46 protein-coding genes (2 of these 46 running past the window's edge) are annotated in these 57,671 nt (G+C 46.9%); 25 read left to right on the top strand and 21 right to left on the bottom strand.

Annotation, left to right across the window (positions count from 1 at the left end):
• The 6 genes from KFF03_RS12820 to KFF03_RS12795 all read right to left on the bottom strand — a co-directional run.
• A protein-coding gene (locus KFF03_RS12820; protein ID WP_255857318.1) for an OmpA family protein crosses the window boundary here: on the bottom strand, positions 1–2,206 show its 5' end (the start). 3,701 nt of this gene lie to the left of the window's left edge; only the first 2,206 of its 5,907 coding nucleotides appear in the window; its start codon is at positions 2,204–2,206; its stop codon lies beyond the left edge, outside the window.
• 10 nt (positions 2,207–2,216) lie between these two features.
• Positions 2,217–3,419 carry a hypothetical protein gene (locus tag KFF03_RS12815; RefSeq protein ID WP_255857317.1) on the bottom strand — a complete coding sequence of 401 codons (1,203 nt, stop codon included), beginning with the start codon at positions 3,417–3,419 and terminating at the stop codon, positions 2,217–2,219.
• A gap of 19 nt (positions 3,420–3,438) precedes the next feature.
• Positions 3,439–3,900: a hypothetical protein gene (locus tag KFF03_RS12810; protein ID WP_255857316.1), complete on the bottom strand. Its 462-nt coding sequence runs from the start codon at positions 3,898–3,900 to the stop codon at positions 3,439–3,441.
• 9 nt (positions 3,901–3,909) lie between these two features.
• On the bottom strand, positions 3,910–4,884 hold the full coding sequence (locus KFF03_RS12805; protein ID WP_255857315.1) for an isopeptide-forming domain-containing fimbrial protein: 975 nt from the start codon (positions 4,882–4,884) through the stop codon (positions 3,910–3,912).
• Positions 4,885–4,886: 2 nt separating this feature from the next.
• Positions 4,887–7,913, bottom strand: a complete 3,027-nt coding sequence (locus tag KFF03_RS12800) for a hypothetical protein (protein ID WP_255857314.1) — start codon at positions 7,911–7,913, stop codon at positions 4,887–4,889.
• A gap of 625 nt (positions 7,914–8,538) precedes the next feature.
• Positions 8,539–9,675 (bottom strand): DcaP family trimeric outer membrane transporter, encoded by a 1,137-nt coding sequence (locus tag KFF03_RS12795; RefSeq protein WP_255857313.1) that lies wholly within the window; start codon positions 9,673–9,675, stop codon positions 8,539–8,541.
• A 259-nt stretch (positions 9,676–9,934) separates the two neighbouring features.
• On the opposite strand from KFF03_RS12795, the gene acs reads away from it, so the two are divergent.
• On the top strand, positions 9,935–11,884 hold the full coding sequence (acs, locus tag KFF03_RS12790) for an acetate--CoA ligase (protein WP_255857312.1): 1,950 nt from the start codon (positions 9,935–9,937) through the stop codon (positions 11,882–11,884).
• 164 nt (positions 11,885–12,048) lie between these two features.
• The gene (locus KFF03_RS12785; protein ID WP_255857311.1) at positions 12,049–12,720 is read left to right on the top strand and encodes a response regulator transcription factor; all 672 of its coding nucleotides are present in this window, start codon (positions 12,049–12,051) and stop codon (positions 12,718–12,720) included.
• A 101-nt stretch (positions 12,721–12,821) separates the two neighbouring features.
• Here KFF03_RS12785 and KFF03_RS12780 read toward each other — a convergent pair whose 3' ends face one another.
• Positions 12,822–16,271, bottom strand: a complete 3,450-nt coding sequence (locus KFF03_RS12780; RefSeq protein WP_255857310.1) for a NahK/ErcS family hybrid sensor histidine kinase/response regulator — start codon at positions 16,269–16,271, stop codon at positions 12,822–12,824.
• A gap of 198 nt (positions 16,272–16,469) precedes the next feature.
• Here KFF03_RS12780 and KFF03_RS12775 point away from each other — a divergent pair, with 198 nt between their 5' ends.
• Complete coding sequence (locus tag KFF03_RS12775; RefSeq protein ID WP_255857309.1) at positions 16,470–18,269, top strand: DUF294 nucleotidyltransferase-like domain-containing protein; 1,800 nt, start codon at positions 16,470–16,472, stop codon at positions 18,267–18,269.
• The gene (locus KFF03_RS12770; protein ID WP_255857308.1) at positions 18,269–18,880 is read left to right on the top strand and encodes a 3'-5' exonuclease; all 612 of its coding nucleotides are present in this window, start codon (positions 18,269–18,271) and stop codon (positions 18,878–18,880) included. The genes KFF03_RS12775 and KFF03_RS12770 overlap by 1 nt, the downstream gene beginning before the upstream one ends.
• Positions 18,881–18,965: 85 nt before the next feature.
• Here the strand turns inward: KFF03_RS12770 and mqo are convergent, their stop codons facing one another.
• Complete coding sequence (mqo, locus tag KFF03_RS12765) at positions 18,966–20,450, bottom strand: malate dehydrogenase (quinone) (protein WP_255857307.1); 1,485 nt, start codon at positions 20,448–20,450, stop codon at positions 18,966–18,968.
• On the opposite strand from mqo, the gene KFF03_RS12760 reads away from it, so the two are divergent.
• Positions 20,436–20,675, top strand: a complete 240-nt coding sequence (locus tag KFF03_RS12760; protein WP_255857306.1) for a hypothetical protein — start codon at positions 20,436–20,438, stop codon at positions 20,673–20,675. The two genes, mqo and KFF03_RS12760, sit on opposite strands and share 15 nt — an antisense overlap.
• A 165-nt stretch (positions 20,676–20,840) precedes the next feature.
• Here KFF03_RS12760 and KFF03_RS12755 read toward each other — a convergent pair whose 3' ends face one another.
• From KFF03_RS12755 to KFF03_RS12745, 3 genes are all read right to left on the bottom strand, one after another.
• On the bottom strand, positions 20,841–21,344 hold the full coding sequence (locus KFF03_RS12755) for a GNAT family N-acetyltransferase (RefSeq protein WP_255857305.1): 504 nt from the start codon (positions 21,342–21,344) through the stop codon (positions 20,841–20,843).
• A complete protein-coding gene (locus tag KFF03_RS12750) occupies positions 21,341–23,185 on the bottom strand; it encodes an ABC transporter ATP-binding protein (RefSeq protein WP_255857304.1) in 1,845 nt (614 codons plus the stop codon). The genes KFF03_RS12755 and KFF03_RS12750 overlap by 4 nt, the downstream gene beginning before the upstream one ends.
• A gap of 136 nt (positions 23,186–23,321) precedes the next feature.
• Complete coding sequence (locus KFF03_RS12745) at positions 23,322–23,975, bottom strand: leucine-rich repeat domain-containing protein (RefSeq protein ID WP_255857303.1); 654 nt, start codon at positions 23,973–23,975, stop codon at positions 23,322–23,324.
• A 121-nt stretch (positions 23,976–24,096) separates the two neighbouring features.
• On the opposite strand from KFF03_RS12745, the gene KFF03_RS12740 reads away from it, so the two are divergent.
• From KFF03_RS12740 to KFF03_RS12700, 9 genes are all read left to right on the top strand, one after another.
• Positions 24,097–25,071 (top strand): LysR family transcriptional regulator, encoded by a 975-nt coding sequence (locus KFF03_RS12740; protein WP_255857302.1) that lies wholly within the window; start codon positions 24,097–24,099, stop codon positions 25,069–25,071.
• A gap of 135 nt (positions 25,072–25,206) precedes the next feature.
• A complete protein-coding gene (locus KFF03_RS12735; protein WP_255857301.1) occupies positions 25,207–28,173 on the top strand; it encodes a TonB-dependent receptor in 2,967 nt (988 codons plus the stop codon).
• 71 nt (positions 28,174–28,244) lie between these two features.
• Complete coding sequence (locus KFF03_RS12730) at positions 28,245–29,717, top strand: hypothetical protein (RefSeq protein ID WP_255857300.1); 1,473 nt, start codon at positions 28,245–28,247, stop codon at positions 29,715–29,717.
• Between the two features lie 280 nt (positions 29,718–29,997).
• Complete coding sequence (locus KFF03_RS12725) at positions 29,998–30,774, top strand: DUF3450 domain-containing protein (RefSeq protein WP_255857299.1); 777 nt, start codon at positions 29,998–30,000, stop codon at positions 30,772–30,774.
• A gap of 10 nt (positions 30,775–30,784) precedes the next feature.
• On the top strand, positions 30,785–32,164 hold the full coding sequence (locus tag KFF03_RS12720) for a MotA/TolQ/ExbB proton channel family protein (protein ID WP_255857298.1): 1,380 nt from the start codon (positions 30,785–30,787) through the stop codon (positions 32,162–32,164).
• 19 nt (positions 32,165–32,183) lie between these two features.
• Entirely contained in the window at positions 32,184–32,705 is a 522-nt protein-coding gene (locus KFF03_RS12715) for a MotA/TolQ/ExbB proton channel family protein (RefSeq protein ID WP_255857297.1), read from the top strand.
• A gap of 201 nt (positions 32,706–32,906) precedes the next feature.
• Positions 32,907–33,317, top strand: coding sequence for a biopolymer transporter ExbD (locus KFF03_RS12710; protein WP_255857296.1), 411 nt, complete (start codon positions 32,907–32,909; stop codon positions 33,315–33,317).
• A 1-nt stretch (position 33,318) separates the two neighbouring features.
• Positions 33,319–33,957 (top strand): energy transducer TonB, encoded by a 639-nt coding sequence (locus tag KFF03_RS12705; RefSeq protein ID WP_255857295.1) that lies wholly within the window; start codon positions 33,319–33,321, stop codon positions 33,955–33,957.
• 12 nt (positions 33,958–33,969) lie between these two features.
• The gene (locus KFF03_RS12700; RefSeq protein WP_255857294.1) at positions 33,970–35,283 is read left to right on the top strand and encodes a lipopolysaccharide assembly protein LapB; all 1,314 of its coding nucleotides are present in this window, start codon (positions 33,970–33,972) and stop codon (positions 35,281–35,283) included.
• 190 nt (positions 35,284–35,473) lie between these two features.
• On the opposite strand, the gene KFF03_RS12695 is transcribed toward KFF03_RS12700, so the two are convergent.
• The 6 genes from KFF03_RS12695 to KFF03_RS12670 all read right to left on the bottom strand — a co-directional run bounded on the left by KFF03_RS12695 (position 35,474) and on the right by KFF03_RS12670 (position 39,720).
• Entirely contained in the window at positions 35,474–36,181 is a 708-nt protein-coding gene (locus KFF03_RS12695) for an ABC transporter permease (RefSeq protein WP_255857293.1), read from the bottom strand.
• The gene (locus KFF03_RS12690) at positions 36,178–36,885 is read right to left on the bottom strand and encodes an ABC transporter permease (RefSeq protein WP_255857292.1); all 708 of its coding nucleotides are present in this window, start codon (positions 36,883–36,885) and stop codon (positions 36,178–36,180) included. The genes KFF03_RS12695 and KFF03_RS12690 overlap by 4 nt, the downstream gene beginning before the upstream one ends.
• Positions 36,886–36,985: 100 nt before the next feature.
• Entirely contained in the window at positions 36,986–37,738 is a 753-nt protein-coding gene (locus KFF03_RS12685; protein WP_255857291.1) for an ABC transporter substrate-binding protein, read from the bottom strand.
• A gap of 55 nt (positions 37,739–37,793) precedes the next feature.
• The gene (locus KFF03_RS12680) at positions 37,794–38,588 is read right to left on the bottom strand and encodes an ABC transporter ATP-binding protein (RefSeq protein ID WP_255860912.1); all 795 of its coding nucleotides are present in this window, start codon (positions 38,586–38,588) and stop codon (positions 37,794–37,796) included.
• Between the two features lie 154 nt (positions 38,589–38,742).
• On the bottom strand, positions 38,743–39,234 hold the full coding sequence (locus tag KFF03_RS12675) for a DUF4442 domain-containing protein (RefSeq protein ID WP_255857290.1): 492 nt from the start codon (positions 39,232–39,234) through the stop codon (positions 38,743–38,745).
• A 60-nt stretch (positions 39,235–39,294) separates the two neighbouring features.
• Complete coding sequence (locus KFF03_RS12670; RefSeq protein ID WP_255857289.1) at positions 39,295–39,720, bottom strand: GNAT family N-acetyltransferase; 426 nt, start codon at positions 39,718–39,720, stop codon at positions 39,295–39,297.
• A gap of 186 nt (positions 39,721–39,906) precedes the next feature.
• Between KFF03_RS12670 and KFF03_RS12665 the strand changes: the two genes are divergently transcribed.
• The 4 genes from KFF03_RS12665 (at position 39,907) to KFF03_RS12650 (ending at position 46,234) form a co-directional block, all read left to right on the top strand.
• Entirely contained in the window at positions 39,907–40,947 is a 1,041-nt protein-coding gene (locus KFF03_RS12665; RefSeq protein ID WP_255857288.1) for a metallophosphoesterase, read from the top strand.
• A 104-nt stretch (positions 40,948–41,051) separates the two neighbouring features.
• The gene (locus tag KFF03_RS12660; protein WP_255857287.1) at positions 41,052–42,683 is read left to right on the top strand and encodes an alkaline phosphatase; all 1,632 of its coding nucleotides are present in this window, start codon (positions 41,052–41,054) and stop codon (positions 42,681–42,683) included.
• Between the two features lie 200 nt (positions 42,684–42,883).
• A complete protein-coding gene (locus KFF03_RS12655; RefSeq protein ID WP_255857286.1) occupies positions 42,884–44,422 on the top strand; it encodes a hypothetical protein in 1,539 nt (512 codons plus the stop codon).
• 90 nt (positions 44,423–44,512) lie between these two features.
• Entirely contained in the window at positions 44,513–46,234 is a 1,722-nt protein-coding gene (locus tag KFF03_RS12650; protein ID WP_255857285.1) for a hypothetical protein, read from the top strand.
• Here the strand turns inward: KFF03_RS12650 and KFF03_RS12645 are convergent.
• A complete protein-coding gene (locus tag KFF03_RS12645; protein WP_255857284.1) occupies positions 46,231–46,941 on the bottom strand; it encodes a hypothetical protein in 711 nt (236 codons plus the stop codon). The two genes, KFF03_RS12650 and KFF03_RS12645, sit on opposite strands and share 4 nt — an antisense overlap.
• Before the next feature lie 414 nt (positions 46,942–47,355).
• On the opposite strand from KFF03_RS12645, the gene trxB reads away from it, so the two are divergent.
• The 4 genes from trxB to KFF03_RS12625 all read left to right on the top strand — a co-directional run bounded on the left by trxB (position 47,356) and on the right by KFF03_RS12625 (position 52,674).
• Entirely contained in the window at positions 47,356–48,312 is a 957-nt protein-coding gene (gene trxB, locus KFF03_RS12640) for a thioredoxin-disulfide reductase (RefSeq protein WP_255857283.1), read from the top strand.
• 148 nt (positions 48,313–48,460) lie between these two features.
• Positions 48,461–50,467 carry a TonB-dependent receptor domain-containing protein gene (locus tag KFF03_RS12635; protein ID WP_255857282.1) on the top strand — a complete coding sequence of 669 codons (2,007 nt, stop codon included), beginning with the start codon at positions 48,461–48,463 and terminating at the stop codon, positions 50,465–50,467.
• A gap of 12 nt (positions 50,468–50,479) precedes the next feature.
• Positions 50,480–51,253, top strand: coding sequence for a response regulator transcription factor (locus KFF03_RS12630; RefSeq protein WP_255857281.1), 774 nt, complete (start codon positions 50,480–50,482; stop codon positions 51,251–51,253).
• Positions 51,250–52,674, top strand: a complete 1,425-nt coding sequence (locus tag KFF03_RS12625) for a sensor histidine kinase (protein ID WP_255857280.1) — start codon at positions 51,250–51,252, stop codon at positions 52,672–52,674. Before KFF03_RS12630 ends, KFF03_RS12625 begins: the two co-directional genes overlap by 4 nt.
• Here KFF03_RS12625 and KFF03_RS12620 read toward each other — a convergent pair whose 3' ends face one another.
• The 3 genes from KFF03_RS12620 to KFF03_RS12610 are packed head-to-tail and all read right to left on the bottom strand — an operon-like array spanning position 52,675 to position 54,324.
• On the bottom strand, positions 52,675–53,511 hold the full coding sequence (locus tag KFF03_RS12620; RefSeq protein WP_255857279.1) for a M48 family metallopeptidase: 837 nt from the start codon (positions 53,509–53,511) through the stop codon (positions 52,675–52,677).
• A 4-nt stretch (positions 53,512–53,515) separates the two neighbouring features.
• On the bottom strand, positions 53,516–54,004 hold the full coding sequence (locus KFF03_RS12615; protein WP_255857278.1) for a YbjQ family protein: 489 nt from the start codon (positions 54,002–54,004) through the stop codon (positions 53,516–53,518).
• Positions 54,004–54,324, bottom strand: a complete 321-nt coding sequence (locus KFF03_RS12610) for a YbjQ family protein (protein ID WP_255857277.1) — start codon at positions 54,322–54,324, stop codon at positions 54,004–54,006. Before KFF03_RS12610 ends, KFF03_RS12615 begins: the two co-directional genes overlap by 1 nt.
• 136 nt (positions 54,325–54,460) lie before the next feature.
• On the opposite strand from KFF03_RS12610, the gene KFF03_RS12605 reads away from it, so the two are divergent.
• From KFF03_RS12605 to KFF03_RS12595, 3 genes are all read left to right on the top strand, one after another.
• The gene (locus KFF03_RS12605) at positions 54,461–55,456 is read left to right on the top strand and encodes a cytochrome-c peroxidase (RefSeq protein ID WP_255857276.1); all 996 of its coding nucleotides are present in this window, start codon (positions 54,461–54,463) and stop codon (positions 55,454–55,456) included.
• A 25-nt stretch (positions 55,457–55,481) separates the two neighbouring features.
• Positions 55,482–57,083 (top strand): methyl-accepting chemotaxis protein, encoded by a 1,602-nt coding sequence (locus tag KFF03_RS12600; protein WP_255857275.1) that lies wholly within the window; start codon positions 55,482–55,484, stop codon positions 57,081–57,083.
• A gap of 89 nt (positions 57,084–57,172) precedes the next feature.
• Positions 57,173–57,671: the beginning of a hypothetical protein gene (locus KFF03_RS12595; protein WP_255857274.1), read on the top strand. The gene runs 752 nt beyond the window's last position; the window shows 499 of its 1,251 coding nt (coding positions 1–499); the start codon lies at positions 57,173–57,175; the stop codon falls past the right edge of the window.

Here is a 57,671-nt window from a genome sequence, read left to right as displayed (position 1 = left end):
CTGTGAAGCTTAATTGATGCTGCCAGTCGGCCGGTTTGTCACCGAGGTTATAGATTAATGTGCCATAACGGATGTTTGGATCTTCCCAGGGAATATTATCCAGAGTGGTACTGCCGGGTTCATAAATCACGCCTTCTGGTAACGCAATCATTTCACTCAGGTTGAAAACTTCCAGGCCCGTCCCATCAATATCCAGTGTGTATTGGATTTTTTCATTGATCGGCGAGTTGTAAGGCAGTTGCCCGTTAGGTAAGGCTGCCATTGGCAATAATTGTTGTGACAGGCGCTGACGAACTTCACCTTTTTTCGGTTCTTTAACTTTTAATGCAAAATCGACACGCCAGAAAGAGCCCGGCTGCACATCGACAAATTGGGAGTATGAACGCCCGGCATGGAAGCCTTGTTCATCACAGGCAACCACTTCCATATACGGTGGAATGGTTGCGGTATCTAACTGAACTACGTGAGTACCCGGGCGAACATCTTCAATGTGCCATTCACCGGAATCATCTGTCACCACATAGGTGCCATCTTCCATATACAGTCGTACATTCGGTACGGCTTCGGCATCTAAATTACCCTGACAGTCGTCCAGATAAACACGACCAAATAGTCGTGCTGTATCTTTAAAGAAATCATCACGAACCAATACGGTCGACTTCGCCACATTACTGGTGATTTTATCGTCGGTTAACCAGGCGGTGTTGACCAGTTCGTTTTTCGCCTGAGTCGTCACCTGAACAACATACGTCAGTGTTGCTGTATCTTCCTCAGCGATATTCCCCAAAGCAAAATTTAATAACGTACCATCACTCTCAATCGTTGGGTCAGCCAGTTTTTGATCGTTTAACCGGGCAGACCCTGCCTGATAACGCAAACCGGCTGGCAGTTGGTCGGTAAGTAATGCATCTGATATTTCGACTTCGCTGTTAATCACCGTAATGGTGTATTGCATAAAGTCGCCCAGGCCTACTTCATTTTTACTGGCACGTTTAGTAACCAATGCACCACCTTTACGAATATCCACCGGGATATCCGCAATAAATACATTTTGTTCGACGGTGAAAGGTTCACCCCGGGAAATTTTGGTGACCCGGAAAGGGTTATCATCTTGTGATCTGATGGCGGCCAGCTTGTCGTCACTCAGGTTAGAAGGAACCCGCAGTTCTTCAGCCGCTTCAAATTGCAACTGGTAATTGCCTGGCTTAACGTAAGGGAAGCGGAACGCTCCGGCGGGTACCTGAGTATTCTCGGCAAAAGCACTAAAAGATGCCGCCGATAGTGTTCTCGGACATGAAGGCTCTCCTTCAATGGCATCAACCGGTCCCTGGCCACTGACAAAGGCATTTTGATAACAGCTACTGCCATCATCATCCAACACTTTTAGCTGAGCCGGTTGTCCGGTGGTGGTATCAATCAGTGTGACTTTAACGCCATCAATCGCTTCGCCGGTCTGTGAATTAAAAATACGGCTGAATGGGTCGAAGCGAGCCTGCGTTGAAGCAGTATCAGTATTGTCATTAATATCGACATAACTCACTTCCAGGCGATCATTACGATCAAGCGTTAATGCACAATCATAGCTAACCGGGTTGGTTAAACGGGTTTGTAACACACCAACAAATACGCCGGTGCTATCGCCGGTTTCAACCAAACGAATGGTTTCCTGATCATTGCCTTTGGTATTACTGACGGTAACGGTGACTTCATCACGACGTACCGGGTTCAGGTTTTTATCGGCTTCTGTCACCTGGATAAACAGAGGCTCGCCAACTTTAAAACCAAACTGGGTGTTGGCCAGTGCATAATTACCCGGCAAATTATGCTGGGTGCCAATTAATTCGGTAAAACTGGTTTGATCAACAAAGGTATCGGCAGCTGGACTGGTTGCACAGGCACTGCCATTAACTGAGGTGGGGGTGCCACCGGAATTTCCCGGATTAAAGTGTTTGACTTCAATTTCTGCTGCTGATGGTGCAACGGGGCCGGGGTTAACATTTTCTGTTACCAGAGAAACAGAAGCTGTTTTTTCACCCGCTAATCCGGAAACGCTATAGGTTGCCCGAACGGTATTGGTGATTTCGGTATTGACCGGAGTGATGGCCGATACCGAAACAGAACCTGCCACCGCGCACGCGCAGGCAAAAGCCCGCAGCGATGTCGCTACGGTCTTATGAATACGGGTGAACGGGGCAGTTAATAACATGGGATATCGGTTACTTAATTTCTACGCGGTAAACAATAAAGTTGGTTTCTTTATCGGCTGCGTTTGCACCGCCATTTAAAGTACCCAGATTAACCACTACTTCAGTCGCTGTAGTTGAGCTGCTATCAGCACCTGTTACCGCTGTTGTACCTGGCTTAGTTGGATCTGATGAATCCGGTACTAATACCTTAACGCTGGCTGTATCCAGAGTGGTTTCTGCAGGAACAGTGTCACGCACGATAACGTCGGTTGCATTTGAAGAACCGGTATTGCTGACTTTGATTACGTATTCAACAACAGCGCCCGGGATTGCCTTAGCATCGGAGGACACGCCATTAAATGGATCAGAAATAACGGTCGCAGTTTTAGTGAAGTTACCATTACCATCACCGGCGTTACCGCCATTGTTGAGGTCAGGGAAGCTGGCAACCATACCATCAACAATGATTTCTTCAGCATTGTTACCGGTATCAGCAAAAACAAATGCAAGATCACCAACAGAATCATTACTACTCGCTGGTACGGCTACCTTGCTTGTCGTGTAAGTAATAACATTGTTAGCCGCGATGCTGGCAACCTGACGTGTCACATCCGTTGCTTCTACAGTCAGTTGTGTACCAAAGACATCACCATCAACACCCGCTACACGATCTTGTTTCGCAACAATATAAATGCGCTTGGTTGCATCTTTAGCGACTTCAACAGAGGCCGGGTTTTTACTATCTGCACTTGACAGGCCATCCGGTGATGCACTGGATTCAACAAAAATATCAAAACCTGTGGCAACATCTTTGGTATCGGTCGGGCCACTTGACGTTGTGCCGTCAAGGTCGGTACCGGTTGAAGTATTAATTGCTGCCAAGCTGAAAAATGTTGGTGCGTTACCTGTGTTTGCAAGGTCAATAACACCAACTAAATAGTAGTTATCGTCATCAACTGACGGGGTGTTGTCCAGGTCGAACAGTGTTGTTGATGGGTTGAGTGAGGCATTTACGCGGCTTAAATCAAAGTCAACTTTTACATCAACCAACACATTCTCAAAGGCATCCACCGAGGTTTGGGCCTGGCCGTTAACCTTATAGTCCAATGTCGCATTATTGGTGATAATACGACCACCATCGGTAGCGTTGTTATCTGCCGGAGCTGCATAGGCTCCTGCTGCAAGACCAAATGCACCGAAGACTACCGGTGCGACCATACTTCTTAGTTTCATCGTTATTGTCTCCTAGGAGTTAGTTCACACGCACTTGGAATTCCACTGAACCGCTTGCCAGTGGCGCGACTGCGTTTGGCAGCGTCCAGCGGATGTGGGTGATATCTTCAGCGCGAGCTTTTGTTGTCAGACCGTCTCTTTCAACAGTCAATTCAGCTGAGCGGGCAAAGTTTTTACCAGCATCAACGGAATAGGTGATTTCACTAGCAGCACCAGCGGCGCTGTTAGCGATATATTCGGTATTACCAGGAACCGGGTTGTTGATAACAATACCTGTGGCTTCAACAGAACCGGTGTTGGTGTAAGAAATCCGATAGCCAACTTTATCGCCCGGAACCACTTCTTCAGCGATAATCCATTGTTCGGATACAGTGCCGTCATCATTGGTTTGTGCAACAATTTTGTAGGCTTCTGTTTCCAGTGTGACTTGCCCTAAGGCGAAGGCAGGTAAACAGAGTAATGCTAATAATAATGCGCGCATGTTATTTCCTTATTTTATTTCTGCAGTTAATTTGATGGTAAATGTTGAGTCTTCGGTAATATTGCCAAGATCAACTGTTACCTGATTATTTTCGATATGACCGGCATCAACATCATCTTGCAAATCTGTCTGACCAACCCCGTTGATTGATAAACTTCCGCTGGTATAAGTCATGTCTGCAGGAATGCTATCAACAATAACCAGATTATTGACTGGCCCTTTGGAGGCATCCACCACCACGGTGATGTTATACGTCACTTTTGATCCCGGAATATTGGTTGTGCCACCAAAAGGATCGAGACTTTTATCGATGGCTTTAGTAATGGTTACAAGTTCTGCTGTATCGCCTACCTGAAAGCGCGCGGTACGGGTTTGGCTTGGGCTCTCGCCAACGATGGCATCGGTTGTATCGGTTCCTTGTCCGGCCAGTAATGTGCCCGGGTCAGCTGTAGCGGCAACCACGCCATCTTTTTCAGTGGCAGATGAGACCGTTAAGGTGATGGTCGAAATGTCATCTTTCTGGGCAGAAATCGGAATGTCGGCTTTAATAATCAACCCCAAGACTTCGTCACGAACCAGAGAAATACTGTCGCCGTTATTCAGCGTGTTTTCGTCGACATCGATTACACCATTATTGTTGGCATCGATGACGATTGAAATATTTTCCAGTGGACTATCACTGTTTACATAATCCACTTTAAATATTTCGGTGCCGTTGCCGGTGTTCTGCACACTGTAAGGCAGTGTTTGATTGGTATCGCCATTCTCAACCAGACGAGTTGTTTCACTCAGGTTAAGGCTCAGCGCAACGTCAATCACTTCTTGAACCTGAATGGTTGACGTGGCCGATACCGTATTATCATTTTCACTGTAGGTTAGTGTGGCGGTATTGATGATATCGATACCCGCCGAGGTTTTTGCCTGAGTCGATAATGACAAAAACACCAGCATGAATAATGTGTAAATCGTGATAAGGCTCTTCATTACTACTGAACCCTCACTTTATATTGGAAGGAAAATTCCGGTTCGCTGGATAATGACGAATCAGCTGATCGGAGAAGGCCTTTAGGCATGAAGCGAATATGTGTCACATTACTATCGTAACCATGGGCATCCGGAGACGGTTGATAAGTAAAGCTCGCCCCCTGATTATTTGAGAACGCAACATCATCATTAGCCGCTTGTAGGGACTGATAATTAAACGTTAAACCACTTTCATCCGGTGATGAGCCATCAATAAATTTAACCGGACCTGTTGCATCAAAATTGCCAACGAACAATGGGGAGTCTGCCGGAATCTCTTCATCAATAATAATGGTATCCGCATCAGGACTGCCTGTTCCTGTATTGCTAACCAATAATTGATAAACCACTTCTGCTCCCGGAATGGCTTTAGGATAGCTGGTGCCATTAATTGGATCGTTTAATACGAAGGATGATTTTGCCAGAGTAATGTTGGGGAATAATTGACGAATCTCAAGCGTTTGTTGCAGTTGGTGTTCAACCGTATTTTCTATCCCTTCTTTTGCCGTAACCTGAAATTTCCAGTTACCCTGGTTGGTGACGGATGCCGGAATACTGTAAGCGTATTCAAAGGTTTTTTGTGCGACGCCGGAGTCATTAGCAATGCTCATGGCAGAAGAAGCGACGATTTCTTCATCCGCGCTGTCTTTAATAACAAGATTAGCCGAGGTGATATCAAAGCTACCAAAAGGATCGGTTACTTCAGCATTCACGAATACGGTTTGATCTAAATTGCTTCGGGTAATTGGTTGACGAGTGTTATCACTATAGGCTTTATCAAAAAACAGAATATTCTCGATATTGATGACATTCACTACCGGCAAAATCACCTGCGAAGTATTCAGGTCATTTTTAAAGAACAGAAAAACCAGATCGTTCTGATTATTGTTTTGTGGGATATCAATCAAATCCTGAGAAATTACCAAGCGTAAAGACTCACCCGCAGCCACGGTTAAATCGGCTTGTGTTGGCGTGTTAATGGTGTAAGGGAGGTGATATTCGTAGACCACCACGTCGTTGTTTCTTGGGAATACACGACCACGTGTTGCTGAAGCAATAACAGTACCGTCGCTTTTTTCAAGGCGCAGGGATAACTCATGGTTACGACGAATTTGCCCAAGAGAACCCTGACGATTTTGTTTGTGCTGAGCTTCCAGTTTAACAACAACACCACCGGCAGTTGGTGATAACAGCAAATCCTGTTGCAACACCGGGGTGATATTCCACTGATATTCAACATCCTGAGTCATTGATAATTCACCTAAAGACGTTGAATCAACCGGCAATTGGCGTGACATCAGGTTATCAAGATATAAATAAAGCGGTTTATTTCCGGCTTCAGTAACCGCAAAGGGGGCTGCAACGGTTAAAGTCGATGAACTGATGGATTGTTGGCTGTTATCCGGCAGTTTAATCGTCGCAGTATTTTCTACCAGAGTGCCTGCAGCAACGTTATCCCGCAGAACAATGTCGACCACAACAACCGCTTGAGAGTTAGCAGCCAGATTAATATTAGATACGGTGAAATCCGGGAAAAGGTTGTCGTTAGAGCGGATGCTGCCGGCTGGGCGGCTGACAACCGCGATTTCACGGTACAAATCAGGGAAAGTATCTTCCATTGATAAGTTATTAATAGCTTTACCGGCCGCTTCACGGATAGTAAAGGTGTAACGCAATACATCACCTGGCTCAACATTACCGCCATTCAGATCGACAACCGTTTTTTGCGACTGGCTCAGGTCGAAATCATTAATAGTAATGGTGGCCGTTGCCGAGTTGTTAGACGGTATATTATCAAACTGAGCATTGGAGACGGATAAACTGACGGCATTGTTTCCTGCAGGTGTCGTTGCACTGGTGTTTAATGTAATTTGCAGCGCAGTGCTTTGCTGGCCATCCATAATCACCGGGGAATAGATACAGACAACATCGTTACCAGATGTATTGCATTGCCAGTCAGCTCCTGTAAATGAGCCGAGGCTGGTGCCCGGTAATAATGGGAAACGTACTTCGGTATTATTCTGGCTGTTATTAGGGCCGTCGTTTCTGACACTCAGGTTTATTGTTGCCTGACTGTTTTTAAATGCGCTACTGCCGGAAATGTTGGCGAAAGAAAGATCGGCTACTGCTGTATTCGGGATACTGATGATTTCAGCTGACAACAAAACAAGGTCGCCGCCAGATGAGTAGGTTGTGCTGACAGAAGTTGCACCGGCAGAAATATAGGGGCCGATTTCATACACATCAATATCTACACCACTGGTATTTCTGGCAAACCCTGACTGAGTATTTTTCGATACAGAGTTGAATTGGTTATTAACCGGATTGTCGCTGCCATGAGATAAGGTGTTGCTGTTAAAAATCAATTCTTCAGTAAACACACCGAGGTTACTAGAGTTGGCTTGGTCACCTTCCCAGGTGATGTGTGCGTGCTTGCCGCCATTCGCTGGGTTACCAATCACAAAGTTATTCGGGGTTAATGTGATGCTCTGGCCGCGGAAACTTTGAAAGCCATCAAATACGTTAATAACACGAAGCGGTTCGGAGGCATTTTCATAAACAACCACCAGTGCCCAACCACCGTAGGCAGCTTTTCTCGTGCAGTACGCACCTGTACCATCAAAGCTCAAACCACTGACCGTGTAATTGGCGCTCACTGAATTAGATACCAGTGCGGTGACGTCTGCTTTGGCACTGAAAAAATCGAAGGAGTCACTCCCTGCTGTGAAATTCTCGGTATAGGTTACGGTTGCGCTTACGGCTGTTCCTGCAAAGACGACACTGTTGTCAACAGAGCTACCGGAACCAGACCAGTAAAGAGAGGCTTTTTGGATGGTACTGTTGGCAGGCAACTCTAACCTTGCTGACGAGCTATTCAGTACAGAGCACTCATCCGTTGCGTTTCTTAAACTGTTGCCCGTGGTTTCGAATGACATATTCCCAGCAAAGCTTTCACGCAGGTTGATAGCTTCCAGAGCATGATTAGACATCGGAAAGATCAAAATCAGGCACGCAACAACGCCCTGAGTGCTCCGCTTGGTCAGCGTGAGCACAACAAGCCATATGTTGTTGTTTATGATTCTGAAAATCGTCATTCAAATACTTTCCTGAACGATGGTTTTGTTTTAGCCGTTTGTTATAAAAATGTTGTATTTTGTTATATGCGATACTAAGTAGAAGGGCTGATGCAGTCAATTTGCTGTCAGTTGTATTTGTTGTTTTGGAATCAGCGCTAAGTACTTGATTTTGACGTGATATTAGAAATTAGTTCAAAAATTCAGCATAAAAACAGCGTTTAAAGAGGATTGGCTCAATAAGCCAAAGGAATGAGGTGAATCTGAAGTCAAACACGCTCCTAAAGTGACCAAATTTGTCACCTGGGGTGTTCAGATTTGTCAGTAAAAAAAGATGTTAAATTCTGTAAAAAAGTGATTCTTTTGTAACTGAGTGAAGGGAAGTGCTCGTCTTTTGACTTTTTGCGATGTTAGAAACGACGAAAATGTGACTTTGTAGATTGAGAGTGCAAATAAAGGTAACCGATTTATTTTGCACTGGGAAGGATGCAGATACAAAAACAGCGGCCGAAGCCGCTGTTAATTTTAAACCTTCGTTTGCTTAGAAAGCATACTTGGTTGTGAAGTGAACACGAGTCATGTCACCTTCTGCATCGGTATCCAGTTTATGAGTAGCCTGGCTCAGCTCTACACCATAAGTCAGTTTCTTGACTGGAGAATACATCAGGTTCACACGAACACTGCTGGATGATTCTGTGTCACCAACGTTGTCAACGTCGTAGTCAGCATCCAGCATGGAGTAGGCAATGGTGCTGCGTACTTTATCGTTCCAGAAATGACGGTAACCAATAAAGGCTGCAGTAACGTCTGTCGCTTCCAGGTCTCCATCAGATAAAACAGCATCACGGGCAGCAGACAAGCCAACATAGCGGCCGATAGCACCCTTATTCACTGCAAATTTCAGGTCGTCCTGGCCAAGCTGAATCTTACCAGAAATGCTGATACCGAAGCCCAGTGTAGACTCATCAACTTCTTCATCGGCAGGAGTTGATGCATCATCGGCTGTGTAGGTAGCAAGCTGACGGCCGATAGCAGCAATAGTGAAAGCATGCTTGCCTGATTTCAGGTTGTAACGTGCTACAACATCAGGAATGGTGCTGTCGTCGTTTACGCCTGGAGTAGTTGTTTCCGGATTCTCTAACGAGAATTGGAAATCACCCATTGTGTAACGAATCTGTGGTTGACGGTTGAATACAGTACCGTCACTCACGCCCAGGAAATCAGCTGTCTCAGGCAGGGCACCAACATTCATAAAGGTTGACCAGGTCTGACCAAAGGTCCAGTTACCGGTTTTGATGAATGCATGGCGTAAGCGTGGGTTATATGAGTTTGAAACAACCTCATTACCACCAGGAGCCAACATGAAATCCAGTTCCACGAAGGTCGAAATTTTGTGGCCATTTTCCAGATCTGTCACAGTCTTGAAGTTAAAACGTGACGTTTTGGCGTGCATATCAAAGTTAGTGACCGAATCGCCATTGACACCATCCGGGCTGGTTGGAATGGTTGAAGGTACATAAAAGTCACGACCGGCACTGCCAGCAGCAATCTCACCTTCAGAATATTCACTAACCATTGCATCCAGCTTGACGTAACCGCCATAGGAAAACTCGGTATTTGCTGCGTTAACAGCCATAGGCAGGGCAGCCGCCATCAGAAGAATAGGGGTCTTGCGCATGTTCACTCTCCGTTATCATTGTTGTGCATCACCACTATGGTGCACATACTCCGCTTGGTGAAATTAGCCAAAAGTCGCAACGTAACAGTGCTTCAGTAGAAGTACTTACTCACTCCAGTTAATCTCCTGATAAGCAGAATAGACCATTGTCTAATGTTGGGATGGTTAAGGCATGACCAATATGAACAACAACAAAAATAACAGCGTGTCCGGACGGCTTGTATCGGACACGACACTCTAATCAGATAGGGAGCGACGCATGAGCGACCAAAAAGTCTACCCGGTAAAACCTGAATTTGCTGATTCGGCCTGGATTAATAATGAGAAATACCAGCAGATGTACCAGCAGTCCGTCATCAACCCAGAGGGTTTTTGGCGCGAGCAGGCCGAACAGCGCATCGACTGGATGAAGCCTTTCACCAAAGTTCGTAACGTTTCGTTTGATGATCACAATGTTGATATTCGTTGGTTTGAAGATGGCACTCTGAATGCTTCAGTTAACTGCCTGGACCGTCACTTAGAAGAACGTGGTGATCAAACCGCGATTATCTGGGAAGGTGATGAGCCGGATCAGCATAAGCACATCAGCTATAAAGAGTTACACGAGCAGGTTTGTCGCTTCGCTAATGCTTTGCGTGGTCAAGGCGTACAGCGTGGTGATGTCGTATGCATTTATATGCCAATGATTCCTGAAGCCGCTGTGGCTATGTTGGCTTGTACCCGTATTGGTGCGATTCATTCTGTTGTATTTGGTGGTTTCTCCCCGGATGCGCTGGCTGGCCGGATTGAAGACAGTAATGCCAAGATTGTGATCACCTCTGATGAAGGTGTGCGTGGTGGCCGTGCGGTTCCGTTGAAAGCGAATGTTGATGAAGCGTTAACGAACCCAGCAATTGGTAGCCTGGAAAAAGTCATTGTCGTTAAGCGCACGGGTGCTGATGTTGCCTGGCATCCTGCTCGTGATGTCTGGTACGAAGACCTGATTGCCATTTCTTCACCAAATTGTCCGGCGGAAGAGATGGGTGCCGAAGACCCTCTGTTTATTTTGTACACCTCGGGCTCAACCGGCAAACCCAAAGGTGTGGTACACACCACGGGCGGTTACATGGTATGGGCATCGATAACGCATCAGTATGTGTTTGATTACCATGATGGCGATGTATATTGGTGCACTGCGGATGTGGGTTGGATTACCGGACACACTTATCTGTTATATGGACCGTTGGCCAATGGTGGTATTACCCTGATGTGTGAAGGGGTACCTAATTATCCGTCTATTAATCGAGTGTCTCAGATTATTGATAAACACCAGGTCAATATTCTTTATACCGCACCAACGGCCATTCGTTCTTTGATGGCAGAAGGTGCTGCGGCCATTGAAGAAACCCATCGTGAGTCGCTGCGTTTGCTGGGATCAGTGGGTGAGCCGATTAACCCGGAAGCCTGGGAATGGTATTACCGCATGGTTGGTGAAGAGCGTTGCCCGGTGGTCGACACCTGGTGGCAAACCGAAACCGGCGGCATCATGATCACACCGTTACCGGGTGTGACGGATATGAAGCCAGGCTCTGCAACGCGTCCGTTCTTTGGTGTACAGCCTGCGCTGGTGGACAACTCAGGTATGCTGCTTGAGGGAGCCACCGACGGCAATCTGGTGATGATTGATAGCTGGCCTGGACAGTCACGTACTGTGTATGGCGATCACGAACGCTTTGTACAAACTTACTTCTCAACCTTCCGTGGTATGTATTTTACCGGCGATGGTGCGCGTCGTGACGAAGACGGTTATTACTGGATTACCGGACGTGTTGATGACGTGATTAATGTTTCTGGTCACCGGATGGGAACCGCCGAAGTCGAAAGCGCCTTAGTTGCCCACAGCAAAGTGGCAGAAGCTGCCGTGGTCGGTTATCCGCACGACATCAAAGGTCAGGGGATTTACGTGTATGTCACGCTCAATGCGGGAGAAGATCCATCGGAAGAACTCGCGAAAGAGCTGCGTAGCTGGGTACGCCAGGAAATTGGCCCGGTTGCCACGCCGGATCTGATTCAGATAACGCCAGGACTACCTAAAACCCGCTCCGGTAAAATTATGCGTCGTATTCTGCGTAAGATTGCAGCGAATGAGCACGATGCATTGGGTGACACCTCAACGCTGGCGGACCCGTCGGTAGTGGATATTCTGGTTGATAACCGTTTAAATCGTTGAGTGGATATTAATCTAAACGCTTTGAAAGCTACCCGATACAATGTCGGGTAGCTTTTTTGTTTTTGAAAATATTATTGAAAAAAGAGAAACACTGGTCGCTCTTTATGAAAAAAGTGCCAAAATAAAGAGAGCACGCTTGAGTAGTAAAGAGCAGGAGGGGAACTATGCAGCTCGCAAAAAAAATAATCATCGCTGATGATCACCCGTTATTCCGTACCGCTATGCAGCAGGCCGTGAAGCAGCTGGTGCCGGATGTCAGCATTGAGCAAGCCGAATCATTGCCAGAATTACAGCAACTGGTTGAGCATCACAAGGATGCTGACCTGATCTTGCTGGATTTACAAATGCCTGGCGCTCATGGCTATTCTGGGTTGGTGTATTTACGTTCCCATTACCCGGAGATTCCGGTTATTGTGGTTTCGGCGTGTGAAGAACCAGCAATTATGTGTCAGGCAATCGACCATGGTGCTTCGGGCTATATAGCCAAATCATCGCCGCTGGACTCGATTGCAGAAGCGATTGAACAGGTGCTGCAGGGTGATATCTATTTACCGGAAGCGGCCCGTCGTCATCAGCACCAACCGGACACGAAGGCACTGGATTTAGCGGAACGTTTAGCCAGCCTGACACCACAGCAATTCCGGGTGCTGACGATGATGACTGAGGGAATGCTGAATAAACAGATTGCTTATGATCTGGATGTGAGTGAAGCGACGATTAAAGCTCACGTAACCGCGATTTTCCGTAAGTTGGGAGTACGCACCCGAACTCAGGCTGTTATTGCGGTTCAAAGTCTGGATATCGAAAAACCGGATGTGCAGGTTGCTCAGGGCTGAGTTTGAGCGGCTCTGAATCATTTCTGGTTTTTACCGTTCCTGCCTTTAATTTTCACCGATTTTTCACAGGCCACATCGACGTTATGTCGATGTGGCCTTTTTTATTTCTTAACCAGTTTGCGGATCAGAGCGCGTAATGCCGCGGGCCTCACTGGCTTGCTGAGGAAATAAAAGCCAAGGCTGCGTGCTTCATCGGCGACTTCGGGACGCGGGTCGGCAGAAATAAGAATGCCGGGTAACGCTGGGTCATCGAACTGCTGGCGCAGCAAGGTCATGGTTTGTATGCCGGTTTCATCATTATCCAGTTGATAGTCACATAGCATGATTTCCGGTTTAAAAGGTACCTGTTTTGCCGTAGCGATATCGCTGCAGCTATACACATCACATTGCCAGCTATTTAACAGCGCATTCATTGCGGTCAGCACTTCCGGATCATTATCAATACAGAAGGTTTTCATGCCTTCAAAACTGGCGGCCTGATTGAGTACCGAAGGAGCCGATTTCTGTTCATCCTGTTGCGCCTCTGTCAGTGAGAGGGTGATTCGGAATCGTGTACCTTTACCCACTACTGAAGCCACATTGATATCGTGATCGAGTTGATTGGCCATACGATCGACAATGGCAAGCCCTAACCCCAATCCTTTGGTATCCTGCTTTTCTGTGTGCAGCCGTTTGAACTCGCCAAAAATCTCCGGCAGTTTTTCTTTCGGAATCCCCGGGCCGGTGTCCCAAACTTCAATGGCTAATTTATTTCCCCGTTTGCGGCAGCCCAATAATACCCCACCAGATTGCGTATAACGGACAGCATTACCCAGCAGATTCTGAATGATACGGCGCAACCAATGAGCATCGCTGAGTACCCAGGCATCACACACCCTGACGGTTAAACTCAACCCTTTCTCGGCGGCTAAGGCGGTAAATTCATCGCGCAGCGGTTTGAGAACGGCACTGAGGCTGATAGGGCGAATGTCCGGCTCCATTGCTCCAGCATCGAGCTTCGAGATTTCCACCAGGATGGATAACACGTCTTCCGCCGATTGCAATGATCCCTCAAGATGGCTCAGTAACTCTTGTTGTTCTGTGTTCAGCGATTGCTGCGCCAGCGTTGAGGCAAATAATTTTGCTGCGTTTAACGGCTGCATCAGGTCATGACCGGTGGCGGCTAAAAAACGGCTCTTACTGTGATTGGCCTCGATTAACTGCGACGTCAGGTCTTCTAATTCCTGGCTGCTTTCTTCAACCCGGCGTTCCAGTTTGATATTGGCTTGTTTTAGTGTTTGTTCCGCACGGCGGTGGGCGGTGATGTCGGTAAAACTGGTGACAAAGCCACCATCCGGCATGGGGTGCCCTTGCATCGAGATAACCAGGCCATTGGGTAGAGTGCGTTCAAATTGGTGCGCAGAGCCGTTGCGTAAAAACTTCATGCGACGATGGACCTGGGCCTCAATTTCCCCCGGGCCACAGAAACCCCGGCGAGCGTTAAAAGCAATAATTTCATGGATCGGTTTGCCCGCCTGAATAAAACTTTCAGGGTACTCAAACAATTGCAGATAGCGACTGTTCCAGGCGACCAGATTCAGGTCTTTATCAATCACACTGACGCCCTGATGCAGATTCTCTACGGCTGCCTGCAACTGCTCCTGACTCATGGCAAATGCCTGACTGGCTTCGCTGGCAATAAAGGTCAGGTCGCGTATCTGAATCTGCTCACCACCCAATAAGGTCGAAAAAATAACGCGTGCCGAGGACGACCCCACCACTGAACCCAGCATTTTTTCAGCGTCATGCAGCAGTTCGTCAGAAGCCGGGGCATGGTTGTATTGAACGCCATGCTGGTATTGATAGCTGATAAAAAAGGACTCAGTTTTTTGCAGGCCAAGGATACGTTCCAACACCACTCTGACATCATCGACTTTGCAATTTAATGCCGTGGTTGGCTGGTTTTGCTGAATACCTTTGGCGCTGCTGAAATCACTGGCGAGCATTCGCTCCCGCACCGAAGCACTGCTGATGATGGAGAAAAAGATAAAGCAGAAAATATTGACCAGCAGACTTAAGATCACGCCAGAGCTGAAGTTATCCAGATTTTCTCCCATCATCGCTAAAGACGGGGAGCCAATTAAGCCACCGGATGAGTTATCCAATACCGGTAATAACAAGGTGTAAAACCAGATAAAGGTGCCGCTGATGATACCAGCCATAGCGCCCTGGTGATTGGCTCTTTGCCATAACAAACCACCAATTAATGATGGAGCAAACTGAGCTACAACAGCAAATGACAGCAAGCCAATCGCCGCGAGCGATTCAAACTCGCCAACCGTGCGGTAAAACAGGTAAGAGCCAAGAATCATCGCAACAATGACCAGACGGCGAACGGTCAGTACCAGCGTGCGGATATTCGATGATTGCTGCAGGTCGGCCTGTGACTGTGAACGGTGGAATACCATGGGCAGAATCAGTTCGTTCGATACCATGGTACTGATGGCAATCGTCGCCACAATAATCATGCCGGTGGCAGCACTGGTACCGCCAATAAAAGCGATGATGGCGAGCAGTTCCTGATCGAAGGCAATGGGTAAGCTTAAGACGTAGGTATCCGGGCCAAAGCCCAGATCTTTCATAAATAAATTCCCAGAGAGTGCAATGGGTACGACAAATAACAACATCAGCATCAGATAGGCCGGGAACATCCAGCGAGCAGCTTTGACGTGCTGGATGGACTCATTTTCAATCACGCCGACCTGAAATTGTCGCGGCAAGCACAGCATGGCAAACGCTGCGAGCAGACTTTGCAGCACAAACGATAGCGAAATAATATCTGTTTTAAACAGCGGGTGATCCGGTGAGGTATTGCGCGCCAGTGTAAAAAGGTCGAGCGGTTGTTCAAATAAGTAACAAACAACCCATATTCCGACCGCCATAAAGGCAATCAGTTTGACTAAGGATTCAAACGCAACCGCCAGCATCATACCCGGGTGTTGTTCACTGGCATCAATATCCCGGGTGCCAAAGATGATCACAAACAGTGCCATGGCAACGCTGACATACAGCGCTGTGTCATGCCAGGCTTCGGTACTGGCAATCGCCAATGCGCCTAACTCATGCGGGCTGCTGAGCAGGTTAAAAGCCACGGTGACCGCTTTTAGCTGCAGTGCAATATAGGGCACAACACCTAACATGGCGACCAGCGTTACCAGGACCGCTAGGCTGTTATCCCGGCCGTACCGGGTGGCAATAAAATCGGCAATTGAGGTAATGCGTTTTTCTTTGGCAATACGGATGATTTTTGCCAGTAAGCGCCAGAAAAACCAGATAAAGATCACGGGGCCGACATAAACAGCCAGAAAGCTCCAGCCTGATGTACTGGCTTGTCCAACGACGCCATAAAATGTCCAGGAAGTGCAGTACACCGCCAGTGATAAGCTGTATACCAGCGCGCTGTTATGAATCGGTTTTTTCTTTTGTGCCCGCTTGTCTCCGTACCAGGCCACCCAGAACAGACTGCCGATGTAGAGCACGGAAATTGAGATTAACTGCCAGGCGGGAATCATAAGTGTTCTTCTTTATTATTGTTACGAATAACGAAAGCAGGCATGACGCTGTCTATCTTCAAAGATTTATCTTAACAGTATAGGCGGTATGCCGAGAATGGATTTACATCATGCACTGTTCGACTTTGGTCGGTTTTGGAAAGCCGCCATGGCAGATACACTGCTCTATACCAATATTTTTTGTAAGGGATGGTGAGTATGACGATTCAGATAGATCTGCGGCAGCCGCCCTTCAGTTTTTTGGATGAAAAACAGCTTAACTGGTTGATTGATCGTTTGGATCTGGTGTTCTACCACGCGGGCGGTACCATTCTGAATGAGGGGGACAGCAGCCCCGGACTGTTCATCATTTATAAGGGGGTTGTTGAAGAGAGCGATCAAAGTGGCGATCAGGTTTTTTCTCAATACGGCAAAGAAGATATTTTTGATGTGCGTGCTGTGCTGGAAGCCCGCTGTAAGCATAAATACACAGCGATCGAAGAAACCCTGTGTTACCTGTTAAAAGCCAAAGATTTTGTTCAGCTTTTGGAAGAGTCAGACGACTTCTCCATCTACTTCAAAACCGACCTGGGTACTCAACAATCGTTGGTCGAACAACAAGACAGCTCTGTTTCAGAATTTATTCTGGCCCGCATTGACGACGATACCATTCGCCCTCCGGTGTATATCAACGCTCAAACCAACCTGGCACGTGCTGCGACGTTAATGCATGAACAGAAATACGATGCGTTATTGGTACGCAGTGGCAAACGGGTGGGTATTGTTACCGGTACGGATCTGTTGAAGGCCACCCTGATGGGGGATAAAGGTAAGCAGGATAAAATTGGTGATATTGCTCAGTTTGATTTAATTGATGTCGAGTACGGTGAGTTTCTGTTCAGTGCGTTGTTAAAAATGACGCAAAACCATATTGAACGTGTGGTGGTCAAACGAGAGGGTGAAATTGTTGGTTTGCTGGAGCTGATGGATATGCTCAGCTTATTTTCCACCCATTCGCATGTGATAGCGATGCGTATCGAGCAGGCCAAAAATCAGCAGGAATTAGTGATTGCCGCTAAGCGGCTGGATACCCTGATCGAAAGCTTAATGGGGCAGGGAGTGCATGTCTCCGCCATTATGGAGCTGATTACGACATTAAATCGTCGCCTGATTCAACGGGCATTTGAGCTGATTTTCCCGGAGCGTTTACGCAACAGTGTGTGCATTCTGGTGTTAGGCAGTGAAGGGCGGGGAGAACAAATCCTGAAAACCGATCAGGATAATGCTGTCATTCTTAAAAATCAGCACGACCGTGAAGCTGTTAAACCTTTGTTGCAGCAATTACACCAGGCATTGCTTGAGTTTGGTTATCCGCCTTGTCCGGGAGGTGTGATGTTTATTAATGATGGCTGGATTGAAACCATCGAAGGCTGGCAGGCTCGGGTGGATCGTTGGCTCAGTGCCGGTACGCCTGACACCATGATGAACATGGCCATTTTTATGGATGCGGAGCCCATTTGTGGTGACCCGGAATTGTTCCGGCCAGTAAAAGCCAGCTGGCAGCACGATGATTTGCGCGCCAGCATTGCGTTGGCCTGGTTTGCTAAGCAGGCGATGCAATTTGAAACGCCGCTGAACTTTTTAGGGAAAATTCGTGAAGATCATGGCAAGATCGATATTAAAAAAGGCGGTATTTTTCCATTGGTTCATGGGGTTCGGTCGCTGGCATTTGAACACGCGATTGATGAGTGCAACACGCTTAAACGGCTGGAGATTTTACAACAGCGAAATATTTTAGAAGCCGATGTTGCGCAGGGTTTAAAAGATGCGCTGTTATTTTTTATTCGCTTACGGTTACGTCAGCAATTAGAAAGAGAAGGTGAGCAGCGTGGCCTGAGTCAGCAACTGGAGCTGGATAAACTTCGCAGTGTCGACCGCAGTTTATTGCGCCACGCATTACACCGGGTTAAAAAGTTTAAACAGCAGTTATTCTTACACTTCCATCTGGAGCGTTTCTGATGTTACCGCGCTGGATGAAAAAACGCATTCCCGGCTATTTCCCACCGGAAGGCCGCTGGCAGCATCTGGCAGAGCCTTATGATGGTGATGAAATTGTTGTACTGGATTGTGAAACCAGCTGTTTTGATAAAAATAAAGGCGAATTATTAAGCGTTGCCGCGGTCAGAGTAAGCGGTGAAAAAATACACCTTTCATCTGCACTGGAGCTGATTATTAATTCTGATGCTGAAACCGATCCGGACTCCGTTCGTATTCATTATTTACGCCGTGAAGACCGCATGAACGGTGTTGCACTGGCACATGCGATTGAAAAATTACTCGATTTTATCGGCAATCGGCCAATCTGCGGTTTTTATATCGAATACGATGAAGCGATTCTGAATCGTTATATCCGGCAACTGTATAACTTTCGGTTACCGAATCAATTTATCGAAGTTTCAGAAATTTATGTCAAACAGCAAAAAAGGCGACATCCGGATATCGCTTTGGATCTGACCTTTGAAGGTCTGGCTAAAGACTTACAAGTACCTGTGATTGAACGTCATACAGCGATGGGGGATGTGATTTCCACCGCGTTGATGTACATAAAACTCACTGAGCATACGCGTTGATATAAAAAAGCGGAGGCTGAATAATCAGTCTCCGCTTTTTGGGTCGGATATTTTGAAGCAGTGATGACCCGCTTCGGAATATTAATCAGCCCAGCTTCAGTGTACTTAGCGTGTTATCACGAACTTCCGCCAATAACTCACCGTTTTCAACCAGAGACTGACCGTAAGACGGAATCAGCTTTTTCAGTTCTTCGCCCCAGCCTTGCTCCATTTTTTCCGCAAAGCAGGTTTCCAATACTTCAATCATGGCTTGAGCCGCTACCGAAGCACCCGGTGATGCACCTAATAAGGCAGCAATGGAGCCGTCTTTACAAGCAACCAGCTCAGTACCAAATTCCAGCTTACCTTTGCCTTCGGCGTCTTTTTTGATGATCTGTACGCGCTGGCCTGCTTGTGCCAATGTCCAGTCTTCATCTTTACAGGATGGGAAGTAGTCGCGCAGAGAAGCAACACGCTCACTATGAGACTGACGTACTTCGTTGATCAGGTATTTGGTCAGATCCATGTTGTTGATGCCGACTGACATCATCGGCAACAGGTTGCTTGGGCTTACGGATTTGAGCAGATCTAACTTCGAGCCTTTCTTCAGGAAGCGCATGGTGAAACCGGCAAACGGACCAAATAACAGGGCCGGTTCACCGTTAATAATTCGGGTGTCCAGGTGAGGTACTGACATCGGTGGCGCACCAATGGCGGCTTTACCATATACCTTGGCGTGGTGCTGTTTTACGATCTCCGGATCTTTACACACCAGCCATTGGCCGCTGACCGGGAAGCCACCGTAGCCATCGGCTTCTGGAATGCCGGATGCTTGCAATAATGGTAACGCACCACCGCCAGCCCCCAGGAAAACGAACTTGGCTTCGATTTGACGGCATGGGCCACCATTTCGGTTTTCCAGCTCGACATGCCAACCCTGATTATCACCAGATCCCAGCTTTTTAAAGCTATCGACTTCGTGATTCAGAATCAGTTCAAACTGCTCGGATGCTTCCAGTTGAGCAACCAGGTTACGTGTCAGGGAACCAAAGTCGACGTCAGAGCCATAACTCACACGGGTAGCCGCGACTTTTTCGGATGGGTCCCGGCCTTCCATTACAAGCGGCATCCAGTCACGTAATACGTCCGGATCATCACTGAATTCCATGTCTTTAAATAAGTGATGGGCACTCAGTTTCTCGAAGCGTTCGCGCAGGAAAGCCACATTATCTTCACCCCAGACAAAGCTCAGGTGTGGTGTCGTGTTAATGAAATTGGATGGCTCTGGTAAGCCACCATTACCAACCAGGGTGGTCCACAGCTGTAACGAAATTTCAAAATTGGCATTGATGGTTAATGCACGGTCGATCTCGACACCGTTATCCCCTTGAGGGGTGTAGTTCAGTTCGCAATAGCCAGCATGACCGGTGCCGGCATTGTTCCAGCCGTCAGTACTTTCGTGTGCTACGTGATCAAGACGTTCGACCATGGCCATGGTCAGGGATGGATCCAGGCGTTTCAGTAAGGTACCAAGTGTGGCACTCATGACGCCGCCACCTACCAGCAGGACATCGACTTGTTGAATCGTCATAGGGGTTTGCCTTTAACTAAAATCAAAATTCTGGTGCATTTTGTGTTCGTCTCACCGGGGAGGCTTGTGGCCGGTATGATGGGTGAGCACGAAAATCAGGCAGCGAGTATTGATATTGGCTGGCTGATGCAATTTTTGCTGTTGGCTACAATCAACAGCGTGTTGATACGCGCAGTACACACAGTTGTGAAAAAACGTACTGCGCTGAAATTACTGCTTTTTTAACGCTTTGAGAACCGTCAGTTCGACTTAAGTCTGACCAATTTTTAGAGTAATTTCAGGGCGCGCATTCTAAGAAAAAAGCGTGTATTGGTCAATGACAGCAAGCTTTGTAAACGGCCTTTGCCGACAAAAAATTGATCTATGATAACCTGCTGATGATCAAACTGATCAATCCAGAAATTTCTGCCAAAACATGGCTTTACCCATAGCCGGATCGAGCTCATAACCGGCAAAACCTGACTGCTGGTAGCTGCTTTGTGCCACGGTGTTGCCTTCCAGCACTTCCAGCGTCAATTTGCAGCAGCCTCGTTGACGGGCAACCGCTTCTACCTGTTGCATCATCCGTTGGGCAATGCCTTGTCCACGCAGGCCGTTGCGCACAATCACATCGTGAATATTGATCAGTGGCTGACATTTGAAGGTAGAAAACCCCTGAAAGGCATTGATCAATCCAATCGCCTGATCGGCATCCAGAGCCAACACGGTGAAGGCATTGGGCACTTCCGCCATCTTCTGAGCTAAAGTGTCGATAACCGTTTGGCTTAACGCTTCTCCGCCGCCCATTGGGTCGCAGGCATAATGGTTCATCAACTCACCAATCATCTGCTGGTGTTGCGGGTTGTGGTAATCAGCAATAACTATGTCAGCATCAATATGGGTGTTGGTCATCATTCTTCTCCGATAAACCCGCCGGTCTGATGCGCCCACAGCTGGGCATAGATGCCTTTTTGTTGCAATAACTGCTGGTGCGTACCTTGTTCAACAATCCGACCCTGATCCATCACAATCAGGCGATCCATCGCAGCAATGGTCGACAGGCGATGGGCAATGGCAATCACGGTTTTGTTTTCCATCAGGCGGTACAGACTTTTCTGAATCGCCGCTTCTACTTCCGAGTCCAGGGCTGAGGTAGCTTCATCCAGAATCAGGATGGGCGCATCTTTTAATAACACCCGGGCAATGGCAATGCGCTGACGCTGGCCGCCCGACAATTTAACGCCGCGTTCGCCGACCTGAGCATCCAGCCCGGTGTTGCCCATGGGGTCATTCAGTTCACGAATAAAATCGGCTGCTTCGGCTTGTTGAATGGCTTGTGCCAGTTGTTCATCGGTTGCATCCGGGTTGCCATAGAGGATGTTGTCGCGCACCGAGCGATGTAGCAGAGAGGTATCTTGGGTAACCATGCCAATGTTTGCGCGCAGGCTGTCCTGGCTGACCTGTTGAATATTCTGGCCATCAATCAGGATTTCGCCGGATTCAATGTCGTAGAAGCGCAACAGCAGGTTCACCAGGGTGGATTTACCGGCCCCGGAGCGCCCAACCAGACCAACCTTTTCTCCCGGCTTAATATGAAGATTCAGATCGTCAAACACCTGCTTGTTCTGGGAGTCGTCTTTACCCTGATAATAAAAATTCAGGTTTTTCAGCTCGATTGAGCCCTGATCAACCACGAGCGTTTTAGCGTTGTCCACATCCTGGACTTGTTGTGGTTGAGACAGGGTGTTCATGCCATCGGCAACAGTACCAAGATTTTCAAACAGCGCGCCAACTTCCCACATAATCCACTGGGCCATGCCGTTAATACGCAGCGCCAGACTGATGGCAATGGCAATTGCCCCTACGGTGATAGCATCGTCCGACCAGAGCCAGATTGAAATAGCGCCGACGGCAAACGCCAGCAGGTAGTTAATAAAATTGACGGTAAAGTTGAGGCCGGTCGCCAAGCGCATCTGGTGATAAACCGTGTTCATAAAACCCTGCATGCTATCCCGTGCGTAATCGGACTCACGTTGTGTGTGGGAAAACAATTTCACGGTCTGAATATTGGTGTACGAATCCACGATGCGGCCTGTCATTGCTGAGCGGGCGTCTGCTTGTTCGGTGGCTACTCGTTTCAAACGTGGTACAAAAAACATCTGGGTCAGGATGTATAAACCCAGCCATACAATCATCGGCAACATCAGGCGAATGTCAGCATTGGCAACGACTACCAGAACCGAGCCGAAATACACCAGGATATATACCATCACATCCAGCAGCTTCATCACGGTTTCACGAACGGATAATGCCGTCTGCATTACTTTGGTTGCCAGACGGCCGGCAAAGTCATCCTGGTAAAAACTCACGCTTTGATTGAGTAAGTAGCGGTGACCCAGCCAGCGGATTTTCATCGGGTAATTGCCCATCAGTGTCTGGTGCACCAATAAGGCATGGAGCAATACCACTATTGGCAAAGCAATCAGCACCAATAACGACATCCACAATAATTGACTGCCTTCGCTGGAAAATAAGGTTTGTGGGTCTTTATCGACTAACCAGTCCACCAGTTGGCCCATAAAACTGAACAAAGAAACTTCCAGAATTGCCAGCAGGGCGGTTAGTAGTGACATGGTCAGTAGCGACAGCTCCATGCCCTGGGTGTAATGGCGGCAAAAGGCGTACAAACCCTTAGGAGGTTGTTGTGGTGCTTCGGGAGGAAAGGGTTGAGTCAGATTTTCAAAAAAACGAAACATAAGCCTGAGCGCTGTTCATCCGTGTCAAAAGGTGTGACACGGTAACGGAGAAAACACTCAATTGTAAGCGGCAATTCATACCGCTTTATGGTTTTGTGCATTTTTATGGTTTTACGTGTTTTTCTGGGTTGGCCTGTTACAGACGGAAAGACTCCATCGTGTCTGGCAGGCTGGCTGGCACCGGTGCTGGATTATTATGAGCAACCAGGTGACGCAATTGCGTCTGAGACAACTCGGCCATGGACTGTAACTGATTATGGTTGATGTAGAGTTTGTCGAGTTCGTCCAGGTTTTCAATACCGGACAAAGAGCGTAACTGGTTATGTGTAATCGACAATTCTCGCAATTGAGTCATGTCATTCATTGCCGCAAATGACACCAGTTTGTTATGGCTTAACGTCAGTGAGTGCAGCTGTGTCAGGCTGCTGAGAGGTTCGAGGTTATCAATCTGATTGTTGCTGAGATTCACTACTCGTAGCTGGCTGAATTGTTGCAATCCATCCAGTTGTCGGATACTGGCATTCTGGCATTTCAGAATCTGCAGCTGTTCGGTGTAACGAATGTTGCTTTTACGGATACAGCTCTGCAGTGCTTCGTCTTTAACCGCTTGGTAATCGATGGCTGACAATTCAACGGTTGTTGGTGTTTCTGCTGAAGGAGTTTCAGCCGGCGATTGTGACGTGTTGGGGTCGCTACTACTGCCACCACCACTGCTACCTCCGCTACTACAGGCGCTCAACAGGATGACGGCGAGCGTCAACGCGATATGTTTGCAATAAGAATACTGCATAAGAATAACCAATTTATTATTTTTGTACTTCCGTGCAGGTTAACATAGCTGTTTCGGGAAACCCAGCCTCTGTGAAAACTGGTATGCTGACATTTCGTGCATTCAGGAACATCAGGCAGCTATGCTCGATATTAATCAGTTACATGTGTTTATTCAGGTGGTTGACGAAGGCAGCTTTACGTCAGCTGGCAAAGCGCTGGGAATGCCCAAATCCCGGGTCAGCCGTATGGTTTCGGATCTGGAAGCCAGTTTGGGGTCCCGGTTGTTGCAGCGCAGTACCCGTCAGCTCAGTCTGACTGAAGTGGGTAATGAATATTACAGCCGCTGTCGCCACTTGATTCGGGAGATTACCGAGGCACATCGCTTAATCTCTGATCGTGAACATAACCCGCATGGTGTGTTGCGTATCGTTGTTCCGGTTGAGGTCGCCAGTGGTTCTATGGGGCACTTTTTGACGAAGTTTCAGGGTCTGTATCCGGAAGTCCGTATTGAGGTTATTCACACGGATCGTCCGGTTAACATGATTCAGGAAGGGTATGACCTCGGCTTTTTTGTCGGTGAATTACCGGATTCCTCTCTCATTGCCCGAACTCTGACGGAGTCGGATTATATTTTATGTGCCAGCCCGGCTTATCTCAAAGAGCATGGCCAGCCGCAACATCCTCAAGACTTGCAAACGCTGCGTTGCGTAAAGCTGGGTGAAGGTATCCAACCTGAAATTTATGACATGATTCACGAAGAAAGCGGCGAAGCGTTGTCTGTTCAGGTTGAGCCAAATATCGTCACCAATTTAATGGAAGGTACGGTACACAGCATGATTAAAGGTGCTGGTATTGGTCGTATCCCTTACCTGATGGCGGGAGATGCTATTTTGTCCAGGCAATTAATCCCCATCTTTAATGACTGGCAATTGCGCCCGGAACGTATTTCGGTTGCTTATCCATCACGTCAGTATCTGCCGAAGAAAGTGCGTCATTTTGTCGATTTTATGGTTGATGAAGTGGAAGAATTAAATCGATTGATTGATGCTCTGCCAACCACAGAAGAACAGCTATCGGCTGTTAATAAGGTATTAGGTCCTGTAAACCGACACTAAGCTGACAAACCTCCGGAATTTTTAAACATCCATTTCTTGTAATCCAACTGTCATCTTTCAGAAACATACTGCCCGCCATCAATGTGTGGGCCTGTTTCGGCCCGTCTAAATCCTTGTATTCCTTTAGGGGGCGAAATGAAACCGAATCGACTGTGGCTTGCAATCGCATCGTCTGTGATGGCATCTCAGCTTATGGCTGGTGAAGCTGTATTTTATGTAACTGAAGATGGTGAAGCCGTCCGTGATTTAGCCGTTGCGGTTGACGGTAAGAAAAAACTGGTGGGTAAATCCGGTTTTGTTTCTTTTGATGTGCCAGCGGGCAGCCATACTGTTGAGCTGTCCCAGTTTGGCGAATATCTGGGCGAATTTGATTTCGATACGGCCAGTGAAGAGCAAAATGCTGAAATTCAGGTAGAGATGATTGGTGGTGAAGCACTGCCGGAAATCAATGTATTCACTCCTGGCCAGGAAGCTGAAGTCGCATTAGGTCAGATCTCTGGTTACCTGGAGTCTGATGATACCGGTGGCCCGATTTCAGGTGCTCGTGTATCGGTTGAAGGCACTGAGCAAGGTGTTGTAACTGACGAAGACGGCTTCTTCAGTTTTGAATTACCGCGCGGTGAATACAATTTATTAATTGCTGATCCTAATTATGGCAAGCGTGATGTCAGCGGTATCCGAGTTATGGGTAACGTGAATACCGGCGTTAACCTGAACATGAGCCTCGAAGGTGATGGCGTTATTGAAGAGGTGGTTGCTGTAGGGACTTATGTGCCATCCACTGCTACCGCTCAGGAACGCGACTCTTCCGCTGTTTTGGATTCAATTGGTGCTGAACAGTTTTCACGTTTTGGGGATTCGGATGCGGCTTCTGCATTGAAGCGTGTCGCAGGTGTCTCTGTGAATGATGAATTTGCTGTCGTTCGTGGTATGAGCGGACGTTATATTTCATCGACTTTAAATGGCGCTTTAATGCCAAGTACAGACCCGCTGCGTCGTGATGTGCCACTGGATTTATTCCCGGCTTCGATTTTAGGTGGTATCGATATTCAGAAAAGCTTTACGCCAGATATGCCGGGCGACTCTACCGGTGGTGCAATTGCGATGACAACTCGTGGTGCTCCTGAAGAGACTGGTGGTAAGGCATCTGTCACGCTGGGTTTTAATACCCGTACTACGTTTAATGATGCGGTAACTTATCATGGCGGTGGTTCTGATTGGACCGGTGCTGACGATGGTACCCGTGAAGAGCCGTCTCTGATTGCCAGTGGTACCAATGGCGGCTTGGAATCTGTAGGTCGTAATTTATCGACGGCTCAGGCCATTCGTGCAAGTGACCAGTTTGAGCACGATTTATCAGTGCATGAAGTGGAAGCAAAGCCAGAAAGAGGTTTCTCATTTTCATACGGTGATCTGATTGAAAATGAAGATTCGAATATCGGCTTATACGGCGCGCTGCAATATAAAGACGAATGGGAAGTGCGCCACGATGCTGAAATTGATGACGTGGACGGCACAGGAAATTACCAGCGCAGTAAGCGCAAAATTGATTTGTCCGGATATTTCTTTGCTGGAATCGATAAAGGTGATTTCACTGTAAACAGTCAGTCGATTCTGTTGCGCAAAACGGATGATACCACTCGTGTTACTCGCAAACTGGATACCGATCTGGAAACCGAGTCGTATATTTTACAATGGGTTGAACGTCAGTTTATTTCCCAACAATTTTCTGGTGACTATTTCTTCAATTTATTAGGTGAAGATAAATTAAGCTGGAATTTAGGTTATGCGCAAACCACTCGTGATGAGCCTGATCGCAGAAGTTATACCTATGCACGATCTCCTGGCAGTGATTCACCATTGCGTTTTCAGGGTGTGGCTGAGCGTCGATTCTCAGAGTTAACCGAAGATGCAATTACTTTAGGGGTGGATTATGAGGGCGAAGTAGAGCTTTCCGATTTAATGCTGCTGAAAGTGAAAGCCGGTTTAATGCAATCTGCGAAAGAACGGGAAGTTGCTGTAGCGCGTTATACCAACACCCCAATTGTAACGCTGGATACCAGCCTGCCTATTGATCAGATTTTATCGTCTGAAAATATCAATAATGGCTCATTCTTATATGACGGTGCGACAACTTCAACGGACAGTTACGATGCAACGGATGATATCACCGCTGCTTATTTGTCTGGTGAATTGGATGCTGACTCTGTGTCTGTTTTATTCGGAACACGATTTGAACAGTCAGAACAAACGCTGGAATACCCAGATCAAAATAGCAGTGATGACAATAAATTAGATGAGTCTAAAGTTTTACCTGCATTGAGTATTAACTGGCGCGTAACAGAGGATGCGCAACTGCGTTTCTCTGCGACTCAAACAGTTTCAAGACCTGGTATTACTGAGAGATCTGAATCCGAAGTTTATGACCCGGATACCGATGATCGTATTATTGGTAACCCTGATTTAGAAATTAGTGATATTACCAATTTAGATGCTCGCGCTGAGTATTATTTCTCCGATGACGAAAGTGTCACCTTTGCTGTTTTCTATAAGGATATTGATAAGCCTATTGAACGTGTTGTCGGTGAATCCAGAAATTCAACAACCTATACCAATGCTGAATCTGCGACGGTTCAGGGTGCTGAAATCGATTTCCGGGTTAATACGCTGGATACCGATTCTTTCTCAGGTTTTGTTGCCGGTAACGTTTCATATATCGATTCAGAAGTGGATCTGGGTGATGGTCGTGCTGCAATTTTGGAAGGTTCTGATACCCGTCCATTACAAGGACAATCAGAATATCTTGCCAATATTCAATTAGGGTTTGATCACTTACCAACTGGCCAGTCTTTAACATTGTTAGGTAATTATTTTGATGATCGAATTTTAACCGTAGGGCGTGGCGATCTTGAAAATGAAGTTGAAGATGCTCGTGCGGTTTGGGACTTGGTTTATCGTTATGACGTAAATGATGTATTTACCGTAAAAGGCAAGATTGAAAACCTGGGTGATCAGAAAATCAGTTTCTCACGTGGTGGTAAAGAAATTGAATCTTATTACGAAGGTTCAACAATGAAAATTTCTGTTGATTACGCTTTTTAATTTTAATTTAACTGTAATAAAAGGAGTTCATTATTTAATGAGCTCCTAACAAAGAAATCGAGGAAACTTAAATGGAACTCAAAAAGAACTATCTGGCAGTTGCTTTAATGGCTGCAACTCTGGTTGGCTGTGGCAGTGATAGCGACAACGATGATGATGACTCTGGTAATGGCAATGGTGGTACTCAACCACCAGTATCAACTAATTACGAAGTTGATTGTAATGCTGATAACAGCCGCTGCTTTGTGTCTGGTAATATCGACGAAGATTTTACCATGACTGCTGATCGTCAATGGGTTCTGGATGGCTCTGTATTTGTTGGTGCTGGTCAGGTGGCAATTACTTCTGCTGCTCAAGAGCAAGCAATCAAAGATGCTGGTGTAACTTTGACAATTGAAGCGGGTACTGATGTTCGCGGCCTGAGTAATGCGACACTGGTTATTACCCGTGGTTCAAAGATTATGGCAGAAGGTACCAAGGCTGATCCAATTACTTTCAGTTCTGCTGCCGATGACAACTTCAATGGTCTGGGTGAATGGGGCGGTGTAATTGTTCAGGGTTTCGCTCCTCAGTATGGTGCTGGTAACACTGGTATTTGTTCAGAAGGTAATGCGGACGGCATCTGTAACGTTGAAGGTGAAGGTGGTCTGGATGAAACTATCCGTTACGGTGGTGATGATGCAGCTGATAACAGTGGTGTGATCCGTTACGTTCGTATCGCTGAAGGTGGTCGTGTTGCTGGTCCGGGTAACGAGGTTAATGGCCTGACTATGCAAGGTGTTGGCCATGGCACTACCGTTGAATATATTCAGGTTCATGACAACCTTGACGATGGTCTGGAATGGTTTGGTGGAACGGTTAACGTTAAGTACGCAGTTCTGACTGGCAACGATGACGATAGCATCGACTTTGATGAAGGTTATCAGGGCAATATCCAATACGCGATTGTACGCATGACTGCTGATCGTAACTCTCCAGCTGGCTCAAATGACCCGCGTGGTATTGAAGCTAACTCTTCTGATGATGAGTATGTACCACAAACTCAGGCAGCTCTGGCAAACATTACTATTGTTGGTAATCGTGATTATTCAGATGAGCCTGGTATGCGTCTGCGTGGTGCTTTGACGGCTTCTCTGTACAATACGGCTGTATTTAACTTTGATGCATGTGCTCGTATCGATGATGCTAAAGATGTAGATGGTCAGGGTACTAATGTTCCTTCAGATGTGACTTTCCACAACGTTCAGGGTTCAAGCACTACTTGTGGCGAGTTCTACAACAAAGAAGAAGCTGATACGACTTCCGGTACTAACGAACTGCAATCTATTACACTGAATGCGGCTGCAGCGGTTCCAGGTTCTGTCGCTCAGGCTGAATTTGCTGAAGTAGATAACGGTTCTGGCTTTGCTTTCGATAACACCACTTACATCGGTGCTGTAGACCCAGCGGTTGCTGCGGCTGATGCATGGTATGCAGGTTGGATCATCGAAGGTTCTCTAGATGATATTGCTGACCAGGCTAACACGGCTCCTGCTGCTCAGTAATAATATTCACCTCGGTTAATCTGAGTGTTGAAAAACCCACTTTCGAAAGAGAGTGGGTTTTTTTATGCCTGAAAATAATCATTTATTTAATGCCGTTTTACCTCTCACCAGATTCTTCTCTGATCTCCTGTCATATATCTGCAGTCAAACTGTCATGTCATATAAGTGTCACAGAATTGCAGTATCGTGCGCTCTGAAATTTGGGGGCCTGCCTCATAACCTTGTAAATAAATCTGATCGGTTGTGGCAGGCAAATAACAGTTTTAACGGGTAAAGAATTATGCCTAAGCAACTGCGAACTCGTAACGTCCTGGCAGCCGCTGTATTAACTGCAGGTGTTACTTTTGGTGCAACCGCTGCCAACGTTGATAGCGCTTTAGATAACGGTGTTAAGCGTGTTAACAAGGCGCAACAATCTCAGCAAAAAATCGACAATATCGATGGCAGCATTCGTGCGAGCGAGCGTGAATATCGCTCTCTGGTTAAAGAAGTTGAAGGTCTGAATGTGTATGTTGATCAGCTGAATAAGCAGCTGGATGCTCAGGCAAAAGAGCTGGCTTCGATTGAAGACAGTATTACCAAAGTAACTCTGGTTGAGCGTCAGATCACGCCTTTGATGTTACGCATGATTGATGCTGCGGATCAATTTGTACGTGCCGATGTTCCTTTCCTGAAAGATGAACGTGCTGAGCGTGTTGAAAAACTGAAACGCATGATGGGTCGTAGCGATGTCACGGTTGCCGAAAAATACCGCAAGGTGATGGAAGTTTATCAGGCTGAAATTGATTACGGCCGTACCATCGAATCCTACCGCGGCACGCTGGATGTGAATGGTCAGCAACGTGAAGTGGATTTTCTGCGCGTTGGTCGTATTGCGTTGATGTATCAATCTCTGGACGGACAAGATCTGGGTGTTTGGAACACGGCAAACAACGCCTGGGAAACACTGGATCCAGCCTACAAAAGCAAGCTGATGGCGGGCATTCGTATCGCGCGTGAGCAGGCCGCTCCGGATTTAATCAAAGTGCCTGTTGCGGCTCCGCTGGCTGCCAACTAAGAAGGAAGAAATGATGAAAATTAAAGCCTTATTATTCTCTGCCGCTCTGGCATTTTCGTTTTCTTCCAATACTCATGCTGCTGATGAAGTGAGTGTGGACGAGCTGCTAAACCTGGTAAAACAAGGTCAGGCTCGTGACGATAAAGAATTTAAACAACGACTGGTACGTTTTAACCGTTCTAAAGCAGAACAGCAGCGTATGGTTGCTGAAATGAAAGCGGAACGTTCTCGTCTGGAAATTCTGGCCGCGAAAAAAGAGCAACAATTCCAGCAAAATGAAACCCGGGTTGAAAATGCTCAGGATCGTTTAACCAATCGTTTGGGTTCCTTAAAAGAATTATTTGGTGTGCTGCAACAGGTGGCTGGCGATACTAAAGCCGTATTTGAAGGCTCTGTGGTATCCAGCGAATTACCGGGCCGTACCGAATTTTTAACTGATTTAATTAAAACCGCGGGTTCGTCTTCAACATTACCGTCGATCGAACAGTTGGAGCGTTTGTGGTTTGAAATGCAGCGTGAAGCGACCTTTTCTGGCCGTATTGCACAATACAACGCCGATGTCGTGCTGCCGTCTGGCGACACGGTACAAAAAGACGTGATTCGTGTGGGTGGTTTTAATGTTGTTTCTGCGGGTAATTATCTGAACTGGGATCTTGAATCCGGCCGTCTGGTTGAGCTGGATAAGCAACCAAGCTCACGTTATACCGGTCCTGCCTCTGAACTGGAAGCGGCCACCGGCGCTACTCAAACCGGTTTCTGGATCGATCCTTCTCGTGGTCAGTTATTAAAAATTATGGGTCAGTCCCCAGAGCTGGGTGACCGTGTTGATCAGGGTGGCGTGGTTGGCTACATCATTCTGGCACTGGCGGTAATCGGTATTTTGTTAGCAGTATGGCGCATGGTGGTTCTGTACGTTGAACGCAGCCGTGTTTACAAGCAAATGAAGTCTGAAACGCCTGATGAAAATAACTCGCTGGGTCGTGTGATGGCGGTATTCCAGGCGAATAACAAAGCCGATACTGAAACGCTTGAGCTGCACTTAGGTGAAGCCATTGCAGCAGAAATTCCACGTCTGACCCGTGGCATTGGCTGGATCAAAATTATCTCTGTGGTTGCGCCTCTGTTGGGTCTGTTAGGTACGGTTACCGGCATGATTGACGTGTTTGAAACCATGTCTCTGTTTGGCACCGGTGATCCTAAGCTGATGGCGGGTGGTATTTCTCAGGCACTGATGACCACGGTTCTGGGTCTGGTAGCAGCGATTCCTTGTGTCTTCCTGCACACCTTAACCAACAACCGCTCACGTGAGCTGATGATGATTCTGGAAGAGCGCGCTACCGGTATTCTGGCGCGTCAATCTGAACAGCAAACATCTGCGAAAGCAGCTTAATAACCGATTGGTGAGATAGATGTTCACTGAAATTTACGAACCGGTCTATCTGTTTATGGAACGTGGAGGAATCATCCTCTACGGCATCTTCGGACTGATCTTTATCTTGTGGTTGTTGGTATTGGAGCGGGTGGTGTTCTTCTCCTTTGTACACCGCTACGACGTTAAAAAGGCCATTGCCGAATGGGAAGCTCGCTCAGAGCGAACTTCTTGGCACGCTCACCAGATCCGTCAGGATTTGTTGGGCAAGCTGCGAGGCAATCTGACGGCCAATATGAACACCATCAAAATGGCGATTGGCCTGGCACCGTTATTCGGCTTGTTAGGTACGGTCACCGGCATGATCGAAGTGTTCGATGTGATGGCGTTTTTAGGTAACGGCAGCCCGAAAGCGATGGCATCGGGTATTTCCAAAGCCACCATCCCAACCATGGCTGGCATGGTGGGGGCCATTACCGGGGTGTTTGCTCAGTCATTGTTAGACCGTTATATCAAGCGTGAAAAGATTCACTTAGAAGACCAATTAACCTTCGATCACTGACAGGAATTAAAAACTATCTGCGTTGCTATCGCGGTGTTAAAACTTACTTCAAAATGCTCATTTATGACTTATAAACTGCGCGTTTTCAGTAAGTTTTGCCTAGCGATGACTGCCTCGAAAACGTTTTTAAAATCCGTCAGAGTTTAATTGAAAAGATTAATAAGCATTTAATTAAAAGTGCTTAAAAATGAGAATGAAATTATGAGACGTAGTTTTTCAAACATCGCTCAGGAAGCTGAAGAAGGCGAAATCGACATCACACCGATGTTGGACGTGGTATTTATCATGTTGATCTTCTTTATCGTGACCGCTTCTTTCGTTAAGGAATCCGGTATTGAAGTCAATCGTCCGGATGCCAATACCGCACAAGCTAAACCGCGTGCGAATATTTTAATTGCGATTAATGACATCGGTGAAATCTGGATTGATAAGCGTCGTGTTGATGAGTCACAAGTGCGCGCCAATATCGAACGTTTACGTGCGGAGAACCCACAAGGTTCGGTGGTTATCCAGGCGGATGAAGAAGCCAAAACCGTGAAGTTAGTTGCCGTGATGGATGCCGCTCGTGCCGCGGGTGTTTACGACGTGTCGCTGTCGACGGAGGCAAACTAGCATGTTGCAGTCCTCCCTGGTTCGTTTTGGTTCAGCACTGGCGGTTGCCGGTGTTGCAACCTTCGCGGTGTTTTGGGTGATGCAAAGCCTCATCAGTAGTGGTGGTTCGGTACTGAATGAACAGGACTTCGGTCGCATTGAAAGTTTTGTGATGCAAAAACCGGATGACGAGATTCAGACCAAAGAACGCAAACCACAAAAGCCGCCAGCACCGCCACAAGAGCCACCCAAGCCCGATTTGCCAGCACCGGATCTGGCTCAGGCATCCACTGATGGTTTTGATATTGGTGGCTTTGAGATTGGCTCTGACCTGAATGTTGATGCGGGATTAGGTGGTGGTTCTGGCGATGGCGAATATTTGCCCATCGTTAAAGTTGCACCAACGTATCCGCGTCGTGCTGCTCAGAAAGGTATTGAAGGGTATGTAGTGGTTGAATTTACCGTCTCTAAGCTGGGTACCGTGATTAACCCGGTGGTGATTGAGGCTGACCCGGCCAATATCTTTAACCGCGCTGCATTAACTGCCGCGAAAAAATTCAAGTACAAGCCAAAGATAGAAAATGGAAAGGCCATCGAAGTACCGGGTGTGCGTAACATTATTCGCTTTGAGCTTGATAAAAGCAGTAAGAAAAAAAGGTAACAGGAGGCTGTTATGAAATTTCCAGTTGCTACATTAGTCACAACCCTATTGGTTGTTGGTGTTACTACCGCAGTGCCTAGCCATACGGTGCAAGCTGCTCAATCGGCTAATGGACAGGCCGAGCAGCAGGTTGAAAAAAAGAAAAAGCGTCGGGTAAAGCGTTCGCAAACCTTACGTCCGAAGATCTACAAAAAGCTTGAGCAAGCTCGTGTTTTGGCCGATGAAAAAAAATACGATGAAGCACTGGCAACGTTAACTGCCCTTGAAAAACGTAAGCGCAACAGTTATGAAAAAGCCATGACGCATAATATGTACGCTTATGTGTATTTTAATCAGGAGCGTTTTGATGATGCGATTAAAGCTTATCAAAACGTTGTTTCGACGAAAAATATTCCGGAAAGTCTGCAGCAAAGCACATTATACAGTCTGGCAAAGCTACACCTGATGCAGGAAAATTATCAGGCTTCACTAAAACCTCTGAACGAATGGTTTGGGCTGGTAGAAAAGCCGGGTGGCGAAGCTCATATTCTGCGTGCACAGATTTATTTTCAGCTGGAGCAGTATAAAAAAGCACTGCCTGATGTGAAGGTTGCTATTGCTGATGAAAAGCAGAAGGGCAAAAAACCACGTGAGAACTGGTTAATGCTGGAACGAGCGGTTTATTACCAGAACAAAGACTTTAAATCACTGGCGCGTTGTTTACAGGATCTGGCGACGCTGTATCCAAAAGCACAATATTGGGTTCAGTTGGCAGCCGTTTACAGTGAGTTAAATATGCCGCTCAAAGAGCTGTCAGCACTGGAAGCAGCCCATGAACAAGGTTTATTGACCAAAGAAAGTGAATTAGTGAATCTGGCACAAGCTTTATTAGGGCAGGAAGTTCCTTATAAAGCTGCAAAAATCATGGCTGATGGCATGAAGTCAAAGCAGATTGAGGTCAATGCCCGTAACTTATCTTTACTGGGCGATGCCTGGATGATCGCAAAAGAATACGATAATGCGATTAAAATCATGACCAAAGCCGCAGAATTGTCTGGTGAAGGTAATGACTTCTATAAGCTGGCTCAGATTCATACGGAACGCCAGGAATGGAACTTAGCGCTGGCGAATGTGGACTCAGCACTCAAGGATCAATCTTTCAAGAAAACAGCTGACGCGCAAATTCTGCGTGGCCTGGTGTTGTTTAACCTGAATAATCTGGCGGATGCTCAGGGAGCTTTTGAAGCTGCGGCTGAGTTTAAGTCATCTGAAAAAATGGCTGCTCAGTGGTTAGCCTATATCGAAGGCGAACGTAAGCGTCGTGAGTATATGGCGGGTACGCTGTAAGCTTGCAGCACGTTGTTGAAATGTCTTGTCGCATGCTCTGATTGATTATGGATGATTAATCAGAGCAGCCATATCACATGATATGGCACCTATTTAAAACCAAGTGTTTGTTAAAACCAATCACCTGTTAAAACAAAAAAAACCTGGCTTGTGATCAAGTCAGGTTTTTTTGTTTACTTTATTGCTTGTCTTATTTAGCACTGTCCGGCTTATAAAACTGATAGCGGTTAACCCGGTGCTCCAGTAATTTAAAGCAGCCAATCATCACCGCAGCAATCAATAAGTACACCATACCTGCGGCAAAAAACATTTCTAACGGCGTATACGTGCGGGCAATAATGGTTCGTGCCATCCCGGTTAAATCCAGCAGGGTAATGGTCGACGCCAGTGCACTGCCTTTTAACATTAATAACACTTCGTTGCTGTAAGCTGGAAATACGATGCCAAAAGCACGCGGCATAATAATGCGGCGAATCATGGTTGGTTTGCTCATGCCCAGCGCCTGGGATACTTCAATTTCGCCTTTAGGAATGGCCTGTATCGCACCACGAATTAATTCAGCGCTATAGGCGGCTGTATTCATGGAGAAAGCAATAATGGCGCACCAATAAGGCTCGCGCAGAATGGGCCATAAAAATGAGTCTTTAATGGCTTCAAATTGAGATGCGCCGTAATAAATTAAAAAGATCTGCACCAGCAACGGTGTACCACGAAAGAAGAAGATATAACCCACGGGCAGAGCACGCAGCCATGGGTTTTCTGAAGCACGCATCAGTGCCAGGGGTACGGCGAAAAAGATACCGATCAGGCCGGAAACAAACACCAGTTCCAGTGTTAGCCAGGCACCTTCCATCAGCTTGGGTAAATGTTCCCAGATAATTTCCCATTCCCAGTTCATGCTTTACCCCCACTGGTTTTGGCTTGATACAGTTCTGGCTTGGTGCGTCGTTCAAGATAGGTGGTGACAAATGTAGCAATCAGAGTTAATCCCAGATACAACACAGCGGCGGCCAGATAGAAATCAAACGGTTGCTTGGTGTTGGCTGCACCAACGGCCGCCTGACGCATTAATTCATTTAAACCCACCACAGAAACCAGTGCGGTATCTTTCAGCAAGACCTGAAATAAGTTACCTAACCCTGGTAAAGAGAAGCGCCATAATTGCGGCAAAATAATGCGCAAAAATGTTTGGATTTTAGTCATGCCAATGGCTTGTGCCGACTCCCATTGGCCTTTGGGAATTTCCAGCATCGCCATGCGGAACACTTCGGTGGCGTATGCGCCGAAGGCAATGGCCAAAGCCGCAACACCAGCTGCAAACGGGCCCACTTCAATATATTCGTCGTAACCGAAATAACCGGCAATCCACATTAAAATCTGTGAGCCGCCAAAATAAATAGTTAATACCAATAGCAGTTCCGGCACGCCACGAACAACCGTGGTGTAGGCGGTAGCAATGCTGCGTGCAACACGATTGTGCGACAGCTTGGCCAGTGCGCCCGCCAGGCCAATAATCAGGCCAATGACCAGGCTGGCTAATGCCAGTTGAATTGTCATCCATGCGCCGCTGAGCAGCAGATGTCCAAAACCTTGTAGATCCATAAGGATTCCTAACGAATAAAATCCGGTAAGCCGTTTGCCGCAACTAAATCAGCCCGGTATCTTTGCAGATACCGGGCTGAGAGAGGGCAGAACGTATTAATTAATAGATGTCGAACGGGAAGTACTTTTCATTAATTTTGGCGTAAGTACCGTTCTCAACAATCGCTTTAATGGCTTCACTCAGCTTATCTTTCAGCTTGTCGCCTTTGCGAACCGCGATACCAATTTCATCGTTAATATCGATGTCGGCACCTTTAAATTCGAATTGTTTGCCGTCTTCACTGCGCAGCCAGTCATACGCCGGGAACTTGTCAGACAATAAGGCATCCAGTCGGCCAGAGGCCATATCCAGATAGGCGTTGTCCTGAGTGTCGTACAGTTTTACGTTAACGATATCGCCATAAACATCTTCCAGACGCTGGCCAGCGATAGTGGCGCGCTGAGCACCCACGGTCAGGCCTTTCAGACCTTCATTGCTGGTATCCAGTGTTTTGTCTTTAGCGGCAACAAATGCCAGTACGTTTGAGTAGTATTTTTCTGAGAAGTCCACCACACGCAGACGCTCTTTGGTGATCGACATAGAAGCAATGATGGCGTCGTATTTACGTGCGCGTAAGCCAGGAATAATACCATCCCAGTCCTGAGCAACAATTTCACAATCGGCTTTCATCTGTTCGCACAGTGCATTGGCAATATCGACATCAAACCCGATTAATTTGCCTTCGTTATCGACCATGTTGAACGGTGCGTATGCGCCTTCCGTAGCAATACGGATTTTATCGCCAGCGTTCGCCATGCCGCTGACAAACAGAGAAGCCACTACCAGGCCAGACGTGATTAATTGACGGATCATAGAAATTCCTCGGATTATTTTTTTGTGGAGTGTGCCAGTCATCAGAAAAGTCAGTTTATTGATGGCTGGCCATAAAGTCGCGTACCCGCGGTGACTGCGGGTTATCAAATACCTGTTCTGGTGTGCCAATCTCTTCAATCTGGCCCTGATGCAGGAATACGACTTTACTGGATACTTCGCGAGCGAAACGCATTTCATGTGTGACAATCAGCATGGTGCGGCCTTCATCGGCCAGCTCACGCATCACAGCCAACACTTCGTTCACCAGTTCAGGGTCGAGCGCGGATGTTGGTTCATCGAACAACAGCACCTGAGGTTCCATCGCCAGTGTGCGGGCAATGGCAACGCGCTGTTGCTGACCGCCGGATAAATTACCCGGATAAACGTCTTCTTTATCGGCCAGGCCCACTTTTTTCAGTAAGTCACGGGCGCGGCTGATGGCTTGTTCTTTTGGGATTTTTAAGACATGAACCGGTGCTTCAATGATGTTCTGCAAGATGGTCATGTGGGGCCACAAATTAAACTGCTGAAAAACAAAACCTAAGCGTGAACGCATGCGTTCCAGTTGCTTATGATCGCTGGCTTGCAGCTCGCCGTGTTTATCGGCTTTCAGGCCCAACTCTTCACCACCAATAAGGATCTGGCCCTGATTCGGCTTTTCCAACAAGTTGATGCAACGCAGCAGGGTACTTTTTCCTGAGCCGCTGGAACCCAGAATCGAAATCACATCGCCGGTATTGGCTTCGAGGCTGACGCCTTTCAGTACTTCAAGATCTCCATAGGATTTATGAATATCAATCAGTTGCAGTGCGGTGCTTGTATCCTGAGATTCAGGGGCTGTATCGTTCATGGGTACCGTCTGTAAGCTGGTTTGGCCAGTTAACGCAGGAGCGCCAATATCGGCATAGCCTGACCAAATCGTCAAAACGGGCTATTTTCCGTGGTTAATGCGGGGATGACAATAAGTAGAATCCGCAATTTTGTGCGGATTCTGATCAGAAAGGTCACTTTTTCTTCGGTGTCCAGGCCCAGATCATGGTTGCCTTAACCGTTTCGGTGCCGGTTGCATCGGTGATTACCACCGGTACTTCAATGTCACCTTTGGGAGTCTCTTTGATGTATTGAACCTGCTCGTCTGAGAAACTGGCGACGGCTTTCATATCGCCACTGGCACGTTTACCGTACTCAAGCTTCATTGAGCGGATCACAATAATGCGATCATCAGGAACGCTTAACCCGGTCATAAAGCCAGTGGCAGATTCTGCCAGTAAGCCCATCGCAGCGGCATGCACGCTGCCGATATGATTTTGTACCTTCTTTTTATTTCGCATCACAATGATGCATTCGTTTGGCGTCAGCTTTTCAACCCGGGTACCGGATGTTCCGGCAAACGGAATCACTTTTCCCATCAGAAAGGAGATAGCCGGAGCGCGCCATGAGACTGGTAGCTTTTCAATTTTTCCAACTAACGTGCTGAGCTTGTTTTTATTGGCCATAGTAACTTCTTAAGGTGGATACCAATTATGGTGAATACAGGATTAATCGTGCGCGGCAGTCTACCGAAGTGATACGCCACTGACCATGGCCTGAATGCCTTTGTTACGACGTCGGCATTGTCGCAATAATTGGCTTAAATGGGGTGGTAAGTCGGCGATATCAACTTCATGAAAACCATTGCGCCGATAAAACGCATTCAGATGTGGCAAGGGAAAGGTAATCAAAGGCTGATATTCCAGCTGATTCTGAATTACCTGCAGTAATTGTGAGGCCAGGCCAGTTTGGCGTGCTGCTGGCAGAGTGCAGAGATTGCGTAACAGCCAATACGAATCGTCATAGCGCATCAGTCGCGCTCCGCAAACTAACAACGTGTCTTGCTGCAATCCAATACGGATATCTTCCGGCCCTGCACGGCCCGTTTCTCCAGACTCTTTATACAGGGTATTCAATGCCGCCAGTGTGACGTCAGAATTAAAATGGTACATCAGTTTTGTTTGGCGCGTGCCGACCTGTTTTCTGATAGCAAAAATATGATTCAATCGGGCGAATTCAGCACGGTATTCGGCTGAAAGCATGAAATATAACAATAACATTTATGTAACATTTTGCCGCTAATCTGCGCGCCAAATTGACTTACATATAATTACTCATCAGTTTCCGGAGATTGCAAGATGAACAAGACTACTCTGTTCAGCGTGATGGCTGCCAGCATGATCAGTGGCCAGGCGATGGCTATGTCAAAAACCCCAGAACCCGCACCAGAGCCAACGCCAGCCCCGGGAAAAATTGTTCGCTTTATTGCCATTGGTGATATGGGAACGGGTGAAGACGGTCAGTACAAAGTGGCCGACGTGATGGAAAAGGTCTGTGCTGAGCGTGGTTGTGATTTCGCCATTGGACTGGGCGATAACATTTATGAATCTGGCGCGGATTCCACGGATGACATTCAGTTTGAGACCAAATTTGAAGATCCGTACGCTAAATTGGATTTTCCGTTTTATATGGCATTAGGCAATCACGATAATACCTGGATCATTGGTGGCGATGGCCTGGACAATGACAAAGGTGATATTCAGGTGGCTTATCACTACAAAGAAAATCGCACCAGTGACAAATGGAACATGCCTGCGCGTTATTACAACTTCACCGCCCCAGCGAATGACATCAACCCATTGGTTGAGTTTTTTGCGCTGGACTCTAACCCGCTGGCGGGTGTAGCGGATGCTGATCATGAATATTTCCAGTTCCCGTATCGCAAGAAGCAAGCTAACTGGTTTAACCTGCAGCTTCAGAATTCAACGGCTCCCTGGAAAATTGCTTACGCGCATCATGCTTATATTTCTAATGGTCGCCATAATAATGCGGGTATTTATGATGGTTTCCCGGGTGCGGGCATCATTTATCGCAACTTTTTAAAAGACAATGTGTGCAATCAGGTTGATGTCATGATTGCCGGACACGATCATGAGCTGCAATGGCTGAAGCCAACCGACAGCTGCGGTAAAACCTTCCACATGGTATCGGGCGCTGGTGGTAAAACCCGTGACCTGACCAACCGTGACCGTAACGAAGCTTACTGGCAGGAAGATGGTGTACTGGGCTTCTTCTACATCGAAATTGAAGGGGATGAATTCCGTGGAACGGCATACACCGTTGATAAAGTCAGTGGTGAATACCAGGCGGCCTTCAGCCAGACCCTGACGCGTCAATAAAACGATACGCCTTATTTTTCGCACAACCCCGATCATTTATTAATACAAGCATAAGCGGCACTGAAGAGAGCAGTGTCGCTAAGGATGCCCTTGAGGGAATAATTATGTCTGTTTCTCGTCGTTCGTTACTGAAAAATTTAGGATTGGCTGGTGCTGCTGCTTCGGTTGCAGGCCCGGCAGCTGCGATGTCTTCGAAGCCACCGGTAGATCCACTGGCTGATAAAGTGATTGCTGATTTTGGTCATGGTGTGGCATCGGGCGATCCGCTCAGTGATCGCGTGATTTTATGGACTCGCATTACGCCACAAGTGAACGCTACCATTGATGTGAAATGGCGCATTTGCCGTGATATCGAGATGACCGATGAAGCCAACAGTGGCGTGTTCACCACCAATGCTGAGCGTGATTACACCGTTAAAGTAGACGCCGATGGCCTGATGCCAAATACCTGGTATTACTATCAGTTTGAAGCCGGCGATAAAAAATCCGAAATTGGCCGTACCAAAACCGCCGCAGAAACTGGCCTGGATCGTCTGCGCCTTGCCGTTGTTTCCTGCTCCAGTTTTCCGCACGGTTATTTTAATGTGTATCGTATTTTATCTGAGCGTAATGACCTGGATGCAGTGGTTCACTTGGGCGATTACATTTATGAATATGCCGAAGGTGAGTACGACGATAAAAACCTGCGTGAACAGCGTGCGCTGCTGCCTAAAAATGAAATTGTGTCACTGAGCGATTACCGTCAGCGTCACAACTTGTATAAGCGCGACCCGGATTTAAAAGCGCTGCATCAGCAATATCCGTTTATTGTTACCTGGGATGATCACGAGTTTGCGAACGATACCTGGAAAGACGGTGCCGAGAATCATAACGACGGTGAAGGCGATTTCATCGCACGTAAGCGTGCGGCTAAACAGGCGTATTTTGAGTGGATGCCAATCCGTAATCAGCCGGATGATCTGGAAGCGGTATACCGTAAGCTGCAGTTTGGTAACCTGGTTGATCTGATGGTGCTGGATACCCGGGTTGAAGGCCGTGATGAACAGGTAGGTTTCTTCACTCAATCAGAGCGTCATGATCCTAACCGCACCTTGCTGGGCTTCGATCAGGAGCAATGGCTGCATAACCAGCTTTCAACTTCGTCTGCTAAGTGGAAAATTTGTGGTCAGCAGGTTCAGATCCAACAAATTGGCCCGGTTGCTCTGCCAGATAAGTTAGGTGGCGGTGCCTCTTTCTTCCTGGATACCTGGGATGGTTATACGTCGACCCGTCGTCGTCTGTTTAATCACCTGGAGCAAAACAATATCGATAACTTCATCGTGTTGACGGGTGATATTCATTCAACCTGGGTGGCTGACTTAGCTCAGGACCCATTCGATCGTAATAAATATAACGGTAAAACCGGTGATGGAGCTTTAGGTGTTGAGTTTGTAACACCTTCTGTGACATCTCCGGCATTGCCTCCCGTGGTGGGTGATATTGCGGCGGCGGCATTAAAGTCCAGCAGCCCGCATCTGAAGTTCTGCGATATGGTGCATCATGGTTTCTTTATTCTGGATGTCACACAAGAACGTGCCCAGGCTGACTGGTATTACGTCAATACCATCGAGAAGAAGAGCACTGCACATTACCATGAGGTGTCTTATAAAACCGATAATGGCAGCAATCGCCTGAGTGAAGCGGATCGCCCGGTAACCGGCATTCGCAACCCGGTTCCGTTTGCACCTAAAGCGTAAGCGCCAGCGCTTCAGCCGAAGGCCACAGTGATGTGGCCTTTTTTGTGGCTTTTATTCGCTGATATGGCGTTGCTAGTGGTGATGTTATGCCGTCGTTGCATAAATACCTGAGATATTGGCGCACAATTACCTCTATAAAACTGGACGATGGTTCCAGATAAAACTAAGTTACACCTCATAAAATGTGGAGGATAAAAATAATGATACTCATCACAAGACTTCTGATGTGCGCATTGCTGCTGTTGCCAGCTTCGTTGTTGCAGGCCAACAGTAGCCATGCCGATGCGATTAAAAACGGTGCGATTTACCCGGTAGAGGTTCAGGCTGTATCGGGTGAATCCGAGGGCAACCAGTTCTTATCTCTGATTGGTAATATTCAGCATCAGATTGATACCAGTGTAAAAAAAATCGAACGTCCTTTTGAAGAATGGGCTTATAACCGTGGTGTTGGCAAAATTCCCAGTGTTTGCCCAGCGGGTTACAGCGACAATGCCGGGTTATGTGCCAGAGATTGCCCGGCGGGGTTCGATTCGGTAGCGGGTGTTTGTTGGCAACAATGTCCGGATGGTTTCAGTGATACCGGTGCTTTCTGCACCAAGTGGAAGTGGTGGCCAGAGACAATTACTAAACAATCCTGGGTTCAGGAGCGTGTAGTTAAAGAGTGCCCGCAAGGTCAGATTAATGAAGCCGGATTATGTTACGAGCCCTGTGCCGACACCTTTAATGGCGTAGGACCAATGTGTTTTGGCCAATTTGGTGCTGCCATGGCAGGGCGCATTCTGGGTCAGGCAAATGAGCAACATCAGGCATTTCTGGCAACAGCTGGCCAGGGCGGTATTGTGGTGCCTCAAGATCAGACGCCAACGTTAAAAACGGATATGTCATTTGCTCCGATTGTGTGTGGCCTGGATGCCATCGAAGGTTTTGCCGGTTTGCCAGTACCGGACGTTACCGGTTTAGCAGCAACGGGTGTTAAAGAAGCCGGCAGCGCTATTATTGGTGCCGTCTCAGATAGTCTGGATGAACAGGTTAACACCGCCTGGTATGTTCCATCGCTGGCGGAAACGGTGTTGTTTGATTTTACCACTGAGATTGCTTGTGATGACGACGGTACGGTTGCCACAGCCAGCCTGAATATGAAACCGAGTATCAGTGTTCAGGCTTCAACCCGGATGTTTGATCCGGCGTTACATGCGCTGGCGGGTGTCGATCTGGGGATTATGTCAGTATCGGTTTATGAGCTCATTCCCTTCCGTATTTATGGCTCCGTCGGTAGTACCATGAGTGCACAAACCCAGCTGACGTCAACGGTCGATCGTGCTCAGCCGCCGGTTATTATTAATGGTGTACAACACGCGAATCAGACTCGCCTGGATGTAACCCCGGAGATGGATATGTGGTTGTCTTCTCAAGCGTATGTTCGAATTACCAGTATTCTGAATTTCCTGCCGGATTTATTACAGATCGGTGCGGATTTTAAATTGTGGGTGATGGAATTATCCATGCCGTATTCGCTGGAAGAAGGTGTGCGTGTTGCCTCTGAAGGAGGCTATGAAACCTATAAAACGGAATCGCTGGAACGTCAGCTGAGTTCGGGGCGGGGTTATGTGGATACCTTCCTGAAAGTGCTTGGCATTGATATTAATGCGTTTGGTGATGAAGCTGATATTGATTGGCAGGGGAGCCAGGATAATGAGGTTTTACTGGCTCGCGATGAAGCTCAGTCAATTCTTCTGTAAATAACAGGCCCTAGACCTTCTGGTGATCAGGTCGCCAGAAGGTTTTTGTCATTTTATTTGAGCTTTATTTGAGTCTTATGTCCGTGTTTTATGTCTGTATTTAAAAAAATTCTATTGCTGTTACTGGGCCTTGCAGGCTTAAGTGCGGCGGCTTTGTATGGATATATCCAATCGTTGCCATCGGCTGCACCACAATTTGTTACGGCCAATTCTTTGTTGCCGGAGAAAGATTTTGATCCACTTCAGTGTAACCAGAATACGCAGCTGAACGTCGCTTATGATGTGACGGTGACAGTCACATCAGAATTAAATCAACAGGCAATCTACGATTCCCGACTGCGTTTTAAAACCCAATTAACTCAGGCGAATGATGACGTTGTTAAAGGCATTGCCAGCGGCATCACGATTAATGAAGGTCAGGGAGATATGGCATTGCAGGATGTTGTGTTTCTCAGCCGTATTGATGCGCAGCAATACGCCGTTTTCACCGCATTTGATGATTTAGGGTTAATTGAAAAACACCCCATGGCCATTGTGTCGCAATTGCTGAAAGGTTTGTCGGTTGGGGCACCTGATACCAATTATTTTTTCAGTTATGACCCGTTACAAAGAACTTATCGCTATCGTCAGCGTGCCAGACAATCAGTAACCGGAGGGCAACCGGGAACAGAAGGGCAGTCGGGAACAGAGGGAATTGTCGTTGAACGTGCGGCGTACCCAACCACCGCCAATATCCGTTCATTTGCCGGTTCATTTTCGGACTACCAAAGTGACTGGATGGTGCAACTAGGTAAAAACTGTTTACCGCAGACATTACGTACAGTCGAAAAACACGCGCTGAGCGTTGCCGGAAAAAAAGGTTTTATTCGTTTTAAAATCGAAGCGAAGGCCATTCCTGTCTTTACCGATATTCAGCAGTATCAATTTGCTCAATACGCCAACAGTGGCAATCAATGGAATGTAGCCGGCGTTAATGCGGACACACTGGCTGACCGCGTCGAGACTGAGGCGCAGATGTGGGAGGTTCTTCAGGAGTTTTCTGACAGTAAAGATATGGCGTCATTACGTCAGGCCGCAAATTATATGTTGGATCATTTTCAGGCGACGGATGCCGTTAATGCGTTACTGCAATCCGATCTGTCTGATTCTTCAAAGCGTGATCTGATCTTCGCTTTGGGAATAACCGGGCGTGATGATGCCGAAAGTTTTATGTTGCAAACTCTGGCATCGATGCCTGTTGCTGCTGGCAATGCGGCAGATTTACAAAAAGTAAGGCTGATGGTATCTCTGGCCGGTAACGATAAGCTGACGGTGGAATCTTTCCATGCCCTGGCAAACATGGCCGAGCAACAGAATGAAACTCCGAATGTCAGAAACAATGCCTTGATCAGTATGGGAACCAGTTTGGCAAACCTGAGTGATTCGGGCCAGGGGAGTGATTACCTGGAATCACAATTACGGCAACACATCACTGAGGCGATAACATCACCAGATCACTCTTCCGCCAGCGCCATCCTGGCTGCGGGTAATGCCCGTTTGGATGGTTTAGAGCAATCGATGTTATCCGTGCTGGAATCAGGTACACAAAAAGAGCGTTATGCTGCGGGCAGGGTATTGAGTCAGGATGAAAGCCAACGTGACCGTCTGATTGGCCACGTTGCTTCCGAACCATCGGATCAGGTGATGTATGCCATTTTATCCGGTTGGGATGCTGCTGAATTAACGTCAGAACAAAAACAACAGCTGGAACGGATTGCCGAGCAAGCACCTGCTCAGAAAGCACGCTTGCTACGGCAGTTTTTGGCGCGTTAAGGTCTCAGATGAACCTTGACGCTCATGCCTTCAAGGTTGATATCTTTGAGCGTAACGTCGCCCAGATGAGATCCAGAAGCACCAGCAACGCGCACGTTTTTGAACGCGATCTGTTTGATTTTGGTGGGCACTTTAACATCCAGCGAACCATCGGCGTTTAATGTGGTTCGGGGGCCAGGTTCATATTCCACGCCGGTGATTTCCATATCGGATTCCAACAGGTTTGATCCTGGCAAAAAAGACCCGAGCAGCGATTCCAATGTGGTTGCTGCAACGTCATCTTCCGAATCCATATTGCCACTGATCACATCAATCAGTTGTTCATACTGAGTGCCTAACGACTGACCGGATACATTCGACATCTCAAGTTCGCTTAAGGTCTGCATACCGGAGCGTTTAGCGAATGTTTGCTCTGCAACGGCCTGGTCATCGGTGGCTGCATTGGCGGAGGCCATAAAGGGCTGTATAGGGCCTAACAACATGGCACTGACGGCAGCAATTAAGCGGTAACGCGATTGCTTCTTCAGCGCACGACTCAATTGTTTATCGGTTAACCAGCCATTTTCGACCAGCACCTCACCAAGACGCATGCCTGTTTTCGCTTGTTGGGTCAACGCCTGATCAAGTTGCTGGCGGGTTATCAGTCCTTTGTGAATTAACAGTGTCCCAAGGCGGGATTTCTGTTGTATCTCATGGCGTTTTTGCATGACGGCGCAGCCCTTCTTTATGTTTATTTTCTCTGCATGTTTATGGTGCAACAGTTCTGAATTGCCCACAACGCAGAAAAAATGACAGCCCTCGGATTGCTGAAAAATGGGGCACTTAAGTATTTGAAATATAAGTGCTTCTTATCCTGATAAAAAATTCAGCAAATTTCTGAAAACCACTGCCGAACAGTGGCAAATTGGTTTCATCAGCTTGAGTATAGACAGTTCGTCATAAACTGCCGGGCGATAGCGACGCTGTATCAGAAGATTGGCAATATTAATTTAACAGCCGAAACTAATAGCGATAAGCTTTGTCCATAATCATCTATCAGAGGCTGGTAAAGTCGTTGGGCTGAATCCGCATTGGCCCTATAATGCCAACCGATATTATTTTTACCGATTTGGAGACAACAGGTGAGCGAAGCACGTCACGTTAAGTTATTGATTCTGGGTTCTGGTCCGGCGGGTTACACAGCTGCCGTTTATGCTGCACGCGCTAACCTGAATCCGGTGATGATCACTGGTATGCAAATGGGTGGTCAGCTTACCACCACCACCGACGTCGACAACTGGCCGGGTGATAACGATGGTGTTCAGGGGCCAGCCCTGATGGAGCGTATGAAAGCGCATGCTGAACGTTTTGATACCGAAATCATCTTTGATCAGATCAACGAAGTTGAGTTACAGCAGCGCCCATTCCGCCTGAAAGGTGACAGTGGCGAATATACCTGTGACTCTTTAATCATCTGCACCGGTGCTTCGGCAAAATATCTGGGCCTGGAAAGTGAAGAAGCCTTTAAAGGTAAAGGTGTTTCTGCTTGTGCTACCTGTGATGGTTTCTTCTATCGCAACAAGCGTGTTGCTGTGATTGGTGGTGGTAACACCGCTGTTGAAGAAGCGCTGTACCTGTCGAATATCGCTAAAGAGGTGGTTGTGATTCACCGTCGCGATAGCTTCCGCAGTGAAAAAATCCTGGCCGACAAACTGTTGGACAAGGCGGCAAACGGCAATGTGACCATTAAGTGGAACAGCGAGCTGGATGAAGTGCTGGGCGATGATATGGGTGTGACTGGCATGCGTATCAAAAACCGTGAGTCCGGCGAAACCGAAGAGCTGGATTTAGAAGGTATCTTTGTTGCCATTGGTCACCAGCCGAATACCGGTATTTTTGATGGCCAGCTGGATATGAAAGACGGCTACCTGAAGGTACAAAGTGGTACCGAAGGCAATGCGACGCAAACCAGCATTGAAGGTATCTTTGCGGCTGGTGATGTGATGGACCATATCTACCGCCAAGCGATTACCTCAGCAGGCACCGGTTGTATGGCCGCGCTGGACGCAGAGCGCTTCCTGGATAACCTGGAAGGCTAAAAGTCGCTTCATCTGGTTAAAAAACAACCCGCTTCGGCGGGTTTTTTTGTTTAAAAGCAAAAAATAAGTGTAACAATTGTAAAAAAGCTACACTTTTTAAGAATCTTATTGATAATACATCTCAATTGTAAATGGATTGGGGAGTATTATGTTGTTCTACAAGAAAACACTGGCCTTAGCTGTTTCGACGGTACTGGCAGGTTACGCCTATGCTGAAGATAAAACAGATGAAGTGAAGACCGATGAGACAGTTGAACTGTCGATGGTTCAGGTGGTTGGCCAAGCAACCGCAGGTTTGGATGAGTTAATCACAGCAGAAGATCTGGATAAGCTGCAAGCTCAGGATCTGAGCGATATTTTCCGTAAAAACCCAACGGTTAGTGCTGGAGGACCTGTAGGCCTCGGACAGAAAGTTTATGTGCGTAACGTTGGCGAAGATATGCTGAATATCTCTGTGGACGGTGCGGAGCAGGCGGGTGCGGTATTCCACCACTCTGGTCGTATCGCAGTAGAACCAGAACTCCTAAAACAAGTTGAAATCGAAGCAGGTGCTGGTAGTGCAACAGCGGGGCCAGGTGCTCTGGGCGGTGCAATTCGCTTTACAACAAAAGACCCGATGGACTTATTACATCCGGGTGAAACAGCCGGCGTATTATTGAAGTCAGGTTATTTTTCTAATGGCGATAGCACTAAAAACAGCGCGACCGTTTTTGCTGGTGATAAACAAGGTGACTTAAGTGCCATGGCCAGCATTGTTGGGGGTAACTTCAATAATGTAGAGGATGGCAATGGTGATGAGCTTGTCGGAACAGGTTCTGATAAGTTATTAGGTTATGCTAAGGTTGTTGGCCAGCTTAATGAGGCAAACCGTCTGTCGCTGAGCTATGAAGCACTCGAAGAAAGTGGTGACGTTTTATACCGCCCGGAGTGGAAACCAAGCCCTAAAAACCCGCTGTCTGATACCAAGGCTAACAGAAACACTTTGATCCTGAATTATGGATTTAATAATAGCAACCCGCTGATTGACTTCAGCGTTAATCTATACCAGACCAAAAATAACCAGAAACGAGATCAAGGACCTTTTACTTACGAAGGTAATGTGAAAAATACCGGTGCTCGCATTCAGAATATCAGTGTAATCGACCAGCATAAATTGGTTTATGGTATCGACTATCGTGAAGATAAAAGCGTACTTGAAGACTCTCAAGGATTCGAGGGAGGGGCACTTGTAGATTATCCGAAGGTCGATGAAGAGGGTAATGTTCAGGGCTTTTTTGTTCAGGATATTATGACTTTTAGCGATGCGTTAACCGTAACTGCAGGCTTACGTTACGATGACTATCACCTTGAAGATGTTCTTGAGCAGAAAATCGATGACAGTGGTTATTCACCTAACCTGAGTGCTAACTATGTCATTGGTGGTGGATTTAGTGTTAGTGCTGGCTATGCCCAGGCAATTCGTGGTGCAACGGTACAGGACGCGTTCCGTTTAGGCTCAGTTGCAAACGATAAAGACCTGGAAGCAGAAAAAGCTGAAAACACCGAGGTAGGTATTGATTATCAAGGTGATGTATTTACTTTTGCTGCAGGTGCTTACCACTCTGTTATCAAAGATTCTATTGGTGGGGATTTACCTTGGTCCAAGGTGTATACCAACCAGAAAGAAGATATTAAAACTGACGGTTTTTATGCCAATGCTGCTGCTAATTGGGATCAGTTGACGCTGACTGCAGCATTTAACACTGCTGACAGTAAACGAGATGGTGAGCGTGTATCGCGTTATGTATACAGCTCAACGGGTGTATCAATTGGAGATACATTAGTTTTAACAGCTGACTACCATTTTTCGGATGATTTACAGTTTGGCTGGAGCAGTGAGTTAGTTAATGATTTAAATAACGTTAAATTGGAATTAGCTGATGAAACGGTTGAGACCGATAAACCTGGTTATGGTGTCCACGATATTTATGCTCGCTGGTTACCATTAAGTGATGATTTATTAACTTTAAACTTTGCAGTGAAGAATTTATTTGATCGTCAATATACCAGTCATGCGAGTCTGGAAGACTTCAGTGATAACCCTGGTTATGAGATTATCTCCGGTTTGCCTGAAGCAGGTCGTGAAATTCGCCTGAGTGCATCATTGCGCTTCTGATTTCTGGCTTAAATGACCAATAAAAAGCTTCTGACTCATAGAGTCAGGAGCTTTTATCGTTTTGGGAATATGGAAATGCTCGCTAAAATATTAGTGGTCGAAGATGATGCTACTGTTAATCAGTTATTATGTGAGAAATTACGGCAATCGGAGTTTGATGTTGATTCAGCGTTTAATGGACTTGATGGCTTATTACAGGCGAAATCCAGTCAATATCATTTGATTTTGCTTGATGTCATGATGCCGGAAATGGATGGATTTGAGTTTTTGGCTGAACTGCGCAAAGAGAAGCAAACGCCTGTGCTTGTACTGACTGCTTGTGGTGGTGAAGAGGATCGTATTCAGGGGTTTAAAACCGGAGCGGATGACTATTTAATTAAACCTTTTAATATGACGGAGCTGCATTTACGTGTTGAAGCCATATTGAAGCGTACTTCACCAGAACTTTTTAATACAGCAGCAAACAGTAGCGACCAGCAATTTTTCCAGTTTAATAAACAGACTATGGATGTTGATGTGAATACCCCGGACGGAAATATTCACAAGCTGACATTAACGCTGATTGAATATGATTTATTGAAGACATTAGCAGAGCAAGCCGATGATGTTCTGACCAAAGCCTATTTGTATCAAAACGTTTTGCGAAGAGAGTTCAGCCGATATGACCGAACATTGGATATGCACATCAGTAAAATTCGTAAAAAGTTTGTAATAGCTGGTTTAGGTGTCAATCTGATCAAAACAGTCCGCGGGCAAGGGTATTGTCTTGATTTGAGTGAGTTATGAAAAATATCTTGTCCTTTTTTCTTTCTTTCAAGCTGTTTACCAAGCTTTATCTGATTATGGCATCTTCAACCGTTATGCTGGTGGTGCTGGTGGTTGTATTAACGGATTATGCTGAAAGAGAACTGAGTTTAATTGAACCTGAATACCAGCAAGTACTGCGTTCATATGCCAGTGAAGCCAGTGCTATTTACCGCCGATATCCTGATGAGGCTCAACGTTATGGAATGCTCAACTCGTGGCTGAAAACACTGATGGAGAAAGAAAACACCTGGGCGGCCATGGGAAGAACAGAAGCGATCTGGCTGGCAGGAAAATTAGATACACAGTTATTCGGTAAAGATCCGGACTTAAGTGTTGGCCGTAGTATTCATTATCCTATCCACCTTTATTTCAGTTTTAATCCGGTGATGAAACTGCCAATGCCGGAAACCGACTATTTTCTGTTTATTCAGTTGCCACAAAGAATGAGGCCAGGCTCTTATTGGCAAGCCATTAATCATTCGATTACCTATGGTTTGCCAATTTTGTTAGTTGCGTTATTTGCTGCTTTGATTTATCGCCATATTCGTATTCCGCTGGCGTTATTACAGAATGCAACGAACCGCTTCCGTGATGGTGACTATGAGGTACGAATTGGCACAAAAATGTTTGCACGTCAGGATGAACTCAGTGAGCTGGGTCAGAGTTTCGATACCATGGCCGATCACATCGGTGTGCTGGTACAGCGTCAGCAGCAGCTTATTCAGGACATTTCACATGAGTTGCGAACGCCGATTACGCGTATCAAATTAGCATTGGGTGACAATCTGGATGATCCGGTACTGCAACGCGTATCGCGTGAGGTAGATGGGATGCAATCCTTGCTGGAGGATACTTTAACTTTGTCCTGGTTAAACAATGCTGACTGTAATACCAAAAAGGAATTTACTCAGGAAACCCTGGATGTTTGTTTATTAATCGACGCTATTGCTGAAGATGCACGTTTTGAGTTCCCGGATAATATCCTGACACTGTCTATCCCGGAGGAGTGTATTGTGAATAAAAGCAATCACCGTGCCTTGGGTCAGGCACTGGAAAATATCATTCGTAATGCAATGAAATATAGCCCTGTAGGAAGTGAAGTCGAGGTATTACTAACGACTGAGCGTGATCTGGTCAAAATTATCATTTCTGATCAGGGTCCGGGGGTTGAAGAGCAATATCTCGAAGCGATTTTTGAACCTTTCTTTCGTGTTGATAAGGCCAGAAATAAAGACACCAAAACGTCAGGCTATGGGTTGGGTCTGGCGCTGAGTCGACGCCAGGTTGAAGCGCTGGGCGGACATGTAACGGCACATCTTAAAGAGACAAATCAACCTGACTGTAGTGGATTGGTATTTGAAATTATTTTACCGATGAACCTGAATTCAGGGGGTATGTAATTATTCGCTATCAGGTCGCGTAAGTATTTCTTGGAGAGCTGTAGTTTTCCCTTTAATCAGAGACTGCTTAATGGCGTTAATTCGTTCCTGCGTTAAAGGATGAGTCTGCATAAACTCCAGCCATACCGGGTTATGCTCAAAATACTGCTCATCTTCACGTTTTTTTATTTGCGTGAAAAACTCATCTGCACCGCTGGTGTGTTCATAGGTGTTTAATAAGTGCTGTAAGGCCTGCTGGTCAGCTGCTCTTTCCATATCCCGGCTAAAGGCAAGTACCGTCATCATGGAGGTATTTTGTGTCACCATTTGGGCAATATTATCACTGCCTATTAATGAAAAAATCAGCCCCAGTGATAATTGCTCCAGCAACAGAATCATCGGGTGTCGCAGCTGAATATGAGCATATTCATGAGCTAATACCATGGCTAAACCATTTTCCGACTGAATATTTTCTAACAGCCCCCGGGTGATAAAAATGTGACCGCCGAGAGTGGCAAATGCATTTGGAGTTTCTTCATTGGCCAGATAATGCACCTGCACCGGTAAGGCATTGTCTCCTATAACTTTATGCAATAGCCGTTGTAAGGCTTGTTCTTGCTGATCATGCAGTGTGGTTGAGCCTTCATTTATGGGCTGTGCCTGACTTTGCCAATTTAACTCCCATTCATACGGTATTCGTGGCCCTAACCAGGAAGCACTTGAGGCAAGCAACCATGTCAGCAGGGTAATTAACAGCACGACCGCAAACGATAGAATCAGAAAATCTTTGAGTGGATGCTCATTCTTATTATTAATATGATCGGGTAATGCAGGATTATTGGTTGGCCGGGTATCCATCACGTTAGCTCTGAGCTGGTATTGAAGTGGATTCTGTGAGAGCCGATGGTGTAGGGATCAGTGCCGTGCCGTAAGCCAATACCTCCACCGACCCAAGCCCTTTACCAGCATTTTCACCAATACGTGCGGTTTCAAACTTCAGGTTATAAACGGCATCGGCCCCTTTGTCCCGTGCGTCCTCCTGCATGCGTAGTACGGCTTCACGGCGTGCACGATCGAGTAAACTTTCATAGGCAGCGACACGCCCACCAAAAATACTGCGTAAGCCTGCGGCAACGGTTTTAAAATAATCAACGGAGATCACCACATTGCCACTGACTAAAGTACTGCTGTGGCGGGCATATTGAATAGGAGGGAATTTTTCAGGCATGACCAATAGCTGGCGATAGGCTTGTTCACGCTGATGAATGCGCTTGTAATGGCGAGACTCTGCAAGTCGTCCAAAGAAGTAACCGAGCCCCAGTAATACTAAAAAAGTCAGTAACTGGCCCATTAGCGGTCCTCCACGATAACCGCTGTGCCATAAACAAAAATCTCAGAAGCACCGGCAGCGATGGATGAGGTTGAAAAGCGGACATTCACAATGGCATTGGCACCAATGGCCTGGGCCTGTTCTTTCAGGCGTTCAATGGCTTCATCACGCGATTCTGATAACAGTTCGGTATAGCCCTTTAACTCACCGCCAAAGATATTTTTTAAGCCGGCCATGATATCCCGACCAGCATGCTTAGCCCGAACGGTACTGCCTTGAACCAGGCCAAGGTGTTGAGTGATTTTTTTGCCGGGAACGACTTCCATATTACTGATCAGCATTGTGATCTCCTGTGTAGAGTTAATAACCCGATAATAACGAAAAGTGTTAATTGCGCCAAAAGTTTGTATGCCTTTTCCACGTCGAAAGAAATACCGTCTAAACTTTAGGGAATTTCCACGTAAAGCAGAGCCAACTATGAATCTATTGGTTGTATTTATATGGTTGTTGATTGCGAATGTTTCTTACGGAGAAGAGTCACCCCAGCTTCAGGCATTGAAGCAGCAATACAAACGACCTGACTTTATCCCGTTCCCGGCTGATAACCCTTATAGTGCTGATAAAGCCCAATTAGGGAAAATGCTGTTTTTTGATCAGCGTCTCAGTCGTCATTTCAATATGACTTGTGCAACCTGTCATAACCCATCGTTAGGTTGGGAAGATGGGGTTGCGACGGCTGTCGGTGATATCAATGAATCACTTGCGAGGCATTCCCCAACTCTGCTGAATTTAGCCTGGGGTGAAACCTTCTTCTGGGATGGGCGTGCGGCAACATTAGAAGAACAAATTCGTGGGCCGGTTGAAGCCGAAGTTGAGATGAACATGTCTTTAGCGGAAGTGGTTCAGAGGCTTAACAAGGTGGCGGGTTATCGCGAGCAATTTCAGAAAGTGTTTGGCGAATCGATTAACGAAACCAACATTCTGAAAGCCATTGCAACCTATGAGCGTACACTGGTGTCTGGTACCGCGCCTTTTGATCGTTGGGTTGATGGTGACGAAGGGGCAATTTCTGCTCAGGCGAAAGCGGGCTTTGAGTTATTTAATGGCAAAGCTGGCTGTAGCGGTTGTCATACCGGTTGGAACTTCACCGATAACCAGTTTCATGACATCGGTTTGGCGACGGATGATTTAGGACGAGCCAATATTACTGCCGACCCGGATCATATTCATGCCTTTAAAACGCCGGGGCTGCGCAACATTGGCCAGCGTATGCCATACATGCACAACGGTTTATCGGCGAATATGGATGCAGTTCTTGCACACTATATTTCCGGCGGTATTCCGCGTACCAGTCGCTCAGCTCTGATGAAACCTGTGCTCCTGAATCAGCAGGAACTGGATCAGCTTAAAGCCTTTATGGCCACGCTCGACGGCGAAGATAAGCCGGTCAGCCTTCCTATTTTGCCTATTTAAACGTGCCAGTCAGAGCAATTGTGTTATGAAGATTAAACAAAAATTATGGTTGGGTTTTGGTCTGATTCTGGTGCTGTTCAGTGCATTGAGTATTTATCTCAGTACTCAGCTGGGAGCGATTGGTAATACTGCCCTGAACGTGATGGAGCACCCGTTGAATGCGGTTAACAGCAGCCGCAGTGCATGGGATGTATTCCGTAACAGCAGAGAGCTGGTGGCGACAGAATTGGCGGCTATTCAATTTTCCGATTCTCAGCAAAACTCAGAAGCACTCAGTACGCTTCAGAAACAGTTCAACCAGGAAGTGGATATGGCAGAGAAGGCTGCTGTTTCTCTTGGTTCTCAGTTTGATTTTGTCGCTACCCGCACGCTTGCACAGCGTTGGTATGAGCTTAATGTACTCCGAATTGGTGGTGAAGGTTTACAACAGCTGCCGGATGAACGGGTGCTGACCGACCTTGACCAACAGTTAGAATACGCTCTGGAGCAGCTGGTACAGGCAAGCATTCAAAGTGCTCAGGCCCATAAACAAACAACTGCAGAGGCCATTTCTGGAACACAGTCAACGGCTGTCACCGTTATGTTAGCTGTGTTGGCCGTTGGTATCATCATAGCCATATTGCTCTCACTGAATATTCAGAAACCACTGTTAGTTTTACAGCAGGCAGTCGAAAGTCTGTCGCAGGGTGAAGCTGATCTGACTCAGCGTCTGAAATTAAACAGTAATGATGAAACCGGAGATTTGGCTCGTGAACTCAATGTTTTTATTAATCGGATACATGAATTAATTATTGATACCAATGCCTCTGTTACCACTTCCTGCAAGGTTTTAATAGGACTGACTGAAATTGCCAGCCAAACCCGGGAAGGCGCAGTGGAACAAAAACAGGCGATGGTGATGACGGAATATTGCGTTAAAGATATGACCGATGCGGTAAAACAAATGAATGACTTCTCGCACCAGGCCAAGGATCAGGCGGATGTAATCAATCATGATACGCAAAGCAGTATTCAGCTGTTACAGCAATCGTCTGATGGCATTGTGCAGCTATCTAATGAAGTGTCTGCGGCACGAGAAGAAATCCAGTTGTTAGCAGAAGATAGCAACAGCATTTCCTCGTTAATTAATGTGATTGATGAAATTGCTGAACAAACCAACTTATTAGCACTGAATGCAGCGATTGAAGCCGCGCGAGCCGGCGAAGCAGGCCGAGGGTTTGCGGTTGTGGCTGATGAGGTGCGTGCTTTGGCCAGCAAAACCCGTGAATCAACGGATAACATCCGCAAAACCATCAGTGGCATCCAGGATAAAGTCTGCAGTGCCCGTAATGTGATGGAGAATGGCCGCGATTTAGCGTTGCGTTGTGTCGAGCAAAGCGGTGAAGTGAATGAATCACTGAATGCGGTAGGCATAAAAATTCAGGAAATTTCTGAAATTAACGGCACCATTGCCACACAAAGCCATGAACAAACATCAACCATGAGCCATATCTCTGATCGTATGGGCTTGGTTAATAACGTCGCATCCGAAACGGAACAGCGTACGGCTGAGTTGCAGCAAGCCCGGGAGCAACTCGCAGAAGCGTTAACCAAAGTAGAAGGCGACCTGGGCGAGTTCCGTTTGTAAGCACTTTCTTTATATAGCCAATACGCGAAATAAAAATACTGAACTAGACTGGTTTGTAATAAACCCATTTTGGCTTGAGACTTTGATACATGATGGCGCAATTTTCTGGATGGACACTGGGTCTGATGGCGGTCATCGTCGTGCTGACCCTGTACTTCCATATTTTCCGGTACTCCAATCGTACGGCTGAAATCGCCCCGAATATTCTGACCAGTATTGGCATCTTTGGTACGTTTTTAGGTGTCGCACTGGGCTTATGGCACTTTGATACTGCTGATATTCAGGGCAGTGTGCCGAAACTGATGGACGGCTTAAAAACTGCATTCTGGTCGTCCATTGTGGGGCTGTTGGGAGCGCTGACGTTAAAAATTCGTGCCGCGATGTCTCAGGTTGGTCGGCGGGAAGTCACACAGACCCGGGTAGCGACCATTGATGACCTGGACAGTTCACTGAAACATCTGGCGGATCAATTCAGTGCTGAGCGAGAAGATGCTCTGCCGCGCACCTTCACCCGTAATCACCTACAGGTTGTTGATCGTCTGGATCAGGTTATTGCGTCACTGGATGGCTATCAGGAGCGCATGGCAG

The sequence above is a fragment of the Bacterioplanoides sp. SCSIO 12839 genome (genome assembly GCF_024397975.1).
Classification (GTDB): Bacteria; Pseudomonadota; Gammaproteobacteria; order Pseudomonadales; family Oceanobacteraceae; genus Bacterioplanoides.
Note: the sequence above shows the minus strand (reverse complement) of the source record. Positions and strands in the feature narration are given on the sequence as shown.

What these genes read in the sequence shown, in the direction of transcription:
- KFF03_RS12815 (WP_255857317.1), bottom strand. Translation starts at nt 3,419, where the DNA reads ATGAAACTAAGAAGTATGGTCGCACCGGTAGTCTTCGGTGCATTTGGT.
- KFF03_RS12810 (WP_255857316.1), bottom strand. Translation starts at nt 3,900, where the DNA reads ATGCGCGCATTATTATTAGCATTACTCTGTTTACCTGCCTTCGCCTTA.
- KFF03_RS12805 (WP_255857315.1), bottom strand. Translation starts at nt 4,884, where the DNA reads ATGAAGAGCCTTATCACGATTTACACATTATTCATGCTGGTGTTTTTG.
- KFF03_RS12800 (WP_255857314.1), bottom strand. Translation starts at nt 7,913, where the DNA reads ATGTCTAATCATGCTCTGGAAGCTATCAACCTGCGTGAAAGCTTTGCT.
- KFF03_RS12795 (WP_255857313.1), bottom strand. Translation starts at nt 9,675, where the DNA reads ATGCGCAAGACCCCTATTCTTCTGATGGCGGCTGCCCTGCCTATGGCT.
- acs (WP_255857312.1), top strand. Translation starts at nt 9,935, where the DNA reads ATGAGCGACCAAAAAGTCTACCCGGTAAAACCTGAATTTGCTGATTCG.
- KFF03_RS12785 (WP_255857311.1), top strand. Translation starts at nt 12,049, where the DNA reads ATGCAGCTCGCAAAAAAAATAATCATCGCTGATGATCACCCGTTATTC.
- KFF03_RS12780 (WP_255857310.1), bottom strand. Translation starts at nt 16,271, where the DNA reads ATGATTCCCGCCTGGCAGTTAATCTCAATTTCCGTGCTCTACATCGGC.
- KFF03_RS12775 (WP_255857309.1), top strand. Translation starts at nt 16,470, where the DNA reads ATGACGATTCAGATAGATCTGCGGCAGCCGCCCTTCAGTTTTTTGGAT.
- KFF03_RS12770 (WP_255857308.1), top strand. Translation starts at nt 18,269, where the DNA reads ATGTTACCGCGCTGGATGAAAAAACGCATTCCCGGCTATTTCCCACCG.
- mqo (WP_255857307.1), bottom strand. Translation starts at nt 20,450, where the DNA reads ATGACGATTCAACAAGTCGATGTCCTGCTGGTAGGTGGCGGCGTCATG.
- KFF03_RS12755 (WP_255857305.1), bottom strand. Translation starts at nt 21,344, where the DNA reads ATGATGACCAACACCCATATTGATGCTGACATAGTTATTGCTGATTAC.
- KFF03_RS12750 (WP_255857304.1), bottom strand. Translation starts at nt 23,185, where the DNA reads ATGTTTCGTTTTTTTGAAAATCTGACTCAACCCTTTCCTCCCGAAGCA.
- KFF03_RS12745 (WP_255857303.1), bottom strand. Translation starts at nt 23,975, where the DNA reads ATGCAGTATTCTTATTGCAAACATATCGCGTTGACGCTCGCCGTCATC.
- KFF03_RS12740 (WP_255857302.1), top strand. Translation starts at nt 24,097, where the DNA reads ATGCTCGATATTAATCAGTTACATGTGTTTATTCAGGTGGTTGACGAA.
- KFF03_RS12735 (WP_255857301.1), top strand. Translation starts at nt 25,207, where the DNA reads ATGAAACCGAATCGACTGTGGCTTGCAATCGCATCGTCTGTGATGGCA.
- KFF03_RS12730 (WP_255857300.1), top strand. Translation starts at nt 28,245, where the DNA reads ATGGAACTCAAAAAGAACTATCTGGCAGTTGCTTTAATGGCTGCAACT.
- KFF03_RS12725 (WP_255857299.1), top strand. Translation starts at nt 29,998, where the DNA reads ATGCCTAAGCAACTGCGAACTCGTAACGTCCTGGCAGCCGCTGTATTA.
- KFF03_RS12720 (WP_255857298.1), top strand. Translation starts at nt 30,785, where the DNA reads ATGATGAAAATTAAAGCCTTATTATTCTCTGCCGCTCTGGCATTTTCG.
- KFF03_RS12715 (WP_255857297.1), top strand. Translation starts at nt 32,184, where the DNA reads ATGTTCACTGAAATTTACGAACCGGTCTATCTGTTTATGGAACGTGGA.
- KFF03_RS12710 (WP_255857296.1), top strand. Translation starts at nt 32,907, where the DNA reads ATGAGACGTAGTTTTTCAAACATCGCTCAGGAAGCTGAAGAAGGCGAA.
- KFF03_RS12705 (WP_255857295.1), top strand. Translation starts at nt 33,319, where the DNA reads ATGTTGCAGTCCTCCCTGGTTCGTTTTGGTTCAGCACTGGCGGTTGCC.
- KFF03_RS12700 (WP_255857294.1), top strand. Translation starts at nt 33,970, where the DNA reads ATGAAATTTCCAGTTGCTACATTAGTCACAACCCTATTGGTTGTTGGT.
- KFF03_RS12695 (WP_255857293.1), bottom strand. Translation starts at nt 36,181, where the DNA reads ATGAACTGGGAATGGGAAATTATCTGGGAACATTTACCCAAGCTGATG.
- KFF03_RS12690 (WP_255857292.1), bottom strand. Translation starts at nt 36,885, where the DNA reads ATGGATCTACAAGGTTTTGGACATCTGCTGCTCAGCGGCGCATGGATG.
- KFF03_RS12685 (WP_255857291.1), bottom strand. Translation starts at nt 37,738, where the DNA reads ATGATCCGTCAATTAATCACGTCTGGCCTGGTAGTGGCTTCTCTGTTT.
- KFF03_RS12680 (WP_255860912.1), bottom strand. Translation starts at nt 38,588, where the DNA reads ATGAACGATACAGCCCCTGAATCTCAGGATACAAGCACCGCACTGCAA.
- KFF03_RS12675 (WP_255857290.1), bottom strand. Translation starts at nt 39,234, where the DNA reads ATGGCCAATAAAAACAAGCTCAGCACGTTAGTTGGAAAAATTGAAAAG.
- KFF03_RS12670 (WP_255857289.1), bottom strand. Translation starts at nt 39,720, where the DNA reads ATGTACCATTTTAATTCTGACGTCACACTGGCGGCATTGAATACCCTG.
- KFF03_RS12665 (WP_255857288.1), top strand. Translation starts at nt 39,907, where the DNA reads ATGAACAAGACTACTCTGTTCAGCGTGATGGCTGCCAGCATGATCAGT.
- KFF03_RS12660 (WP_255857287.1), top strand. Translation starts at nt 41,052, where the DNA reads ATGTCTGTTTCTCGTCGTTCGTTACTGAAAAATTTAGGATTGGCTGGT.
- KFF03_RS12655 (WP_255857286.1), top strand. Translation starts at nt 42,884, where the DNA reads ATGATACTCATCACAAGACTTCTGATGTGCGCATTGCTGCTGTTGCCA.
- KFF03_RS12650 (WP_255857285.1), top strand. Translation starts at nt 44,513, where the DNA reads ATGTCTGTATTTAAAAAAATTCTATTGCTGTTACTGGGCCTTGCAGGC.
- KFF03_RS12645 (WP_255857284.1), bottom strand. Translation starts at nt 46,941, where the DNA reads ATGCAAAAACGCCATGAGATACAACAGAAATCCCGCCTTGGGACACTG.
- KFF03_RS12635 (WP_255857282.1), top strand. Translation starts at nt 48,461, where the DNA reads ATGTTGTTCTACAAGAAAACACTGGCCTTAGCTGTTTCGACGGTACTG.
- KFF03_RS12630 (WP_255857281.1), top strand. Translation starts at nt 50,480, where the DNA reads ATGACCAATAAAAAGCTTCTGACTCATAGAGTCAGGAGCTTTTATCGT.
- KFF03_RS12625 (WP_255857280.1), top strand. Translation starts at nt 51,250, where the DNA reads ATGAAAAATATCTTGTCCTTTTTTCTTTCTTTCAAGCTGTTTACCAAG.
- KFF03_RS12620 (WP_255857279.1), bottom strand. Translation starts at nt 53,511, where the DNA reads ATGGATACCCGGCCAACCAATAATCCTGCATTACCCGATCATATTAAT.
- KFF03_RS12615 (WP_255857278.1), bottom strand. Translation starts at nt 54,004, where the DNA reads ATGGGCCAGTTACTGACTTTTTTAGTATTACTGGGGCTCGGTTACTTC.
- KFF03_RS12610 (WP_255857277.1), bottom strand. Translation starts at nt 54,324, where the DNA reads ATGCTGATCAGTAATATGGAAGTCGTTCCCGGCAAAAAAATCACTCAA.
- KFF03_RS12605 (WP_255857276.1), top strand. Translation starts at nt 54,461, where the DNA reads ATGAATCTATTGGTTGTATTTATATGGTTGTTGATTGCGAATGTTTCT.
- KFF03_RS12600 (WP_255857275.1), top strand. Translation starts at nt 55,482, where the DNA reads ATGAAGATTAAACAAAAATTATGGTTGGGTTTTGGTCTGATTCTGGTG.